The sequence below is a fragment of the Bacillus silvicola genome (assembly GCF_050524305.1).
Lineage (GTDB): Bacteria > Bacillota > Bacilli > Bacillales > Bacillaceae_G > Bacillus_A > Bacillus_A cereus_AT.
Map to the genome: position 1 here is coordinate 168,989 of NZ_JBNGVC010000012.1, position 57,671 is coordinate 226,659.

Sequence of the window (57,671 nt, forward strand, 5' to 3'; positions counted from 1 at the left end):
TAAACATACAAAAAAGTGTTAAGTACATAATCGTACTTAACACTCTAATAATAAAAGAATAATAGCTAATTGTTCGTAAAGAACCGATCAAAAATTTGATAAATAGCAGAAAGACCAAAGAGCCAATAAATAGTGTCCACAAGCGCCGGCATAGAACCAAACCATTTCTCAACTACATTGTAATCTAACGCCACAAACAACCAATTCAAACCGCCAAGAATCACCAATATTACTGTAAGGTAAGACAAAAATTTCATTATGATTGCCCCCTAGGTGATAAGATGGTGAAAGGCCTTTCACTAAAATATATGTAATAGATTCTAAAACTTACCTATTTTATAAAAATTATTTTCGATACCATCCATTAATAACTGCCTCTGCTTCTTTACTATGTATTTGATATGAATGATTACTATCATTTGAGCCAATAAACCATATTGAAAACCCTTTAAAATACGGCTTCGGTTCTAATACATCACGGTAAGCACGCCACCCGTTAAGTTGTACATCTTTTGAAAACACATTCGTAACATCTGGGTTCCACGGATTTTGCAGTCCAAGTTCACGTGCTGGAACGTTAAATCCACCAAAATACACTGGCTTTCCTGTTGTTTTATGTAATTTCTCAAGTTGCTGCACGACATTTTGGCCACGATTATATACTGTCGTCGCAAATAAACTTTGTTTTACTTCTTCGTACGATGGATTTCTTTTTCCTGAAACTTCAAACCAACTATCAATACTTACGATGTCCACCTTTTTTAAATACGGGCGATTTATTTTTTCCAGAAACTTCGCTTCATAAGATGGATCAAAGCTTGCAGTTAACCACCAGTTCATTTGATACAAAACATTTCCTTTATACTGTTTACGAACAAAATCAATTGTATCGCTCCAGTATCCTTCTGCATATTCCATATTCACGAAATTAGAAGCAATCTTGAGTCCATACACATTGTATTTACTAGTAATGGAATCAAAAATATCTTGTAAAACAACCGTTTTCCAATTCCAGAAGAAATCGTTAATATTACTCGGGTTCCATTCCGTCTCTCCAATATTTCCTTGCTGAATAAACGGGAACGGCTCCACTATAACTTGAATATTACGCTTTAATAATTCTTGAATTAAAATAATAGCTTGTTTCTTTTGCGCCTGATTAATTACCATATTAGCAGAATTCACATTCGGAATATCAACTTGGATCGGTACATTCACCGTATTTAAATTCAAACGCTCCACATCTGCTAACACTTTCGCTACATTGCCTACTTCCCATACCGTTACGTTTCCTGATTTTATTTTTCCAGATTGAACAGTATTTACATCCGCCTGTACCTTTCCTTGGAAACAAAAAGAAAACAACATGATACACACTCCTAAAATACTTACTAAACTCTTATTTTTCTTCATAACTTTCCTCCCTGTAATTTTTGGCATTATTAATTATTTTATACAACATTACACATATATTCCAGAAATATATGAAGTGGAATTTTTATTAAAAGAAATACTGTTCAACCTCATTCATTATTTATTCATATCAGCCTCCTAAAAATAGTAGGGAAAATTTCAAAAGAGACCCTTACATATAGTAAAAGTCTCTTCTAACATTATCGCGGCTTTAAAGTTAATACTTTTCCTTCAATTCCGTCTGTATTTAAAGTAGTCTTATGATAATCTCCATTGACCCAATCATCTATTTGATCATGATACCAATCGCTTCTAAAATGTCCCGACTGCCCCGGTCCTACTATATGATAACCGTTTGACATATCTTTCGTATCAATAACAAATCTCCAAGAAGCACCATGATTTACAATACCGTTATCTCCGTAACTCGCTGCTTGAACGGTAACTTGACTTCCGCCTATCGGAACTGCTTTCTCACGATTAAATGCAAGTAATGCTAACATACTAGATGATTTCGAAATTGGATGCGTAAAAGCAAGTTGATGGTAATCGCCCCACTTCCACTCTGCAACATCGGGTCCATATTCCTTCTGTAATTTCTTCATTACATTCTCGTACGATGTATGCACAACTTTCGTGAAACCTCCGTACTTCGTAAACCAAGCGCTATTTTCTCCTGCTACTTGTTTTCGAATCAATTCATCAACAACTTGTGACTTCCCTTCAAATAACTCCATCACATCTTTCGGTATTTCTTTTGAAAATAACGTATTCGAAATTTCTTTCATTAACAAATGGTATATTAACGGTGCCGCTTCATCTTTACTATCGTAATAATTCCACTTTGTTAATTGTTTTACGCCTTCTTTCTCTACTTCATTTAAAGATGCTTTATTTAACTCCTTTAAAAATATAGGAGCAAATTCTTTCCCGTATAAATTTTTTTGATCCATCTGTAAATCTTCTAAATCTTTCACCGTATATTTTTCCTTCTCTTGTAAAAACTCTTGAATACGCATTTGTCTATATGGTTGCGCCCACGTATTACTAATATGGTATGGATAATTATCATCAACAATCTTATTATTTGCAGTTGAAATAAACCCTTGTTTTGGATTTATTACTTTTGGAAGCTGATCAAACGGGATATAACCTTCCCATTCATATTCATCTGTCCATCCTGGCACTGGCAAACTACCATCACCTTTTTTACGCACTGGTATATTTCCATTCGCTTTATAAGCAATTGTGCCGTCGTTTGATGCAAATACAAAGTTTTGAGTTGGTGTATGAAAGTCTTGAAGTGCAGTTTCAAACTCATCCCAATTTTTCGCTTTATTCATATTTAGTACAGCCTTTAATTCAGCGGAAGGCTCCAAAGCAGTCCATTTCAAAGCGAATACTGTTTTCGTTTTCTCTTTCCCTTTATCCGCAAACTCTGAAATGACTGGACCATGCCTCGTAACAGTCACGTTATAAGGAATTGTTTTCCCGCCTTTTACTTTAATAGATTCATCAACAACTGTAGCTTTTTCCCACTTATCGTTATACAAAAATTCATTTTCATTATTAGGATTTTTCTTCTCAATATATAAATCTTGCACATCAGGACCTGTATTCGTAACGCCCCATGCTATTTTGTCATTATGACCTAATATAACACCTGGCACTCCCGCAAAAATAACGCCACTCACATGTAAATCTTTCATTTCAAGTTGTGATTGATACCAAATAGAAGGCGTCGCAAGAGATAAATGAGGATCATCCGCTAAAATCGGCTTACCAGACGCACTCTTCTCACCGCTTATAACCCAATTATTACTACCATTAAACTCAGGCGGAATTACCGTTTTTGCAAAACTTTGTGCTACATTCACATTTGTATTTTTCAGTTCAGCTAGCAATCTAGGCGCATCTTTCGGATATGTAGGAAATAGCTCATTTGCTTGCTCTTTCGGTAGGTTTTTCAGCGCCCAATATCGAAATGCCTGCCCGTGCCAATGTCCGCCCAAATCAAACGCCATATACTTTCCAATCGTTAAAGAATCCACAATTGACCATTCAGCAGGCTCATAGCCTAGTAAAGTAAACTCAACCGGCAATATTTTTTCCTGTTTCGCCTCGCGTATAAAAGCGTTCACTCCATCAGCAAATGACTGCAAAGCGTATTTCGCTTCCCCATCATATTGACTAACAGACGCTTCTGCCGCTCGCCGTAAACCGAGCGTTCGAAACAACTTATCCCTATCAACAGCTGCTTCCCCAACAACCTCACTTAACATTCCAGAAGCTTGCCTTCTACTTAAATCCATTTGGAACAAACGATCTTGCGCTTGTACATACCCTTGCGAGAAATATAAATCATGCGCATTTTCCGCTTTAATATGCGGTACACCTTTACCATCCCGCTTCACCGTAACAGCATGTTGTAAATCATCGAGACTTATCGTTCCATCTATCTTCGGCATAGATCTAAGCGTATACAAGTTCAAAAAAATCGCAGCACAAATAACTAACAAAAGAACGATACTACTAGACCAAATAAAAATTCTCTTACCCCTAATTCGTTTCTTCTTTATGACGACTTCCATATCCATATAACCCCTCCTTTCTCAAACTATTCGCTTCTATCGTGAAAGAACCTTTTAGAAAAGAAAAAATCCTTGCTCTCTCATACTATGGATCATACAAACTGAATACCGCTCTCGTACGCACTACGTCCTTTCCTTTACTGAATTTTACTCGTCCTTTCTTACACCAATTCCTCAAAATCGCCTTTACATAAGCGAACGTTCCCTTATTATTTTCAAACGCAATTTTAAGTGCCTCTAGTACTCTATCTCCTGAAATCCTTTGCATCCATTCCTTTAATTCCTTCACGATATATGGAGTTAGACTACTTATATTTTGTTCGTAAAATTTGTAGACTTCACTTTGCGGAGTGGCATCCTCTACTATTTCTATTTCTACCTCTTCTGCCTCTTCATTCTCTTGAATAATCCCTTGTTGTGAATTACTACTAACCTCTTCCTCTGGCATACCAAAATACTGAAGTAATAATGGAATCTTGCATTCTTCTTCAAGACACTTACGCAAAAACTTATGTAGGAACTCTTTACTTTTCACCATTTTCAGCTCACGTAATACACATTTCTCTATGTTCGCATTAAAAATAGGATTATAGTGTAGCCAATTCATAATGAATAACTCTTTCGTTTCCGCATCATATAAAATCTTCCCGTATTCCACAAACCGGTTCAATAACTTCTCAACAGTCTCCATACTGTAACCAGTCTCAAGCTCTGCCAAACGCTTCGGTAATATGTAAATACCACATTGCTTCGTCTTCGTACCAGTTAACAAATATATGTAAAAATAACGCTCTTCTGGCGTTAAATCTAAAATGAATTCATCTTGCCAAAAGTTCACCTGCACATTACGGTACACTGCCATCAGTTTCCCTCCCGCTCTTTACTAGTAAAAAGGAAAATTCCAATCCTTCAATATAAATATAGGAATGAGTAAACGGTTTTGGCATTCGATTTCCAATTTTTTTTACTACTACTACGCCGGTTTTATTTTTTCGCACTTGTTTTGTTCTTGTAGTTGTTCTTGTAGTTGTTTTTGTTTTTGTTTTTTCTTAATGATTTATTACTTGGTAGGTGCTTATGAGGGGCTTTGAAGGGGCTTATATAGTGTTTTCATTCCCCTCTTATCTGATATCTAATTACAAATGTCTCCAACAATCTTCATACATTGCAGACAACCATTATGATTCACCTGCTCATATTTACCCGAAAACAAAAAGCACTTGTTGCCTTCATAGACAATTCAGTGCTTAAGGTTGAAAGTTTATAAATAAGAGTGTCTATAATCGACATAGTTGATTGAAATATTTATTTTAGTAACGATAATATGATACATACCGTATTATCTACAACTGAACGTTCTGGGCGAGATTTCATTAACACTGTTAATCCAATTAATGAAGTGACTAGCGTTTGCGCCAATGCTTTAGCATTCACATCACTTTGCAGTTCTCCAGACTGAATACCTTTGGCGATTAATTCTTGAAATATAATTGCAAGGTACATTTGATGTTCTCTAGTCAACACTTCAAATTTTTCATTATGAGGAGAAAGCTCAACCATTGTGTTAATACAAAAACAGCCTTTATTTGATTCTCTTTTATATTCCTCTTCCACCATATTTTCAAAAAATGTACGAATGGCCTCTTTTACAGATCGTTCTTTTTGAAGTTTTGTTCGAATGCTGGTCGCATGTATATTTATGTATCTCCGTAATGCAGCTTCAAACAGCCCTTCTTTATCACCAAATGCCGCATATAAACTCGGTCTTTGTATTTCCATTTTAGCAGTTAGATCACTTAATGAAGTAGCAGCGTATCCTTTCTCCCAAAAAAGTTGCATAGCAGCATCCAAAGCTTTTTCTTTATCAAATTCGCGTAGTCGAGCCATTTAACCCCTCCTCTTTTTTCACCTGTTTTCTAAATTACAAATCACGTTTTTATGTACCAATCAGTATATTATATATCGTATTAAATTATAAATAATATGTCAAAAAAACTGAAATCACTTTACAATTCATTTGACATATTAACTTATCCCTGATTATATTTTATTTAAGAAATAACATACCGTTCGGTACATTATTTCAAAGACAAAAGGAGATGATATTATGGATGCTAAAGAAAAAATGACAACTGCTCTTACTCAGAATAATGATCAGTTTCAACTCCCTATCAATACAATCATGCCCCGCTATATAATTCTATTATTTTCAATAGCTTGTGGGATGGCTGTGGCGAATATATACTTCGCTCACCCTCTACTTGATTCTTTATCCAATGAGTTTAAGATCAACCATTCAACTATTGGTGTCGTTATTACTATTACTCAAGTTTGTTATGCACTCGGATTACTTTTATTAGTTCCACTTGGTGATTTATTAAACCAAAAAAGACTTATTATTGTTCAAATGCTTTTATCCGTTTTCGCTTTAATTGTGATCGGAGTCGCTCCTTCAAGTACCGTACTTTTTATAGGTATGGCCTTAGTCGGAATTCTTGCAACTGTTACGCAGACACTCGTTGCTTACGCATCCATTTTAGCTAATCCAAAAGACCGTGGGCGAATAGTAGGTTTCGTCACGAGTGGTGTCGTAATAGGAATTCTACTTGCACGTACATTTGCCGGAACATTAACAGATCTAGCTGGATGGCGTTCCGTTTATCTTACCTCTGCTGTACTTATGCTCTTCGTAATTGGTTTGTTATATCGTAATTTACCTAATCTTGAACATAAAAAAACAGCTATGACCTATCGTAAATTATTACATTCCGTTCTCTTATTATTTGTAGAAGAGCGCCTCTTACGCATTCGCGGAATATTAGCATTGCTCATTTTCACTTCATTCAGTATTTTATGGACTTCATTAGTTTTACCTTTAAGTGCTGCACCATATAATCTATCACATACAGCTATCGGAGCATTTGGTCTTGCTGGAGTTGCTGGTGCATTAGCTGCCACTAAGGCCGGACAACTTGCTGATCGCGGATTCAGAGAAAGAACTACTGGCATAGCCTTATCCTTATTATTACTTTCATGGCTCCTCATTAAATTAATGAACCATTCTCTATTCCTACTTGTTACCGGCGTTATCCTTTTAGATTTAGCTGTGCAAGCTGTACATGTCACGAACCAAAGTATACTTTTCACAGTGCGTCCTGAAGCAAGAAGTCGGCTCACTGCTAGTTATATGATTTTCTATTCTATCGGCAGTGCTACAGGTGCCATTCTTTCCACAAACATTTATGCAAGCTACGGATGGAACGGAGTTTGTATATTAGGTGCATCCGTTAGTGCTTGTGCTCTTTTATTCTGGGCAATGACCTTACGACGATCATCAAAACTAAAAGAAGAATAATTCATTTGTGTATTTTTTAATACGTGTTTTTCTACAAGGCTATAAAGTGAAACTTTGATCAGTGAGGGTTTTGCTCATCCCCCCGCTGATTATTAGCCTACACCAATCGGGCGTTTACGGGCCCCACAAATAGCCGGAAAAAATAGCATTTACTTTTTAACATAAATCAACGGCATTTTTATATTAAAAATGCCGTTGATTCCAAATTCTATGTATGCGATTCGCCATTTCATGATAATAGATCATATACTAGCGAAATACATCTATTACAAATTACCTTTAACTTTTCCAACAATCTCGTTTATCGTATTTCGATCTAGCTTGTCACTAATTTCGTATGGCTCACGATCTCCTACTAATTGTACGCCTACGATGTCGTTGCGGTCCTTACCGTATTGCACTTCAATAATAGATCCGCGCTCTATTTGTTTCCAAATGTAACCTGCTTCATCTTTATTGTCTAATGTAATACAGTCCTCAATGTTTTCATTAATTCCAATTAACATATTATCGTCAATATACCCAATTTCGTACTGTTGACGTTCTTTCGCTTTTCCGCTTACTAATATACCCGCGCTACCATATGAGTAATCCATATAGTCCTTTTGCTCCGTTTGTACCGCTTTCGGCTCTTGTACTTCAGTTTTTTCAGTAGTCCCACAACCGGTAAAAAGACCGATTGGCATAACTGCAGTTAATATTACTCTAGTAAATTTCTTTATCATTTATAACTAACCTCACATGATTAAGTTTTAGTTTCATTTATTGCTTTATTAAAAGATAACATGACAGCGCGAAGAAAAAGCCGAATAAAAAATATTTTTTACATTTCCCACTTATATAAAGGACTAGGCCATTTAAACCTAGTCCCTACATAACTTTAACTTTTCTTTACATGCTTAATGATGCTTCATTCTTATTTCTTTACTATACCCTGTACAACTTATATGTTAGAAACTTCTTCTTTCATTTTATCCCGCATTAACGCCCGATTGGTGCGGGATAATAATCAGTGGGGGATGCCCCCCGCTGATTAAAGTTTCACTTTATATACCCTATCTCTTTTCTCATCATTCTTGATAAAAGTAAGCTTCCCTTCCGTCACAAAACCTTCTAATAGTAAGCATACTTGTCCATATGCTTTTGGCTTATTCGTTGTGAATCTTTCATCTGATATTTTACCAGCTCGTATTAATTGTTCGCATAGCTCCAGTGCACTTATTTCTTCGGCATTCATTAATTCTAATATATCTTTTTGCAATGGTGATAAAGGTTCAGGTATCTCGGCTACCTCTACCTTTTCTTGTTTATTTTCTTTTTCGTCTTCAAATAAATCTTCAAATGAAATTTGATTCATTACATCTTTTCCTTTCTCATAACGAATTTGCTTAACATGAACTGAATCCTATATGTACTAGAACTTTTACATTTAGTTATTGTTATGTAGTCCTTACCTCTTTACATAAATTTTATAACACATGTGCATTATTTTACGTAGTATATTCCCATTATACCAAATATACGTTCTGTCATCTATTGCGGAATTCTTTATTGTTGAACTGAAAGCAATAGTAAACATCCAGTGCACAAATCATGCTAACAAAAAACACTGCTAATCGCATTGTTTGAGCTATCTCCACATGTCTATCAAGCTAAGAAAAACGAACATCCAAAATAAAAAAGCGAGGTTACTATTGTAGTACCTGAAAAGCAGACAGTCTTTAAGACCTAGTTAAGCAAGTATTCTATGTTGCGAATGAAAAAGGATCTGATATGAATATCAGATCCTTTTTCACTGCTTCTTTTATAAATTTAATTTCTTGATACATACATCGTTCCACACGATTACTGGTTCATACGTACTCAAATTATCATACACAGTTTTTACAATACTAGGCGGAAGGTTAACACATCCTCAGATCCACCTTTTCCTGTGGCAGTGCATAATGTTTAATAGAATTAAAGCATATTTTTACTTGCCAGACTTAATTTTTTCGCTATATTCTTCTAAAGTTAACCCTTTTTCTTTTAGATAAACAGCAACTTCTTTTCCTACATAACGATAGTGCCATGGCTCATACTTAATGCCAGTAATATTCTCTTTATCTTTCGGATAGCGGAGAATAAATCCATACTCTGCAGCATTCTTATCTAACCATTTGAATGCATCGGTAGTTTCAAATTTTGCATTTAAATCTTCTACAGTATTCTGCCATTCAACTGAAATAATGTCTAATGCTAATCCAGTATGATGTTCACTTGCGCCAGGATACTGAAGATATTCCAATGCCTTAGCACTAGCCTCTTTATCCGACAAACCTTGAGATTTATAGCTTTTAACTGAAGCATCATAATACGTTTGTTGTAATTTTATAGCTCGATAACCTGATCTTAAATAAAGATTGATTCCCTCTTTTTTTGCAGCTGCTACCATATCCTGATAGGAAGTTGCAATTCTACTATCTATTTTCATATTTGGCTTAGCATTTTGGGTGATACTTGTTAATTCAATTCCTAGTTCCTTTGATAACATATGGTCTCTATTTACAAGAATAATTCTCCAATCATTAGGATCAGAGATAGGTAAAACATCTTTTTTCTTCGCATTTATCTCATTTTTATTTTTATCGTTATTATTAGTAGTTTCCTGAGATGTTTGTTTTCCACTACAAGCAGCAAGGCTCCATCCCAATGCCAATACCAATGCTAAAATTATAAATTTTTTAATTGTATCTCATTCCCTTTTTGTTTATTAGTCTTTATACCAATTTCCCAACACATCTTTAGGAATATCCTTGAAATCCTTCAAAGAAACGGGGCCGACAAATTCTTTAATCCCATGATTTTTAGAATTTTCATCCGAATAATCTTTTAAAAATTGAATTTTAAAATGTTTCTTACCATCAGCATAGTCGGTTACTGTCGGTACAACTGCAGCTTGTCGTATACCAAAAGTTTCATCTTCATACTTGACAAATTGTATATACGATAGTCCTCCAATCAATGTTTCTAATTTTTCTTGAGCAGAAATAAGGTTTCCAAGAGAATAATAGATTAGCGTTTGATGTCCATCTTTATTTTGTTTCCACTCAACTGGTTGAATTACATGTGGATGATTTCCAATTACTACATCTACACCTAAATCTGTTAAATATTGAGCAACTTCTTTTTGTTGGTTTGAAGGTGTAGAGGTATATTCAACTCCCCAATGCACCATAACAATCACCATATCAGAACTACTCTTTGCCTTTTCCACATCATTTTGTATCGCTTTTTTATCAATTAAATTTAATGCCCAAGACTTATCAGCTGGAATTTTAATTCCATTCGTACCATATGTATAATTAAGTAACGCAAAACGAATCCCATTTTTTGTAATCGTTTTTATTTCATTGCGCTCGTTTTGACTCTCATTAATGCCTACCGGGATAACATCCGGATATTTCTTCCAGTATTCTCTTGTATTCGCAACACCTTTAATACCCATATCCATAGCGTGATTTGTCGCTTGAGTCACTATATTGAATCCAGTATCCACTAGAGATTGACCCACTTCTTCAGGTGTATTGAAAGTAGGATATCCCTGTACTTTTAAATTATTTCCTGCAATCGGGGTCTCCTGGTTCACTATAGCAAGATCACTTGATTTAACAGCTTTTTTGATATTTTCATAAATATAGTTATAATCATATGAACCGTCTTTTTGTTTGCCATCTTTAATTACTGCGTCATGGTATAAATTATCACCCGTTGCTAATAAATTCACAACCGATTTTACTTTTTTATCTTCCGTAAAATTAGGAGACTGTTGGATAGGACTTTTATCTACCCAATTCGGTGTTTTTAATGATTTATCTGTATTTGATTGTGCCGGTGGTAATGAAGCTTTAGATGTCTTAACATCTGTATTATCACAAGCGGTTAAAATCACTAAAAAAATAAGACATAATAAAAAAAACTTTTTACTTCTTTGTAAAGTATCTAACATGTGATCCTCTTTTCTGTTTTATTACTTATAACCAGTTCTAACAAATCATTCTTTAAAACAACGTATTTTGGTTTTACCCTTAATTATGGAAGGACACTTTGTTACATCAGCTTCGGAATATACGGATAATCATTTTCCATTCTCTAGCAATCTATCAATTCCATCAGAATTGATAGATTGCTAGAGAAACATGATCCATCAGGATGTCGACTAGATTCTAATCAATCCTCCAGATATTGAGTTTCATATACCTGTTCCAATTGCAGTAACTGATTTAATCTAAACAAGATAGGAGAATAGTTCATATAGCCTCTTCTCTTGCTTTACGTTCGTGAGTGGCTCCAAAAAGAGGGGATCGTTTGCTGTACCCCCTTTAAATATTATGAATCTTTGTAACTAATTTCTTTACGTTAAGCGACAAATATTATACCGATAAAAACAAGTAAGACCCAAGAACTTATTTTACCAATATACAAAAAAAGTAGCAATCTTTTCTACGCCCTATATAAAGAAGCCAATTAGGAGAAATGCAAAAGGAAATGGCATTTTATATGTATCGTACTCTGAATTGCACATAATTTTTAGCAAAAACAATAAATACATAATTCCCCGTTTGTTTTCTATGAATTTCCGCAAAAAAAAATAGAGGTAGTACCGAAATTGGTACCAACCCCTCATCCAATCATTTCAATATAATTTCACGCTTTCTTCAGCGAAAATAGAATATAGATTTTTTCAATTTCATGCGATTCTTCTAATACCCACGAAGTTTGATTTAAAATCTTCTGTAACCCTTCCAATCCAAGATACCTAATTTGCACACCAATAAACTCCGTAAATCCAAGGTATCCCGGATTTACATGCGCTCGGTCGAAAATTAATGAACCCGTGACACGGGCATCCGCTGGGGAATTTTCAAAGAAACGGTTTAAATTCTCAATGATATCTGAATCCGAACCATACTCGAAAAGCCCCCCTTCCGATGAACAGAGCTGAATCCAACCCGAATGTTCCAAGCTCATTGTTAATAATGAATCCGGTTGGCTCCAGTTATAATGAATTGTATTAAGAGTTATATCAAGACCATAGAATCGTTCCCCCTGCTGCTTCAAGACATCCATACACCTTTTTGCGAAATTAGGGCCGTAAGTATCAATATCTAAAATATTAATCTCAATCTTTCGTCCCTTAAGTAATTCCGGGTCTGATTCCTGTATTAAAATCAAAGTATTGGTACTGTCCGTAGCAGCACCACCAGCTATATAAAAAAAACAAAGCCCCCGTTCAGGGAATTGCTTAAGCTGAGACAACAAAATTTCCGATTGGTGTCTGCAAAGATCCCTCAGCCTAATCCGAAGTCCCATAAAAGAAGTTTGCTTCACCGCCCACTTGTCCCGAAAGCCTAATTTTATCCCCTTACTTAAACCAGGGCCTAGTTTGTACAGTAAAGTACGCATACCGCTAAGATAAGAATCATCAACATTCGACATTTTCACAAAGATATTTTGAATAAAGCTAGGCATCTTTTTTAACGATTCAATGCTCCGGGCTGATTTGAGACAATTCAAATGATACGCCTGTTCATCAATACTTTCATTAAAAAGGGGATGAGTGATATCCAGCACCGGCAATTGAATTTCATCCTCAAAAACCGCATAGAGGATTCGCTGATTTTGATTTACTTCCATATTTTGAACTCCACCTCGCTTAAGCGATCAATTTCGAACTAACTAAAATACAAATCTAGTATAATTCTGCTCTTCCAGAAAGATTTAAAGTTGCGGTTGTATTTACTTGCCATTCCGCACCGAACACAAAAAAATGATACGTATTTATAGTATGCTTTTTGATATTACAATTTTCTTCTAGACGACAAAATTGATGGAATACGGATTAACGAGCACTCGGCTAATTCACCTATTTTCCCTGCAAATTTTTAGTTTTAATTTATTATATTCGCTCTCCAATCCATGTCCGGCCAACTAGTTTCTTTTCGTTCTTCCTAGAAAATATCCATTCATTCTATTCAATTCCTCATCTTCCTATTCCTTCATTGGTCAATAAAAAAATAAGCCATCCAACTCACAAAGACTGAATTGGATGGCTCTATACGATAATGAGAATTTGTTATTTGTATTACTTCAATTTCCCCTCAAAAACAATTTTTCTACCACACGGTTCAACTTCTGTTTTCCCGTCTTTCTTTACTTCATGAAAGATTGGCTCTTCCATGCGACGAGATGGTGCGTATCCTTCTTGTTCCATGCGTGCTAAGCACTCTGTAATCGTTTCATTTTCTAGTACTTCAAATTTTTTCTTATTAGGTTGTTTTGTCATGCCCTAACCTACTTTCTATTTTTCTTGATGCGAATTGATTTTTCATGTAAATAATATAAAACATTGCGAGAATACCCATTATAATCATAACTGCAATAAAAAAGCTTGTATACTGTATTTTTTCTATAAATACGCCTCCTAATACAGGACCCATAATACTTCCTAAACTAAAGGCGATTCCAGATAATATATTTCCTGCTGGTAGTAAGTGTCTCGGTAATAAATCTGTCATAAATCCAAGACCTAATGAGAAGCATGATCCAATTACCATACCAGCTAGAAGCATACAGGTAAAGACGATCCAGTAATATTGATCAAATACTGCTGCAAGTAGGAAAATGCCAGTACTTACGCTGAACATCCACGTTAAAACACGATCTCTTCCGTATTTATCACTTAACATACCGAGCGGGATTTGTGTAATAATACCTCCAACTGCGAATGCTGGTAATAAGAAGGAAACTTCCGATACAGACCATCCTTTGCGAAGTGCGTATACTGGCAAATTACTATTTAACATCGCTTCAAGTACACCATATGCAAGTGGACCAATAAGTGCAATCCAAGCTAATCCAACGACTTGTTTATAACGAGAAAAGGATGATTCACTCTCAGTTTTCGCCTCATCTTGTGCTGGAAATGCATTTTTCGTTGGTAGTAGTAAAAGCCAGCCAATTAAACAAAGTATAGTAGATACGATAAATGGTGTTGCAAGACCGTACTGAACAGTACTTGCTAAATACGGACCAACGGCGAAACCAATTCCGAAGAATACACCGTATATCGATACTTGTCTACCTATTTTACTCGGGTCCGATGTTGTCGTAATCCATGTTTGCGTTCCAACATGAAGCATATGATCTCCGACTCCAACTAGAAATCTAAGAACGAACCATACCCAGAATGAAAAGGTTTGTGTAAAAAAGAATAATGAAATAATAACGAGAAACCCACCAATCACGATAATTGGCTTCATTCCAAACTTTTGCATCGGTTTTTCAAGAAACGGTGAAATAAATAATATCCCAATGTATAATGCCGTCGCATGAATACCATTAATACTTGAACTAACCCCTTCTTGTTCAAAAATCATTGCAATGGCAGGTAATAGCATGCCTTGTGATAAACCCGAGATTGCTACAATCCCAACCATAATCCAAAATGTAAAACGCATTGACATCCCTTATCTCTCCCTTTTGTAATTCACCACACTCATTATATATTGTTTACTATCGAATAAGAAAGAACTAGTGGCTGAAATAATTTTGGTTTTCCCACAAAAAAGAAGCTAGATACATTTCATCTAACTTCTTCCTCAACCTACTTACCTTCTAACCAATCCTCAACATGTTTTATAAATACATCTAAACAATCAATAAACGGTGAATGACCGCAATCTTCTAACAATTTTAATTCTGCATTCGGCAAATGTTTCGCTAACTCCTCACCCACTACTTGCGGTACGACATAATCTCTATCACCTTGTATGACGAGTGTCGGAGCTTTAATACGATGAATTTGCTTATTTCCCTCTACAACCCCATTATGTTCATCCGAAATATTAAATGTAATGAGCGCATAATTCACATCTACGAAATTACGTTGCGTTAACATATCATCTAAATACTTTTCATAACGATCCGGTTCAGGTTGATTATGTGTATATATTAATAGATTCCACACTGTACGGTAGTATACTTTATTCATATTTTTTATCGCATCTAGCACTGGTGCAATTTGTACGGGATCTTGCGCGATTTCTTCTTTCGTTTTTAATAGACTTGTTACGATCGGTTGCCCGTTAATATCTTTTTTAAAGATTGGATAGCCCTTCATTCCTACTGATTCTACTAAAATTAACTTTTCGACAAACGTTGGATGATTCGCTGTAAATTCCATCGCAACACCACCACCCATTGACCAGCCCATTAATGAAAATTTCTCTAGTTTTAATTGATTGATAAATAGTTTTACATCTCCTGCAAAGTCTTGTAGTGAATCTATCGACTTATTATAAGTTGATTGTCCAAATCCTCTTAAATCAATTGCGTAAATATGATATTGATCTTGCAGTTTCTCAATAACTAAATCAAAGTGTTGTGACGATGTCATATTCCCATGAATGAGTACGAGTATTTCTTCATTTTGCCTTCCAACTTCTTGATATGCAATCGTTTCTCCATTCGATAATGAAACAAACTCCATTGTTGCAGGCTTAATCATCACAAGTTCCCCCATTCTTTTTAATAGAAAGAAAATTCTTTACTTAATTAAAGAATACCATACAGAATATACGTTCTCAATATAAAATCTATACGAAAATTTAACATAAAACTACATGTCTATTACTAGACAATTATTATGAAAAAGGATATAGTTAGCTAGGTAACTAATTTGAAAGGATCAAAATACATGGACGAAAAACAACATTTTTTTCACATTGTAAGTCAAACTTCTCGTAAATTTACGAAGAAATTCAATGAACGCGTATCTCCAACTGGATTATTTAGTGCGCAATGGGCTGTTATATTCCGCATTAATCAAACTGGATCTTGCACCCAAACAGAGTTATGCCAATATTTAAATGTTGAATCACCAACGATGACTCGTACGTTAACACGCATGGAAACGATGGGCTGGATTATTCGTACTGAAGGAAAAGACCGCCGCGAGAAGCTCATTTCCTTATCGGAAACAGCAATAGAAATGATTCCAGTATGGCAAGAAGAAGTTGATGCCTTTGAAGAAAAGACGCTAGAAGGTATTAAAGCAGAAGACTTACATGAAGCTTTTCAATTGTTACAACAAATTATCAAAAATTTAGATCATTAATATGGAGGGATGACGATGCAAAGTGAAAAACTTTGGACGAAGGATTTCCTCGGAACTTGTTTTAGTAGTCTGTTTCTCTTTTTAACGTTTTACATGCTTATGACTACTCTGCCTGTCTATGTTATAGACGGCCTAAAAGGAAAACCTGAGGAAATTGGTTTAGTTGCAACTGTTTTTCTTATTTCATCTGTTTTATGTAGACCATTCACAGGAAAATGGCTCGATGATTTAGGAAGGAAGAAAATATTATTTATTTCACTTTCACTATTTTTAGCCGCTACTGTTATGTATTTCGGTACGCAAAGTTTATTTTTATTACTTGCCCTTCGCTTCTTACACGGTATTGGATTCGGAATGGCAACGACAGCAACTGGAACAATTGTAACTGATGTAGCACCAGCTCATAGACGCGGCGAAGCACTTGCTTATTACGGCGTATTTATGAGTCTACCGATGGTAATTGGTCCTTTTTTAGGTTTAACAATTATTTCTCATTTTTCATTTACTGTACTATTTATCGTTTGTTCAGTATTTTCATTACTCGCATTTTTATTAGGATTACTAGTCAATATTCCACATGAAAAACCAGTAAACAAACAAAAACGAGAAAAAATGAAATGGAAAGACTTAATTGAACCATCTTCTATTCCGATCGCTCTAACAGGATTTGTTTTAGCCTTTTCTTATAGTGGTATTTTATCCTTTATTCCTATTTATGCAAAAGAGCTCGGTTTAAGCGAAATTGCAAGTTACTTCTTTATTCTATACGCACTTGTTGTTGTAATTTCTCGTCCATTCACAGGAAAAATCTTTGATCGTTTCGGTGAAAATGTACTTATTTATCCAGCTATCATTATTTTCACAATTGGGATGTTCATTTTAAGCCAAGCGCAAACTTCATTTTGGTTCCTTGGCGCAGGTATGCTAATCGGTTTAGGTTACGGAACATTAATTCCAAGTTTCCAAACGATTGCGATTTCTGCAGCTCCAAACCATCGACGTGGTTCTGCGACAGCTACTTACTTCTCGTTCTTCGATAGTGGTATTGGCTTCGGTTCTTTCATTTTAGGAATAGTCGCTGCCAAATCAAGTTATCATAATATGTATTTCATCGCAGCTATTATCGTTGCGTTCACTTTACTTCTATATTATGGATTACACGGACGAAAACAAAAATTCAAAAAGCAACGTACAGACGGACAAATATCCGCGTAACGTTAATAAGGAAAGTAAACTCCTCTGTTTACTTTCCTTATTTTGTGTTTCTTTCAAGACGAGCGTATACTTATGATAGAAACTAAAGGAGGTACATACATGAATGTAAAGAAATCTCCCCTGCTATTATTGCTATTAATATTACTATTCGTAGTTACAGGGCTTGGATTTACTTTTTTTAAAAATAATAAAGCAACTCCAACTAAAGATAATGTCACTAAGGAAAATTGGTTAAGTGATCCATACTTACGTTGGTCGTATACACATATGAAAGAATTTACTTTAATTAATGAAGTAAAAAACAATCCTGACCAAATTGCTCACTTCCCTACCGCGTTACAAAACTTAGACGATTTTGCAATTGAACGTGGATTTGGAAATACGACTCCTTTAAAGAAACTTTTAGATAAAAACAAAACAGATGCTTTTGTCCTTGTACATAATGGACAACTTGTTTATGAACGATATTTCAATGAATATAACGAAAGCGAGCCTCACGGAATGGCATCGTTAGCAAAAGTGTTTACTGGTGCAATCATACAATCTCTCGCTGATGAAAATCGTATTGATGTAAAGAAAACAGCTGATACTTACATAAAAGAATTAAAAAATACACCGTTCGGCAAAGCAACACTTCAGCAATTAATGGACATGCAAGTTTCTGCAGAGTACCCTACTCACGGATATATGCAGCCAGGACTAGAAAATCAAGATGCTCAATTATATTTAGCTAGTAATATTTTACCCCGAGGTAAAAATTACGAGGGGCCAATGAAAATTTATGATATGTTACTAGAAGCAGAAGAAACCGCACCGCCTGGTTCAGCTTTTTCTTACAATAACGGATCAACTGAAACACTCGCTTGGGTTATTCGAACAATCACTGGTAAATCGTTAGCTGAAAATGTAAGCGAACGAATTTGGTCTCAAATTGGTATGGAAGAAAATGCTTATTACGTAACAGATGAAACAGAAGTAGAACAAGCAAGTGCTGGTTTAAATGCAACTGCTAGAGATATGGCGAGATTCGGTCAACTATTATTAAATAACGGGCAATATAATGGAAAGCAAATCATCCCTTCTTCTATAACAGAAAGTGTGAAAAATGTACAAGAAGGTGAACTTGCAATCGGCGATGGCGCTTCTATTTCTTATCATAATCAATGGTGGATTCCGCACAATGAACAAGATGCTTTCGAAGTGTTAGGCAGTTACGGACAAACGCTTTACATCGATCCGAAAGCAAATATGGTAATTGTCCACTTCTCTTCTAACGCTGCGCCTAGTAATGAAATCCATTCGGTTTATTCCAATATGTATATTGATATTGCACATCATTTGGAAAAGCTTCCACAGTAGTGGAAGCTTTTTTATTTACACAAATCCTATTCCAGTTATCACTTGGTTATTAGAAGTTACCAAAAGAATTACTATGTGAGCCACGCCTAAACCCTATTTATCGTGATAATATTTTATAAATTTGAAAACACTAGTGCTTAGGAAAGGAGGGATTGCGAATGTCTGTAAAAAAGCTATTAACTGGATTAATCATTTCACTTGCGATGATTGTAGTTATAGCTACTTTAGGTTCGCTCCGTGTATTTGCCGAATCCGACGCTGTGAGACAGCCTGTTGAGGTTGAATTGAATGATGATTACTTTAATCCGAGTACCATCACTGTTCCGGTTGGGAAAACGACAACGTTGCTATTAAAAAACAAAGGCAATAGAGAACATACCTTTACGGTGAAAAAGCTCGGAATTGACGTAGAAGTCCCGTCAGGAAAAGAAATTACAATTACCGTAAAACCTGAAACTCCCGGTACATATGAACTAATATTTCGGTTCCACTACTTGAAAGGAATGGATGGAAAAGTAATAGCCAAATAACAAGCAGTACCGACCGATCCTTACTTTTTTATAAAGTGAAACTTAAATTCGCGGGGGTGCCCATCCCCCCGCAGATTATTAGCTCTCACTAATCCGTTTTTTACGTGCAGCATAAAATCTTTACGCTGTTGTAGCGTACGAAATTTGTGTTTTGTTGGCGGTACCCCATCGCTATCAAGCTAAGGATTGGGAATCACCTCAAAACGAAAATTTTACCCTTTACAGTTAGTTATAGAATCCGGCTTATTTTTTTCGTTTCGGGGAACTACCAATTTCTTAAGTTGATGGATGTGGGACGCTACTCCAGATAGGCATCATTTTAAAAAAATTAACTGCTCTTATATACTATAAAGAGCAGTTCTTTGTATGTAGTAACACAACTAAATGAGAATTTACGCCTTGAAATATTAGGAAATATATTCTTGGAAATGTTCGATAATAAATTCTTTAAATGTTCTTGCAGCAGGAGATAAATAGTGATTACGTGCTGTAGCTAACGCGATGGTTCGTTCACATGGATAATCAGTAATTTCTAGAAAATGTAGATGGGATTGATCGAATTCATTTACTTTAGGTAATATAGCTATGCCTAATCCAGTGGCTACAAAGCCTAAAATTGTTGCGATTTCTTCTCCCATAAACGTAATTTTTGGATAAACTTGAAGCGTTTCGCACATTTGATCGAATATATAGCGAAGGCCGTATCCTTCCTTAAAACAAATAAATTCTTCATTCTCTAATTCTTTAAATGATATATGTTTTTTCTGAGCGAATGGATGATTTTTTGAAACAGTGAGATACAGCGGTTCTACGTTTAACCTTGTCCATTCAATTTGCTCGTGTAAGATCGGCGGAGAAGTTAAGCATATGTCTGCTAATCCTTCTTTTACTTTTTCTAAAAGGTGAATGTTTGCCCCTTGATACATTTGAAATGTAACGTTTGGATAGAGCTTCTTATAATCCGCGATAATTTCAGGGATTGGACGAGTACCTAATGTATGTAAAAAAGCAATTGAGATTTCTCCGCTTTCAGGAGAAATCGTCTCTTGGATTTCTGCTATTCCAGTATGTAATGCGTTTTGTGCTTGTTTCGCTCGTTTTAGAAACATCTCCCCGTATCTTGTTAAGCGGACGTTTTTCCCTTCTCTAATGAATAAAGGAACACGTAGTTCTTCTTCCAATTTTAAAATTGAACGGCTAAGGGCCGGTTGAGAAATTAGTCGTTCTTTTGCAGCTTTTGTGAAATGTTTGTGCTGTGCTACAGCAACGAAATTTTCAATTTGATGCCATTCCATATATTCATCTCCCTATTATGCATTTTGGTTATCAATATGATGTGAATTATAAATTAGACACATAGATAAAGGAAGCGTAACATAAAGAGTACAGTTTTGATAGAAAAAGGGGAGATTACAATGACTTATATCCAAAAAGGAACAAAGACATATACAAATGCTAGCATAGCATTGTTTCTTGGCGGGTTTGTTACGTTTGCTTCATTATATGCAACGCAACCACTACTACCTATATTAGCAAAAGATTTTGGGATTTCCGCACCAGCAGCGAGCATAACATTATCTATTACAACAGGGATAATGGCTATAATGATGCTCATTGTAGCAACAATTTCAGATGTAATTGGTCGGAAACGGATTATGGTAGTATCGATGTTTTTAACATCTATTATCGGAGTATTGACAGCATTTAGCCCGAGTTTTACTATGCTCGTTTTGTTAAGAGGAGCACTTGGATTATGTATAGCAGGTCTACCGTCTATTGCAATGACTTATATTGGGGAAGAATTTGAGCCAAGCGGACTAGGAAAGGTTATGGGGCTGTACATTTGTGGAAATGCGATAGGAGGCATGACAGGTCGTATTTTTATTGGAATTGTAACAGATATATCATCATGGAGAATTGCATTAGGATTGCTTGGTATTATTACAGTCATTTGTAGTATCCTATTTTGTCGTACATTACCAAATCCTCTGAATTCTAAGAAACAAACGGTTAACTTTCAATCTATGTGGAATGCTTATGCAGTACATTTCAAAAACAAACAATTGGTAGCGACTATTTCTCTAGGATTTACATTAATGGGGAGTTTTGTAACATTGTACAATTATATTGGTTTTTTATTAGAAGAGCCTCCCTATTCGTTAAGTCAAACGTTCATTGGATTTTTATTTATTGTATATCTGATGGGAACATTTAGTTCTGTATTTATGGGCAAGCAAGCAGATCTGCATGGGAGAAGCTTTACACTTATGGTTTCTATTACGATTATGATGATAGGAGCGATAGTAACACTTGTACCTAATCTTATTATAAAAATAATTGGGTTATCTATTTTTACATTTGGTTTTTTTGGAAGTCACTCTATTGCTAGTGCTTCGATTGAAAAATATGCAGAAGTGAATAAAGCGCAGGCGGCAGCATTGTATTTATTATTTTATTATCTAGGTTCAAGTTTTATTGGAGCATTTAGCGGTTATTTTTGGGAGCATTTCCATTGGATTGGAATCATTTCATTGATTGTGATGTTGTTAATTGGAGGACTTTCGCTCGTTTTATTAGCTCAAAAAGAGTATCATATTCAGCATAAATCTTGACGATGTAAATGAAAGTACCTTTTGTTAACATAAAGCCAATGTATTGTGAAAACTATAAAAGCCCCTTTAGAAGATATGAAGAAACTTTCTGATCACTCTAATAATACTAAGTTAAGCTATAATTGTGTTTGAAGGGTTCACCATACATACCCATCAAATTAAGAGTTTTATAACGCCCCAAAACAAAAAAATGTACATTTTCTCCTGGAGGTGTCAATTTTTTCGTTTTGGGGTATTTGCTTTTCTTAGGTTGATAGCAATGTGGCAGTACCCCATGCCCATCAACTTAAGGTTTTGAAATACCTCCAAAGCAAAAATTTTATCCTTCCACAGCTGTCTATAAGAGTTCAGCTCATTTTTTCGTTTTGCGGAACAACAGATTTTTTAACTTGTTAGCAATGGGGTGGTACCCCTAATACCCCAGAAGGAAAAGAAGAGTATAATTCCTTTAACGTACAAGGAGTTCCATATATCATTGTAAAAAATCATGAAAATAACACCCAAAAAATCAATTCTTGGATTCAGCACTTAATCATTAGAAGAGGCTATTTTATAATAATCATCCCCAAAAAAAGAAACGAACAAAAATGTTCGTTTCTTTTTCATAGTGTTTAATGCTCAAGAAAATTTATAACCGCATAAATATATAGAACGACTAGAGCAAAGGCACATATTCCCATAATTATAATCGCTAGTGCGCTTTTCTCTTGTCTAAACCCTATAATTCCAAGAATAAATGCACTCAACATTGTTACCATAAGCATTTTAGAAATGTTGGGAATTGAATATTCACTCAACCAGGTAGAGATACTTACAATTGCGAAAAAAGAGAACACAGTTAGAATAATAGATAATATATTAATATGCTTCCCATACTTCAAGTGCATTTCGCTCCCCCTTTTTCTTTTCATTAGTGAATAATAGGTAGATGATTATTTTTATTTTATTCTAAATTTTCTTGAAAGTATACACCCAAAAGAAGAGGTTGTCCCAAAATTCGCTGAATAGTTATTTTCGGGCAACCTCTTTTCTTTATTTTTTACTTTCCTCTAGTTTAGAGATACTTGCTTCTTTTTCAGGTAACGTATCAACAAAATCCTTTTGAGATTTTAATAGGTCAGATTGTTGTATCCAAGCCTTAAGATCATCTAAAGATTTACGGGCTTCTTTTACATCGCCAGTAATATCATTCATGTTCAACTTATTAAATTTTGCCTCCCCTTCTATATGCATATACTTATATTATTACAATTTCTGTGAAAACTGAAAGAGATACATATGTTATCAATTTGATAAATATTCTGTTGGAGGCATTATGTATCATTTATTATCTTTTTCGGTAGACTGAATATATTCAAAGAAATCCGGTGGTTCTTCCATTGCTTCTTTTTTAAATTTTTCAAGTTCTTCACATTCACGCGGAGACAATTTTTCTAGTAGGAGTACTACCCCATTATGCAAAAGATAAAAATTGGAAGCCAATAGATGAAAAATAATAATTCCTTATTCAACTAACGCATGCATTAGTTGAATAACCTAAGGCTGTTTCGGTAGCCATTTTTTCGTACCAACTGGCATTTTAGTTTTCAATATGTGAAAAGGGATTTCTAAGTGATTAATTGAATATATATTTATTGTTTACTAATTTTCAGGAGGCCCTTTATGGGAGATAAGCTTTACTGTATTGCTGCATATCAAGTTCTTAATGAAGAAAGACTAGGAGCTTCGCACGGTTCTATAATAACTTATAGTGATGCTGTGACAGGATCTCCTGTTAGTGAGTTAGGGTGTTTTTTAATTTATGTATTATAGTAACGTATCCGAAGAGATTGATATAGTGACATATCAACCAACTGAGGTGGTACCACGAAATTGCAACTCTCGTCCGCAAGAATTATTTCTTTTGGGTGAAAGTTTTTTTACTATATAAGTTTCATTCTGTCATAATTTAAAGTTTTCGAGAGGAGAAATGATATGAATCCTATTTTATTAGATGTTCCGTTACAAATAGAAACAGACAGACTCATTCTTCGAGCACCACTTCCAGCTGGTGAAGGGAATGTAGTACATGAAGCTATTAAAGATTCAATTCATGAATTAAAGCAATGGTTGTCTTTATTCCAGTCAATTCCTACTGTTGAAGAAACGGAAATTCTCCTGAGAAATGCGCATATAGATTTTTTGAAAAGAGAAAGCTTTCGCTATCTTATCTATAATAAGGAGACGAATGATTTCGTTGGAACGGCTAGCCTTCACCGAATTAATTGGAAGGTTTCTAAATGTGAAATTGGATACTGGATTAACACACAATTTAGTGGCAGTGGATATATGACAGAAACAGTAAGTGCTTTAACAAACCTTGGATTTCAGTTATTCAAATTTAGAAGGATTGAAATACGATGTGAATCTAATAACACGAAAAGTCGTGCGATCCCTGAAAAACTAGGCTTTGAACTTGAAGGGATATTACGTAATGAAGATTTTGCAGCTGACGGCAAACAACTAACTGATACCTGCATCTATGCAAAGGTAAATTAGATTGAAATTTTAATACTCAATTGAGTCTGTTTACATAGTTTATTCCCCTTCTAATCCATTATTGTGATTTGTTCAAAACCATAGTACACCTATATGTTTAAAATGCAATGTACTGAAATGATATATTCTATTAAAACAATAAATTTTACTTCTCATAGTAATAATATCAGGATTATAGATGTTACAATCATTTTATAAATAACTTCATGAAGTTATAAAATTAGGACCGTACATATTAGACATATCTAAAATGTACGGTCCTTTTACAATTTGAATTTCTTTTTAAGCTTCTTATATTTTCTATATGAACGTCTAACAATGTTTAACATGAAATACGGTATTTTAACAGGGAAAGGTAATTTATAAATGAAAGGCAAATAAAATGTAAAATATGCCTTTTCTAGGTCTCTCCACTTACTATCTTCTTTTGTTTTTAAGAAATCAGATACATCGACTACATATCCCCTTCCGTTTTCCATCATCACATTTTTCCCGTGAACATCACAAGGAGTTAATCCTTGCTCCCTTGCATACTCTATAGCTTCATTGATATCAAGGATTACCTGCTTAGGAATTTTAATCCCCTTATGAATAGCATCGTATAAGGTAATTTCTTTTAAACGTTTCAATACTATGAAATTTTCTCCTTTATATATAAGCTTCGAATAAGAAGGATGATTTCCGATTCTTCGGTATACTTCTGACTCTTTTTCAATTCCTTCTCCTTCTCGCGCGTAAACTTTCACTACCCAATCTTTGTATTCTTTGTGCATAAATACTGCGGCATAATTACCTGTCCCTAAACACTTCCAAAGTCTAGGAATATCTTTAACTACTACAGGCTCGAATTCCTCCTCACTTCTTATGCTTACCTCTTTTAATAATTCGTCCTTTATCAATCCCACAAAACTATTTATACTCATCATTCCCACTCCGGTTTTGCTAAAAGGTGTACTACCCCATACCCATCAAGTTAAAAAGTACATTCTTCCCTAATACGAAAAAAATGAGCAGACTTCACTAAGTAACTAACTTTAGAGAAATAAAATTTTCATTTAGGGGGGTACTTCAAAACCTTAAAATGGATATTCTACGCAAATATATACTATTAATAAGTTATGTTAACTTCACATGATTATATTATAAAAAAATTCTGTAAATACCGTTACAAAAAGTGTACAAGCTACATTTATTAATAATATACAACTTACACAAGTTGTTCAATGAAGAATATTTCGCAGATAAAATTGACTGTTTTAAACTAGAAACTCCAAACCATTTACTCCCATATACTCAAGGAGTTAACGAATGGATTGGTTTATTTTTTGTCGGAGGAAATAGATTAGCAGATGGAGAAAGCACATCACCTCGTTGTCCAAATGATCCTAAAGGTCATAGTAACGAAGAAAATGATCTAATGCTTCCTATAGTACCAGCAATTCTTAATCCTATTCTCACACAAAAAGAGGTAGAAAAAGCTCTGCACAGTCCTAAAGCTTTTTATTTTCAAGATTAATATAAAAAAAGAGGACAAGAACATTCTTACATCAAAATTCCCTCCCATTTCTCTACTTATCAAGTAACATTAATAAATGAGGTACCGTCACATTCTCATAAAGCTAAGGCTTCACACCATTCATTAAGCAAAAAAAAGACCGTATTATTACGGTCTTTTTTTATCCCCCTTACACAGAAACTATGACTGTGTAACTTTATTAGAAACAAGTAGTTTTTCAATACATATAGGTAACATATCTAATAACGTTTCAAATGCGTAATTTACGTCCAGACGCTCCGTCCATTGATGTGCATCTTTTCCTACCGGTCCCATATTTAATACTGGAACGTCAAATTCTTCTAATTCCTGCAGTGGAATTGAATATCCTTTATCCCATAATGGCATATTGTCTACAAGAGAACTCATTGAATCCAATGGGTTCTGTAAGCCCACATAGCTCAAATCTGAAATTCCCCCGAAATAATTTTGATTTTCAAATGAAATGCTATGATTATAGTGGGCATACTTTTCCATTTCTACAACTGCCTCTTTAATTAAAGGATTGTTGCGTGAACTCACAGCTGGATAGTATGGCGGAGCAAAGAAAAGTACAATCATTGGAGCCTTTTCTTTACATAAGATAGCTAATTTGTCTACTAAATCAATAGTTACCGCACGATCATCTTTATCTTCTCTATTTTTTATAATATCGGATTGAATTTCATCTATTTTTTCTTGTCCATATTGTTCAATTGCATACGCGATAAGCTCTTCATACGTTAATACATTTACTTTGAGATTCGGCGGTATGAACGGATTATACTTAGAAAAATGATACGCGCGCTCCTCATACGATTCTTCGATTTTCTCTGCTACTTTCGTTACTTTTTGACGTAACAATGAAACTACATCTGTCATCGTTTTTTCTAGTAAAAACAAATTAAATAATGTGACAGCACGATGAGGAATTTGTACAGAATAATCCTCCTTTAAGTCTCTTTGAAGCAAGTTAGTTGGTGGAGGGCTCGCTTCCCCTTCTACAATATCACAAAGGTCCGTATTCAACTCTAATTCTGCTGTTAATAATGCAGCCATATAACTCCCATTTAACCCTGCAAAAGGTTCGCCTACATGTGTCTCTTTTCCATAGCAAAGGAAACCAGGTAACACTTTGCCAATAGAACCAGTATAAATATACTTATTTTGGTCACCAGGATGTCTTGAAAACATAGGCTCTGAATTTAAGACCGTTTTATAATCTAAGTCGTGTTCTTTTGCTAAATCTAATAACCTCGGAACAGCAGCCCTCATCCCTACAGAGTTCACTTCTTCATCTGGAACAGCCAATAAAAGAACATTCCCATCAAATCTTCCTTCACAAGCTTGTTCAACCATCGCCATTTGTAAAGCTAGACCACATTTCATATCCATTGTTCCTCTACCAAAGAGCCAATCTCCTTGTTCAATATCTTCACGTACATGATCTGGTAGCTCATCTTTATGAGAATAAAACATAGATGTTAACTTTTTAGGGTTAAATGCATCTTCTTTCCACACTCCGTAATCTTGTACATCTACAACATCAAAGTGACTAACAAGAATTACAGTATTTTTCGTACTATCACTTTTCTTTACTAGGGCTGTAACAAAATATCGTCCATCCCCCGTCGGATTTTTTTGCAAATGATGCGGATTTTGTTTGAAATACTGTAAGTCAGATAATTGTTCTACAACAAAGTCTGGCAATATAACTTCAGCTTCTGAACCTGTAATACTAGGAATTTCAACAAGATTGCTTAATAATTGCACCAATTGTTCTTTAGATTGCCACTTTGACATATAAATCCCCCTATTTTTCCGCATTATGAAAATCAATTCCAATATATGAATAAAAAATGACGACAGTTATCAAAATTATACTTCTGATGTTCTGCCGATTTTTATTGATATTTCATGAGCCGCTTGTTTTACCTTACTAATAAGAAAAGATAGTCGATCATCATTAATGCGATGACTAATCAATCCGATACTTAATGCTCCTACTACTTTATGATTAAACCCTATAATAGGTGCAGCTACTGAAGCTGTCCCTTCTGTTTTTTCACCATAACTCACAGCATACCCTTCGTTTCTTATCTGCTTTATTTGATCGGAAAGGATTTGCTTTTGTTCTGGTAAAGAAGAAAGTAATTGTTCTACAATGTGTTCCATTTCATTCGTGTTCATATTAGCAAGCATCGTTTTATTTGCTGCACCAATCGAAAGTGGAATCTGTTCCCCTAAGTTATCGATAACTCGAATTTTTAAAGGGCTATCAATTCTTTCAATGATAATAGAATGTGTTCCATTTGGAATGTTCAAATAAACACTTTCTTCAACTTCAGAGGCCAAACGCTTCATCACTTCTCTTGCAACAGATCTATAGTCTACCTTCTCCAATTGACGTAATCCTATTTCCATCCACATTGGTCCAATCTTGTACTGTTTTGTTTCTGAAATTTGCGTAACTAATCCATGCTCCATTAGAGAGTTCAGTAACCTATGTACTGTACTAACCGGGAGATGTGTTCTATCAGCTATATCAGAAATAGCCCAATACTCTTTTTCATTTGTAGAATTTAACAACTTAATAATACCTATCGCTCGATCAATGGACTGTACCATAACTCGCCTCAACTTTACTTGTAGTATGTTTAGCCTAATTAACTATCAATTTAACAAAAATTCAAACTGAAATCAATTAATTTATTTAATTTTCAAAATAAACAAAAGATACGCTATCAACATTTTGAAAACGCAAACAAAAAAATATTGACTTTTTCTCTTAATTATCTGAAAATTATAACAGGATTTCACATCACGGAATGCATTCCATAATACGGAAAAACATCAATTTTCATACTACCAATTTTGAAAGTGAGGAAAACAATGACGCAAGTAAACAATTCAAACAATGAATTAAAGCGCACGATGAAAAGTAGACATTTATTCATGATTGCACTCGGTGGTGTGATTGGAACGGGGTTATTTAACGGATCTGGTTTTATTATAAGTCAAGCTGGACCTGGTGGATCCGTACTTGCCTTTATGGCCGGTGGATTATTAATGTATCTTGTTATGTTATGTCTTGGTGAGCTTGCTGTAGCAATGCCTGTTTCAGGATCTTTCCAGGAATATGCTACCAAATTCATTAACCCTGCCACTGGGTTTACAATCGGCTGGTTGTATTGGTTAAGCTGGGCGAATACGACCGGTCTTGAATTTACAACTGCTGGTATTACAATGCAGCGCTGGTTTCCTGATATTCCTGTCTGGGTTTGGTGTTTAATATTTGGTGTTACAATATTCACTATTAACGCATTATCTGCTCGTAGTTATGCAGAAACAGAATTTTGGTTTTCAAGTATAAAAGTATCTGCCATTATTGCTTTCATTATTCTTGGCGGCGCCGCTATGTTCGGCTTTATTGATTTAAAAGGAAACGAACCCGCTCCACTTCTTTCAAATTTTGTAAATCATGGTGGTTTATTCCCAAATGGACTTACCGCTATTCTTTTAACAATGGTTACAGTCAACTATTCCTTCCAAGGTACAGAACTTGTTGGAATCGCAGCAGGTGAAAGTGAAGATCCAGCAAAGACTTTACCTCGTTCTATTAGAAATATAATATGGCGCACAATGTTTTTCTTCGTCTTAGCAATCTTTGTTCTTGTAGCTTTAATTCCTTGGGAAGAGGCAGGATTAACTAAGAGTCCGTTTGTTGCTGTTTTTGATAATATAGGTATTCCTTATGCAGCTGATATTATGAACTTTGTTATTCTTACTGCTGTTCTTTCTGTCGCAAACTCAGGGCTGTACGCTGCAACACGAATGCTTTGGTCATTATCAAAAAATGATATGGCTCCAGCCTTTTTAAAGAAATTATCATCACGAGGGATACCTCTAAACGCTTTAATCTTAACGATAGCTATTTCTGCTTTTTCTCTTTTGACAAGCGTTGTAGCTGCTGAAACAGTTTACTTATGGCTGATTTCAATTTCTGGAGTCATTACAATTATTGTTTGGATGTCAATTTGTGTTTCTCAATTCTTTTTCCGTAAACATTATTTAGCCGAAGGTGGAAAATTAGAAGACTTAAAATTTAAAACTCCACTTTATCCTCTTGTACCAATTCTTGGTTTTGGATTGTATGGCATTATATTAATAAGTCTTATCTTTATCCCGAATCAAAGACTAGGAATCTATTGCACTGTACCATTTATCATCTTTTGCTACACCTACTATCACTTAAAGGTAAAGAAAAGAATTGCTACTAACACTCATACAGATACTAAAATTAGCGAAACTTCTTAATACTGTAATTTAAAAGACCGCACATTGCTTTTATTTTGTGATAAGAGCCATAATTTTGCCGTTTGGCAAGCTTATGGTTCTTTTTATTTGCGGCAAACATATGCTTCCAGGATTTGAAGAATATTTTTAATATCGCTTTTAAATAAAGTCACGCTGTTTATAAAAAAGACGCGATGTTTTGTCTCTTTGGATCTGTTTATCTAAAGAGATGTTTTTATAGTGAAAAGAAGATCTGAACTGAAAGACGAATTAAGGAACTGCTAAGTAGCAATAAAGTTACTCCACTAAAGGGCCAGATTGTTGAGGAACCTTTTCAGGCAATTGGATTATTCAAGTTTGAATAGATCATTGAGATTGCGAAGGTTTTCACTTAAACTGACGGGGCAGTAATACTCAATTGAAAATAATGGTAAAGTTAGTGAAAAGAAGAAGGATTGAAAATCGTATAGATTCATTCATTGTAATACATTTTAAGTTTTTGTGTGGCGAGGTATTTGAGAAGTAAGAATGATTTCATCAAAAAAACCATTGGAGCTCCAACCCGTTTTTATATGACTATTTTTTCAGACCCAATTTAACATCATAACAAATTATAAATAAACAGTCTATACTTTTGGTTAGATTTTTTATATAGTTTGATTGACAGCAAAACCTAAAAAAGGGGTGTTATTCATTGAGAATCACTTGTCACCTTGATCAATCTGATTTACAGGAGTATATGCAAAAAGTCTTTGGTACCAGTTATTTGGTTTCTAGTGTAACGAAAATGCATGGCGGTGCACAAAAGGTAGTCTATAAGATTGACTGCAGCAATGGATTTTCCTGCGTTCTGTATGTTTGGGATCTTACCATGAATTATTTTCAAGAAGAAATAGCAAACGGAGATATACATGAGCACTCCTATAGTAGTGATTTATTTGAATTAAATAACAAGTATTTAATCCAACAAGGAATTCAAACTCCCCTTCTATATGATCTGAATAAGGAAAGAAACCGTTATCCTTATGATTATGCTCTCGTTGAATATGTAAATGGACAAAAGGCAGAAGTTTATTTTCAACATTCCGATTCATATGTTAAAGATAAAGTGTTTCAGCGGATAGGAGATATGCTGGCAGACATGCATGCTAACGAGAGACTTACTCATGGGAAAGCGAATCAAAGTAGGATCAACACGGAAAAATGTCATCACTTGCAAATGAAGAATGCAAAAAGAGATTTAGATTACGCATGCCAACATATTGACAGCATCAGGGCTAGTCATAGCATTCTACTCGATACATTGTACGAGCTTGAATCAAAAATTGAACCAAGAAGTCTTTATGGATTTATACATGGGTAACTCGGCCCTGATCATGTATTAATTAATGACAAACTAGAACCTTATTTGATTGATATCGAAGGAGCCGAGTTCTTTGATATTGAGCATGAGCACAGTTTTTTGCAGTTTCGATTTGGGGATTATTATCGATATTTAAAGAATGGTACTCTCGATCCCAACAGGATGTTATTCTATCGATTCCATCATCATATATCCTTAACTTCAGGCGGGTTGAGATTGCTTCACAGAGGATTTCCAAATCAACAATTTGCAAAAGATCTAATCGATCACCATTCCCGTTGTGCACTGCATTTTATTGAAGGTTGAACTTATGTCATTAAAAACTAAAAGACAGACAGGAGTTAAATACAATGATAAAAGGTTTCGGAGGAATATTTTGGAGAACTAACAATCTTGATGTTATAAAAAAATGGTACAGTGAAGTGTTGAAGATTGAAATAGAAAATTGGAATGGGACTGTGATTAAACCTGAATTAGGAACTGAGACTATCTTTTCTTTCTTTACCGAGAATGACAGTTATTTTCCAACAGAACAACAAGTGATGTTAAATTTCCAAGTACATAATCTAAACGAGACTATTCAGCATCTTGAACATATTGGTGTACCTCTTGAAAAGAAAGAAGAGATTAGTGAATTTGGAAAGTTTATTTGGATTAAAGATCCTGAAGGTCGATTGATCGAACTTTGGGAGAAATAGTGGATTTTAATCCTTTACTATTAAGCTAACAGATGCTTTAGTTCAATAAGGTAAATAAAAAAAGTGCATCTCCGTTTATTAGACACATTCTAACAATCGGAGGTGCACTTTTTTATGTATTAACACTTCTTAGTGTTGTAAATCCGTATTTTCCTGATTCTCCCCCTTGTAGAGATTGATTACCAAAATGATTATATTCATTGAATCGTGCTTATTTACTCTAAAAGCTAGAATTAGAACCGATAATGACAGTAGCATCCAGTTCCTTGTTTCTAGCGACTTTTGTGCTAAGCCCAGCAGCAGCAAAGATTTCAAAGGCCTGAGGTGCCTGAACTTCGCTCGTCTCTATTAAAAGATGTCCATCCAAAGCTAACCAGAGTAAAGCTTCTTCTGCGACTCTTCGTAGAATGTTAAGGCCATCGTCCCCTCCGTCAAGCGTTACATTTGGTTCATATAGGCGTGCCTCCCGGGGGAGAAACTTTATTATTTCGGTAGGAACGTAAGGTACGTTCGCAACTAGGATATTTACATGGCCCTTAAGTGAGTCTGGTAGAGCTTTATACAAGTCACCTTCAAAAGCATGACCGCCAAAATTCGTTACATTACGGCTAGCGCATTGTACTGCGATAGGATCAATGTCAACAGAATACAATTCAACTCGTCCCAAAGCTGATGCCAGTGCGGCACCCACAGCACCTGATCCACAACATAGATCAACAATGATATCGCTAGAACGCAACAGGACCTCTGTTTGATGAACAAGGAACTCGGTACGTTTACGTGGTACAAAAACACCTCGATCCACTTCTATTCGTAGACCACAAAACTCCGTGTATCCAACAACGTATTCCAGAGGTAGACCGTTGACTCGCATTTCTACCATTTTCATAAGGTCCTCTGGAGTTAGTGCCTCTGACATAAGTAACCGGGTCTCATCTTCTGCGAAAACACAACCAGCGCTCCGAAGCTTGCTAATTATACATTTTTCCATTTTCATATCCAAAAAGAAATTTGTTTTATTCTCTATATTATTTCACCACTTTTGATAAAGTTTGTTTGTAATTCAAAATTCGTTAATAATAGCTAATATCCTTCTTCAATAATCTGGATCTTACATACAGTGAAACTTTAATCAGTGGGGGTTTTGTTCATCCCCCACTGATTATTAGCCCGCACCAATCGGGCGTTTACGGGCAGTTATCTCCCACCTAACTTCCTAGCATTCGCCGAATTTCGAGGTGGGAGTTTTACTGCCCGCAAATAGCGGGGTCACCTGTAATTTGATGGTCATATTCGTCTATGACCACCTCTTCCCTTGTATATAGAGCATTCTTTTCAATTTCAGTTCAAAATGAAATAACATTTCAATATAAAATATCAATCTACCTAGACATTATGACAACTATCTTTAATAACTGAATTTTCTATACATTAAAGGATGTTACTCAAACAACCTCGAATATTGTAATACAGTGAAACTTTAATCAGTGGGGGGTTTGTTCATCCCCCACTGATTATTAGCCCGTAAATAGCGGGATAAACATACATAAGGAGGTTGATCTATTTTGTTTCGTTCGTTTACAAATGGATGTGTTGCCCTTGTGCAACGTTTCTTGCCAGAACCGTTTATTTTATCATGTTTATTAACTGTTTTCGTTATCTTCTTCGGCATGTTTGCCACGCACCAAACACCGGTAGAAATGATCACGCACTGGGGCAATGGCATTTGGGGACTTCTCGCCTTTTCTATGCAAATGGCTCTTGTACTCGTGACAGGATCTGCTTTAGCAAATGCCCCACTTATTAAAAAAGGGTTAACGAAAGCAGCGAAACTACCGAAAACGAACGGCCAAGGTATTATCGCAATTTCAATTGTAAGTTTACTAGGAGCATACATAAACTGGGGATTTGGTATTGTTGTCTCTGTTTTATATGCAAAAGAAGTGGCAAGACAGTTAGACGGATTAGATTATAGGTTAGCAATCGCTTCTTCTTACTCCGGATTTCTCATTTGGCATGCAGGCCTTTCTGCTTCTATCCCTCTTACGTTAGCAACAGGCGGCGAAACTTTAATCAAAACGACGGCTGGAAGTATTAAAGAAGCGATTCCAATAACAGAAACGTTATTCTCACCATACGCTCTCGTTCCAGTCATTATCTTTTTAATTACGATGCCTCTCATTAATAAAGCAATGCATCCAGATGAAAAACATACGATTACAGTGGATCCAAGTGTATTCCGTGAAGAAGCTGCAGCTCAAGAAGTAGAGCAAAAAACATTCGCTGAAAAAATGGAAAATAGTATGATTATTACACTTTGCATCGGGCTATTAGGTCTTATTTATATTTTTAACTATTTTAGTACGAAAGGCTTTAACCTTACACTTGATATCGTTATTTTTATGTTATTGATTGCGGGTCTTATTTTCCACCGTACTCCGATTCAATATATTCGCGCTTTCTCTGACTCAACAAAGAGCGCTTCTGGTATTTTACTTCAGTTTCCGTTCTATGCTGGAATTATGGGCATGATGATTGGAGTAAATAGTGAAGGGCTTTCGCTTGGAGGAGCTATTTCTACTTTCTTTATTAGCATTTCAAATGAAACTACTTTCCCGCTCTTTACATTTTTAAGTGCTGGAATTGTTAATATTTTCGTTCCTTCTGGAGGCGGTCAATGGGCAGTGCAAGCACCAATTATGATTCCAGCTGGCGCTGAACTTGGTGTACCTGCTGCGAAAACAGCGATGGCCATTGCATGGGGCGATGCTTGGACAAATTTAATTCAACCTTTCTGGGCATTACCGGCATTAGCAATAGCTGGTTTAGGCGCTCGTGATATTATGGGATTTTGTGTTGTTAATTTACTTTATGCAGGATTTATCATTAGTCTGTGTTTCTTATTTATTTAAACAAAAAGCTAGTTTTATACTAGCTTTTTTACATAATAATTCATTTATTTCCCATGCAATTTATAATCATCTTCCACTCTATCTCCGTAAGATTTAATGCCTCAAATGCAAAAAAATCTTCACATATTTTTTCAATCAAATGTGGATTTTCCCTCAAGAAATTCCACTGTAATACTTTAGGAAGAAAATGTATTTCATATTCTTTACTTCCTCGTACTACCTCATCCACTTCTCTTTCACAAATCCCTCTTATTAAATAATCATTTCTTAATTGTATTTGAACTTGTTGAAACGCTTCGCTACACTTCTTCAATTGAAGTAAACACGTAATATACGTCCGAAAAAGTTCGTCATCACAATTGCAACACTTTATAATACGATCAAGTTCAGTCATAATGTATGAGCCTTTTCTTCTATTTGTAATAACCACTTTTCTCGCTTCATCATAATCCAATCCGCTGATCGATATAATAGTGCCACGTACCATAACGGTGAGTCTAACGTATTAATAACCCATGCTTTCTTTCCTTTCAATAAACCTTTCGGCAGGGCTCCTTCATATTTATAAGCAAATCCAGCTACAAAAATACGATCGATAAATCCTTTTAAAATAGCAGGCATGCCCCACCACCATATCGGATATATGAAAAGAAGAGTATCCGCTGCTTTCACTAATTCTCTATATCGCTTCGTCTCTTCTTCATATAGTAAATCCCGTCTTTTTTTCTCTTCATTAAATACAAGTACTGGATCAAATTGTTCCTTATATAAATCAAGTACCGTAACAGAATGATTTGTCTTCTGTAGTCCTTTTTGCACACGCTCTAAAATTGCCCCGTTAAAGCTTGAAGGATTAGATGAGCGTATATAATTAGTACGTTCACTACAAAACAACTCCCTCTATAGTTAACGTTTCCCCTTCTTTAACATCTTCTCTACGATTTGTACATTTTTCGAACTTTGTAACAAACGATTTAATACTGTTAGTAACTCTTCTTTTTCTAGACCGTTCAGTTTCTCTTTAACCGTACTCTCACCAGCACCTTGAATATCATAAACAACTGCCGCCATATGCTTACAAAAATTCTCATATGGACACTCACAGCTACTTTCTGTAAAATCTTCTAGATCAATAATCACTTCATAATTCCCTGCATTCCCAGTAACAAAAGCAAATACTTTCTTATCGTGTATGTCAACATCTTCTACATGTCCCTCTTCATAATATTCATAACCTTTATCTATAATGTACTTGGGAATCCATTTCGTTATATCTTTTAATAAGTAAGCGTACATAACAACACTCCTTCCTTTAATTCCCTTTTGACTTCAAAAACCCCGCATGTTATTCTAATTACTGTCAAGTAGCGAGTCTACGTGACAAAACGACTGACACCTATTCGGCGAAGGTGTCTCTTTTATTTGCAGCCGATAATGAAGTGCCTCTTTCAGGCACATTCAATCTTTGACACTACACACTCAACACCATTCCCTTGTATCAGGCTGCTTTAGCAGTCTTTTACACTACATACTTCAAAAAAAAGAGAGCCTAGCTCCCTTTTCCCGCTTTATAAAATACCCCTTTTTCAGCATAGCGATATTCATCATCAGCTAAAGTAATTTTCCCATCCAGTTTGAGTTCATCTAATAGTCTTGATAAATAAAATTGATGTAACATTTTTTTCGTGAATTTTCCTTCATGATGCGAAACGATATGTTCTTGAATATCTAACAATGATATTGGCTTATCTTGCTCTATCATATATTCATAAACTGTACTACGCAGTTTTACGTATTTTTCGAGTGTCACAGTACTTCGCAACCCCTTTCTTCTTATTATATGTTTTCGTAATCGGTTTTTTTGCAACAAAAAAACCTCTCCGATAAGAAGAAGTTACGTATATCTTCGTCTTATCTCCCAGAACAAAAATGTTCTGCTGGAATTAGCACCTGCATCGCGGTTGCTGGGTTTCATCGGGCCAGTCCCTCCACCTCTCTGGATAAGAAAATATTCACTTTATAATAAACTATACGTAATTTCATTTTAATTGTCAAATAAATATAACAAATTATATTTTTCTCCTCAGTGTTCATACTACATGTATATGAGTAAAAAAGGAGGACTATGAAATGTATCAAAACGCCCGCGGATATGTACAAGATTCTTTTCAATCATTAAAAGAAGCAAAACATTGTTTAGAAGAAGCACTACAAACAGTTGAAAAAGATTTTAATCGCGCACGTATTGAACAATCCCTTTACGCCGTAGAGCAAGCATTGCAAAGATGTGATTATACCGTTCACATTTTAGAAAAAGATTGAAAACTTCCCATCAATAGATGGGAAGTTTTTTCAAATGGCATACTTCATTATTATTGCCGTTATGATTAAAAAATATACAGAATTAACAATTTCTAAAACCCCTACTTTTAATGTAGAAATTTTTTTGCCATACAATATAATTGCTCAAATGACACTTGGTACGAATATAAGAGAACACCATGGATGGATAGCAAATACAATTACCGTCAATACAATATGATACCCCCAAGATATGAGACGATACTTCGGATTATTTTTCTCACGAATCATTGTTTTCACATAAAACGTACTTCCTAAAAAATACAAAAATGAAATAAGCGCAATGAATACTGCGGTTTTATCGATTTGCTTCATTGAAAAATAATAACTTATTAAACCACCTATACAAAACACTATAATCGCACAAATATCATTGAGTAATGCTCGTTCATTTTTTTGACGAGTGTAATACATATTTACAATAAACAATGGAATCATTAATACTGCGAATAAAAGAATCCGCCATTCATATAATAAAGAAATCATCCCAAATACGAGTGCAATAATAGAATACACCATTGCATTGTGTAGCAATTCTTTTTTTCGTCTTTGCCTTATGTACATGAGAAATGGATACGTAGCTAAATAGATAAAGAACCACGCTAAAAACAGTGGGATATGATAGAAAGTAGGGTTCCCAAGTATGACACTTAATAGAAATGGTATAACAAGCATGGCCCATGCACCGTGCTGCTTCGGAATAACTAACTTCATTAACTATACACCTCCTCTTTGAAAATAATTCTCACCTAATATTATACAAATATTTTTATATAATAGCTGACTTATATTGGATCTATTTTTTGACAATAAAAAAATGCTCCTTACAATATGTAAGAAGCATGAAAGAGGCAAACGAATATGTAAGTCGCGACCCTACCTTATATGAGTATGCTTTTCTATGTCACCTTATGCTCATCTAATATACCATATTTCTTTTTAAATCTTGTGAGGATCGTAATCCATGAAGTGCTAAATAACAGAAGGAAAATAACATTCGATATCGCATGGCTAAGATCGAAAGAAAAACTTGCGACATAGTAAGCAATAACTGTTTCCCACGTTGCTTCCTGTATAAAACCGAGAAGACCCCAGAAATTCATAATCCAACCAAATAAAAATCCAACGACGAATCCGTACAACAGTCTTCCCCACAGTTTTTTCATCAAAAATGTATTTCGGAGTAATCCCGCTATAAAACCAATCATACCCCAAGAGAACATTTGCCACGGCGTCCACGGACCTTGACCTAAAAAGATGTTAGACACGATAGCTGCCGTTGCCCCAATCATAAAGCCAGTTTCGCTCCCAAATACAATTGCAGAAACGATAATAACAAACGAAGTCGGTTGTACACTCGGTAATATCGAAAATGGTACCCGGCTAACTGCTGCGATCGCCGCTAACACAGCAACGATAACAATTTCACGTGAAACAAACGCCTTCCTTTCAAAACGGATATAGAAAGGTAACATAATGATAGCTAATAAAAACAAACTACTTAACATGTAATAACCGTCCATGATAAGTGTAGTAAAGAGTAATGTGCCTATTATTACTATAAAAATACAAATTATGAATGCAACATATCGTTTGGACACGCTTCGTACACATCCTCCCACGTTAATGCAAACGGTAACTCTTTACGGATGAATCGATTAATAGATGTTGTATAAAAGAAGTTACCACTAAAGAACTCTTTCGGTGCATCATTCATAATAACTTTCCCATCAAATAACATCATGCATTGATCTACATATTTTGCTGCAAATTCAATATCATGCGTTGCCATTACAATTGTTGTACCTTCTTTTTGCAACTGTTTAAACAGCTCTCCTACTCTTTCCTTTTTCCATGGATCTAGTCCCTTTGTCGGCTCATCGAGTAATAATAAAGTTGGCTTTGATAATAACGTTGTACATAATGCTAGTAATTGCTGCTCTCCGCCGCTACAATCATGTGGATGGCGCTCTTTAAGTGAATCTAACCAGAACTTTTTCAACATTTCTTCTGCTATTACTTTTCCCTCTTCACCATATAATTCATTAGCACGCTCATAAACCTCTTCCCATACTGTATCAAATGTAAAATGATAATACGGATGTTGCGATACATACCCTATACTTTTAAATCGTTCTTTCGAATCAATTTTATGTATCACTTTTCCATTCCACTTTACCTTACCTCTTCTAGCTTTTTGCAATCCTGCTAAAATCGTTAACAGTGTAGACTTCCCAGTTCCGTTTTTCCCAACTAGAGCTGTCCATTTTCCTTTTTCGATGTTTACTGTTAAATCTCGCAAAATAAGTGGACTATTTTTCTCATATTGAAAAGATATATGTTCTGCACTTAAAATCACTTCTTGCTTTTCACATTGTTCTACTTGCCCATTCCTATATGATATCGCTGAAAAATCATTCATTTTCATTTGCGCTTCTCGTACTGTAAACGGAATATCTTCTACATTCCATTCTAAAAACAATCTTGGAATTTGTGGAATGAATGGATGGAACTTTTCTACTTCCCACATGTTCGCTATCACACTTTTAGAAGTACCATCATAAATGATTCTGCCATTATCCATACAAACAACACGTGTTGCGAGCGGTATAACTTCATCTAAACGATGTTCACTTAAAACTATCGTAATTCCAAGTTCTTCATTAATACGTTTTAACAATCCTAAAAACTCTTTTGCAGCAATCGGATCTAGCTGCGCTGTCGGTTCATCCAGTAATAGTAGCTTCGGCTGCATGACTAATACTGCCGCTAAATTTACTAGTTGTTTTTGACCACCAGATAACGTATGAACAGATTGGTGCAATAAATCTTGAAATCCTAAAAAGCTAATGAGTTCCGCTATTCTTTTTTGAATAATATGTGATGGTAACCCGATATTTTCTAAAGAGAATGCTAATTCTTGAATAACTGTATCCATTACGAGCTGATTTTCTGGATTTTGAAATACCATACCAATTTCTTGTGCAGATAATAAATCTGGTACATCTTCTAATAAAACACCCTCATAATATGTATGCCCAGAACGTGTACCAATTGGAAGTAACTCCTTTTTAAAATGTTTCAATAAAGTTGTCTTCCCAGATCCTGAACCACCAGCAAGTACTATAAATTCTCCTTTTTGAACAGAAAGAGAAATATGCTGTAACGCGTATTCATTTTCATCAGCATATATAAATGATAAATTCTTTATTTCTGCATGCGCCACCATATCCATTCCCTTCCTTCCATCATAATTGGTAAACTAACAAACATCATAAATAATAAAAACATCATTCCATCGTATTGCTGGAATAGTATTGATTCCACTTTCGGATAGATGATCAATTTCCCTCCTCCATAATAACTAAATATGAATGAGGCTATAAATAGAATACTTAAATAACTTAGCGTGTACCAATCGCGTCTTTCCATTCTATACCGAATATAAGTCGTACGTTTTGTTACACCAAATCCACGAGCTTGCATAGAATCTGCTGTTTGTAGTGCATCTTCTAACGAACAAACTAATAACACTTGCAGTAATTTCATCCCATTTTTTATACGCTCAATGAGTGAACCTGAATCTAATTGCACACCTTTCGTTTTTTGGACGAGTGTAATTTTCTTTAACCGCCTAATAAACAAAGGAACAAACCTCACTGTAATCATCGTTAACAATGCTACTTTCGGTGAAATTCTGGAAAATAAATATAAAAATTTATGACTCGAAATAATATCATTATACGAAGCAAACGTAAACATAATTGCAACTAATAATAATCCCATAACAAGTCCATACATACAGGCCTCAAGCTTAATCCGGCTATCTCCTAACCAAAATAACGTAGTCGCTCCTCTATGTGTTAATAAAGAGTTAAATAAAATAACCATCAAAAAGAACACGATAGTACTAGGTAGCATCTTTCTTATTTTATCGCCATTCCCTTGTACTATATTTAAAATTACTATTAGTATAATCGCTCCAATTAAAAAAAGAGGATGAAGACACATCATACATAGTATCATCACCCCAATATAATAGAAAAAATTCACAAAAGGATGTAAAGAAGAAAAGCTTATTTTCATAGTCCTTTACCGAAGATCCTTTCCTATTTTAATACAAACACCCACTCGATTGTATCTCCTGGTTTTACTTTCACTACACCAGCACTATAGTTTGGAAAAGCACCGTTCACACGATATTTCCATCCACTAGTTTCAGTAATATCTTTTTCATATAAATCATTAATACCTTTTACATAAATATCACCTTTAGATCCCATTACATCAAGCTCTAGCCCTGTGCTCTTTAGCACACTATAAACAGTGTCACCTTCTTGTACATCAACCTTCTTCGCACCTAATATATATCCTTCATGTCCTTTTACGGAGATAGTAACTTGTTTAGGTTTTGGTATTATTGGATCTGGCACTGGCGGTACTGGATCTGGTACCGGTGTTGGGGGAGCTGGTACAGTTACTTTTTGACCTTTATTTGGATCTTCTTTTTGCTCCTGCTTTGGTGTTTCTTTTGGCTGATTAACAACCTTTGCTTCTTCTTTTTCTTCTGGCGCTTTCTGCGGCTGAGGTTTCTCTTCTTGTACTTTTTGTTGTTCCGGTTGTTTATTTGCAGCAGGCTGTTCCTTTGGTTGCTCTTCTTTCTTTACTTCCGGTTGTGCCTGCGCTTTTTCTTCTTTTTGTTTCTCTTCTACTTTCTGTTCTTGTTTATCTTTCTGCTCTTCTTGTTGTTTCTCTTCCGGTTTCGGTACATCTTTTTGTTCTTCCTGTTTCGCTACTTCTTTTTGCTCTTCTTGCTTCGGTTCTGCCTTCTTCTCAGGCTTTACAGCCGTTTCTTCACATCCGGCTAATAATCCCAATGAAAGAACTAAAGAAATGAACCATTTCATCTTACTCATGCTGTCCCTCACCTTTCATAATAAAATTAGGAGCAAATGATTGCTCCTAATTTTTGTTAAGCTGCTTTACGTCTCCATAATACATATGCAGAAGCAATACATAATACACCCATACCTACTTCTGTTGCTGCACTATGAGAAGATGCTCCTGTTTGTGGTAATTGATTCTTATTCTTGCTTGTTTCTTTATTAACTCGTTCGTTATCTACAACAACTTTCAGATTTTCATCTTTTGGTTGTTTTTGTAACTGTTCTTGTTGTTTCGGCTGTTCTACAACTTCTTTTTCTTCTACAGTTGTCTCTGGCTCTACAATTGGTTTCGTATCGATTTCATTCTCTACTACATTTGACCAATCATAAATCGATTTTCCAAGATCTTTAAACTGAAGTAAAGCTAAAAATGCTTGCTCTGTAGCCATTCCGCTACCTTTTTGATCACTCGGTAACCATTTGAACTCACCATTTGGAAGCTGGTATGACATTAAATTTTGTACTGCTTTATTAAGACGATCGTGATCTACATCTTTAACTAGCGATAGTCCCATAATTGCTTGTGCAGTACTATTAGAATTCTCTCGTCCATCAGCGGCAAAACCACCATTACCTAGCTGCTGCTTGTATAAATAATCAACAGCTTTTTGGATAGCTGGCTTTACATCTGTTTGATCTTGATAAGGAGCTAATGCAGCTAATACCATACTTGTTACATCAACGCTACTAGCACTTTCTTTACTACTTGAACTATCATACGTCCAGCCACCGTCTGTATGCTGTGACTGTAAAAGTGCTTGTACTAAAGTAGTTCGATTCCATTTCGCTTCAACTGGAACCTCATATTTCTTTGTATCTAATGCAAGTAATGTAAATGCGTATCCTGTAACAGAATTCACTTTATCTGATTCAAATAAATTTTGTACTAAATTTTGTCCCTCTACCTTTGTAGGATCTACATTCATTGCATTCATCATAATAATCGTTCTAGCTAAATCTGTTGCTGAAAAACGATTTAAACGCTTCTTAACCTTTTCAGCTACTGGCTGAACATAGCTTATTTTCGTTTCAAGTGGAATATTTACACCTGAACGAGCGAGTCCAATCGCAACCCAATCACTACCAATTCCATCTTGTAACATCTTTTCTGACGTTTTAGAAATTGCTTCATTTAATTGTGCTACTGGAATTTCAACTTTCTCTTGCTTTGGTTGTTCTGTTGTTTTATCTTCTGATTTTGGTTCTTCTGTTTTACCGTCTGGTTTTTCTGTTTTCGGTTCTTCTGGTTTTGGTTCCTCTGTTTTACCATCTGGTTTTTCTGTTTTCGGTTCCTCTGGTTTCGGTTCCTCTGTCTTTGGCTCTTCTACAGTTTTGCAAGTTCCAAATTTATCCAGCGTTTGTTGCAATGTTTCTTGACTCATATTGCTCCAGTCTGCAACGTAACGAAATGCAACAACATCCCCAGACTCTAATTTATAACTATCCGCACCAACTTCTGCAGATTTGTCATTTACATCATATAACCAACCGCTCGTTGCTCCGGCCATTAATCCATCGATACCCTTTATATACGTTCCAAATGACATATTTTCAGATGTTACCTTGTCACCCATGACTTTTTGTAGCAAACTAAAAGCTGTTTCTCCATCTTCAATGGAAACTTCTTTTGGACATAACATAATTCCTTTTTGTGATTCACCAATAATTGCAAGTTTCGCTGTCTTTCCTTCAGCAAACGTAATATGTACTGTATTCGTAAAAGAAACAAATACAAGTGCCACTGCCATTAATGATGTAAGCAGCCATTTCTTTAACATTGCCATCCCAAAATTTCCTCCCTTTACTAACATTTACACAAAAAAAGACCCTTTAAGGGCGTGTGATTGACACTCTCTTTTTGTAAGTGTCGAACAAAATACACAACACCTCCTACCCGCATTATTCGCGTCTATATTTGTATAGGAAAAATAATTTCGTTTATGAACGCACCATTGTGATAACATTCACTTTTCTAGGCAAAATTTAATCCCTTTTCAAGTTATCGTAAACACGATAAACCTATACATTCTGCAAATTTTGATTTTCTGTATTATTTTACTATTGACAAAGATTTTTGTCCATGATTTATCAGATTTATTTTCTAAGAATAATAGATTAATAAGCTTCCATTAATAGAATTCATCCCTCACTATGAAAGCTTTTATCACTAACAATAATCCCATCTTCATCTACATAAACATATTCATTCGGCTTCCATTCAACTTCACCAAATTGCACCGGAATATTTCTTTCTCCTTTTCCTTCTTTTACACTTCTATTTGGCATCGTCCCTAATGCTAAAATACCAATATTAATATTTTTTAGATCCATAGAATCACGAACATACCCATTTACAATAATTCCTGCTAAGTTTCTTTCTTCCGCAATAGCTGCTAAATTATCACCAAGTAACGCACAATTTTTAGAAGCTCCGCCATCAACCACTAATACTGTTCCTTCCGGCAGTGTTTGTAACCCCTCTTTTACTAGTACATTATCATCCTTCACTTTTACTGTTGCGATTTTCCCATAGAATTGTTCTTTCTTTCCATAAGATTGAAAAGACTGGCGACATATTTGTAATTCCTGTTCAAATTCATCACATAGATCCGTAGTTTTCCACATCTCTTTCCCTCTTTTCTTTTCCTTTTATATTACATATTCTTGGATTTTTTTCGTTTCCCTGTCTAATGTTGCAATAATTTGTATGTGCAGAAAAAGGATAGAAAAACTATTGCCTTAAGAAGCTACCTTTATTATAATCTATTTCACAGATAAATTTCAGAATATTAAAAATTAACAAAGTGAAAGGGAGGGGTTCTATGCAATTACAGACCGAGGCAAAAAAACAGCCTAGTAAACGAAAGTTTAAAATGCCTGACGCGTACGTACTACTATTTTTTATTGCCTTACTTTGTGCCATTGCTACATATTTCGTTCCTGCTGGAGAGTTTAAAAGAGTTACAAACGGTACTGTTACAACGACAATACCAGGAAGTTATCATTCTGTTCCACAATCGCCGGTAGGATTTCTTTCTTTTTTTACTGCTATTGAAAAAGGAATGACACTTGCTGCTCCTATCATCTTTTTAATTTTATTTACGGGTGGAGCTATTGCGATTCTTGAAAAAACAGGTGCTCTTGACGGTTTAATCTATCATGTGATTAACAAATTTCGTAATCAGCAATTACTTTTCATTTGTATTGTCGCCGCACTCTTTTCTATTCTCGGGACGACTGGCATTATCGTTAACTCAGTTATCGGCTTTATCCCCATCGGCATCATCGTTGCACGCACATTAAAATGGGACGCTATCGTCGGCGTAGCAATTATTTATTTAGGCACTTATGCTGGTTTTAATGCTACTATATTATCTCCCTCACCTTTAGGCATTTCACAAAAAATCGCAGAACTTCCGATGTTTTCAGGGATTGGTTTACGCACAGCAATCTATGTTTCTTTTTTAATTGCCACCATTTTGTATATTAATTGGTATGTAAAACGCTTAAAAAAATCGAATAAAGGAAGCATACTCGGAGATAACTGGTTTCCAAGTAACGCTCTTTCAAGTGAGAAAGAAACAGAGAAAACAGAAGTTCCTTGGACAATGCGCCATAAATTAATTTTACTCGTTTCAGCTTTATCATTACTTGTATTTTTAATAGGAGCTTTTCGGCTACATTGGACGGATGCAGAAATGACCGCTACTTTTATTTTCATAGCAATTACAGCTGGAATAATAGGTGGCATGAAAGCGAACGATATCGCTTCTACTTTTCTAGCAGGCTGTCAAAATCTCATCTACGGTGCTTTGATCGTCGGAATGGCTCGTTGTATTTCAGTCATTTTAGAACAAGGCAAATTACTTGATACAATCGTTAACCAACTCGCACAGTCTCTCGAAGGACATAGCCCTGTATTTGGGGTTATCGGTATGTATGTAAGTAGTGCCGCATTACATTTCCTCATTTCATCCGGGACAGGAGAATCTGTTATTTTCATTCCGATATTAGCTCCATTAGCTGATTTCATGCATATTACACGCCAAGTTACAGTACAGGCTGTTATGCTTGGCGAAGGTGTTGTGAACTGCCTCAACCCAACTTCCGGTGTTTTAATGGGCGTTCTCGCAGCGAGTGGCATTTCTTATGGAAAATGGATTCGATTTATGGCTCCACTTGCATTCATTTGGTTTATCATCGGACTTATTTTTCTTATTGTTGGCGTGAATATTGAGTGGGGACCGTACTAAAAGACTCATATTATACTTAACTTGATAAAATATCTATTCTATTCTCCAATCCTATAAAAATCACTTATTCTAGTATAGATATAAACAGGGATTGACCATAGTGATCAATCCCTTCTCTCGAAGTAAAATACCTTTAAGTATTTTACTTCCAAATTTTATTTACCCATTCAGGATGATCAATAAAAGGATTGCGATTATGTTGATATTTTGTAAAAATCACTTCATTACGCTTTCGCTCTAAATCATCGACAGGGTCTTGTTCATTCCATTTTAGTAAAACAGATAGTTTCCCCATGTATGGATCTTTATTGTTATTGACCTTTTCATTTAGTTCTAAGTCTATTTCGCCGTTATCTCCTTCGTAACGAACAGCCATGTAAAACAGCATTCTAGCGATATCTCCTTTTACACTATCACGAGGTTCCCAAGAATCACTATCATATTTACATTCTGTCGCTTCCGAATGATTCATACCACCATTATCAAAATCCAGATTTCCACGTGAACTATTTACAGATACATCCGTCGCTCTTAAATGATGCAAATCTGTTCCAGGTCCTGCAGCCGTTCCAAAATCACCGTGAGATTTTGCCCAAACATGCTCTCGGTTCCAGTTATTAACTCCTGAACCATTCGTAAATTTCCCTTGCGAACGCCCAGTATATAAGAGCAACACATTATTTTTATTATTTGGATCTTCATCAGTATCTCTTAGCGCTTCCCAAACCGCACTGTATGATATCTTTGTATGATTATCAATAACATTATGAAGTTCCTTCTTTAATTCTAAACCCGTTTTTCCTATAGCGTTATTATAATATGTATCGTCATAGTTTTTTACAGTAACCTCTTGTGCTGAAAACGTACCTACTTGTGGAGATGCTGAAACTACTTCACCATGTATGATATCTGTGAATGATAGAGATGCTGAACCTAAAATAAAAAATGAAGATAGTGTAACCATAGCAAGTTTTGTGTTTCGGAACTTCATATACCCATTTCCCCTTTAAAATATAATTTGAAGTCATTCACTAAAAATGTTCTCCCTAAAACTACGAAAACGTTTAAAACTCCATTCCCCTTCTCTTTTTATTTAATACAAAACCCTATTCAGTCTGTATCATTTCCACACTTTTGGTTTATCTACTTTTCAAAAAAATTCACTTTTCACAAGGAACATCCTTCTCTAGTAAAGATTATTAAACTATTCTTTACAATTAAAAAGTAGTTTAATGTTAACTTATAATTTTCAATTTTTTTATGCAATTATGCATATTTAATAAATTGTTCAAAAAACATTTTGAATAAAAATCATTCAAAGAAAACCGTGCAACAAAACAGATAGAGTCTAGGACAGAAATAGTACAAATCAAGATAATAGCTCGACTTTTCCTTTTTCCATAACTGTCTTTATTTTTTGTATAAAACTCTTCCTCCTCTGAAGAATAAGTACAAAAATAGATTGGATACCATGTAGGCACCAATCCATTTTAATTAAAGAAACTGTGTTAATTCTGCATTCACAACCCGTTGTGCAGTAATGATAACACTTTCAGCTGTTATTCCATAAACACTATATAGCCCACCCGGTTGATTAGGAACAATTTGAACTTCATATTCAAATGCTTGTCCAAAAGCAGGATGAACTAAACTTAGAGTTTCAATAGTAGAAGCATTAGAATTCACATTGAAATTCACCTGTTCAATTAATACTATTGAACCGTCAAGTCTAAAAACTCTAGCTACTCCAGTAAGTGGGCCAGCAGTACGGTTAAGGATTTTCACCCTAACTCTATTTGCATTAGCAGGTTGATTTCCCAAGTTTTCAATAGGACCTGTAGTAAAAGCCATATTACATTCACCTCCATTACATTATTACAATATTCAACGTTATACATTAACGCTATAAACTAATTACTCAATTCTTTCTAAATAAAAAAGCTCATTTCTTATATTTTTTAATAAGAAACAAGCTTTTCTTTTTCAACTATCATTCCTAAGATAAATCTATCTGTCCCGGAAACTTTTGGAGCTAATTGACGTTTATGTTGAGCATAAAACTACTTCTATTTATTTGGCATCGAATCTATATACTTTTTAACTACTTCATATACATATTCTTGATTTGCCGCTGCTGTATTTGGGTTGTATTTTCCGCCGTTTGTTTTATTGTTAGATAATACTCTAATTCCTAAAAATGGTACGTCATAAGCTTTTGCGATTTGCGCTGCGGCAGCGCCTTCCATTTCTTCTACAGATGTACCGTATTTTGTATGGAACCACTTAATTCTATCAACTTCATTATTCCAAACGTCTGCTGAACCTATCGTACCTTCAACCACTTTACCTTTTGTATATTTATCCTTTACTGCATTAGCTGCTGCAAGTAAATCCTTATCTCCCTCGTAGTATCGGATTTTCTCAGCATTTGGATCTTCTCCTGCACTTCCTTCAGAAGCCATTAAGTCCATAGATATCCATTTTGCCGGCTCAATTCCTTGATTCTCATCCATATTTGTTGTTTTTAATGAACCTATATTCGCGACTTTTTTTCCTAAAACAATATCAAATACATTTAAATTAGGATCATGTCCACCTGATGTTCCTTGGTTAATAATCGCTATAGGCTTATATTTTTCAATAGCCACTGCTGTAGCGGCTGCTGTATTTTCCATTCCTTTACCTGTTTTCGCAACGATTACAGGATAATTGTCTACAGTTCCTTTATAAAATACAAAACTCCCAGATTTTTCTTCTTTCACATTTTTTAACCTTTTTGCAAATTTTTCAGCTTCTATCGGCATTGGACCTTGAATTAAGATAGGGTTTTGATTGCTTTTTGCCTCTGCTACTTGTTTTGGACTAGCACTACATCCTGCAAGTATTGAGAATGATAATGCGATAGTAGTTGCTAGGGCACCATATTTTTTCAACAGATTGTTCTTCATAAATAATCTCTCCTCTTTCTCTTGTTGTTTTCTATACTCAAGGTTTTGGTCCAAAGAAAAAAGTTCTAGAAACTGTAGAAGACTCTCTACTTTCTAGAACTACGATAGTCAAAGTTAATTAAGCAAAAGATAAAACAAATGCAAAATTATAAATCGGTAGCACTCATTACATAGAACGACCGAATACTTTAACCCGTAGTCCAGTTCTTTCATTGGGAACTAGGTAGAAACGCTCGGACCATATTACCGAGTATATACGAGTGATGATATTTAAAATTATTATATGGATAATATAACAAACTATTAATCCACACGCAATAAAAACATGAACATTTTTTGTTAACACTTAAAAAACGTTCGTTTTTTAAGTGTTAATTCAATAGAAAACCCTATTTTCATAATACATTATACCGAAAAAAATATAACCTAAACTAGATTAACCCCCAACAACCACCCCAAAATAAAAAGAAGCTCCATAAAACTAGAACCTCTTTCTCTATGTATATTTACTTTGTTACCTCACCAAACTGCGCTCTCGTCACTTTCGCCAAGTCATCAACTTTCAGCTCAATTTGTATACCGATTTTCCCGCCGCTTACTATCATCGTTTCAAGTATTTGTGCGCTCTCATCAATGCATGTAGAAAATAATTTCTTCATTCCGACCGGTGAACAACCGCCGCGAATATACCCTGAAACTTTCGTAATATCTTTAACAGGAATCATTTCAATCTTCTTTTCACTTACTGCTTTTGCGGCTGCTTTTAAATTTAGTTCCTCATCTACTGGAATGATAAAAACATGATAATTTTTACTATTCCCTTGAGCGATTAACGTTTTATATACTTCTCTCACTTCTCGTCCAATTTTCTCGGCAACTGATACGCCATCAATTTTCCCATCGTCCGGATCATATGACATCATCGAATATTCAATTTTTTCTTTATCTAATATTCGCATCGCATTTGTTTTATCTTTTTTCATGAGCTTCTCCTTTTAATACATAGAAATTTATTTCACATCATTAATTTTCCTTTTATTATACACCTTTTTCAAATTCTCCTACAAAACTTCACATATTGTTCAATTTAAAGTAAAACTTTAATTATTAGGTTTTGACTCTAAACATCCTCAACTTAAAGGTACTAAGAGAGCAAAAAGAAAACCGACTCTTACCTTCAAATAAAAGGCTTGATGTCGGTTTTACATTTAACGTCCAAACTCCTTATTAAATATTTTATCCCTCCCCTCAATAACCTCCGGACCTACTGCATTGATAGCAGTTACTAAAATATGCTCTCCTCCAATAGGTCCACCGACCCTCGTTTCAAATCCATATGTCCCACCAGCATGCCCCCAATATGATTGTCCGTCCGGTGTTTTTTCTTCATAAATTCCTAGTCCAACCTTACCTATAGGTGAATCTACTGTTTTGAACATCTGATCCATTAGCTCTTGATTTAGAAGCTTTCCACCCAACAGTGCACTGAAGAAGGTAGTCAAATCTTTCACTGTTGAAACCATATCTCCAGCTGCATTCGCCCATGACTGATTTATTTCTGTCAAATCATATAAACGACCCGATCTATCCATATTATATCCTGTAGCATGTTCACCTGGTATGTGCGGACTTGCTTCCATTACGAATGTCTCTTTTAACCCCAGTGGCTCAATGAATCTTTTTCTAATTTGCTCCGCATACGTATCTCCTGTTATCTTTTGAATAATCTTCCCAGCTATAACAGTATTTGTGTTCGAATAGTCCCAGCCCTCCCCTGGTGCAAATACAGGCGGCTTTGCAAGTGCTAAACTGATAAGTTCATCGGTACTATAGTAACGAAATGGGTTTTGGGGCAGTGTAAAATCTCGCATATCCTTATCTATATTGGTTGCAATTCCACTTGTATGATTCAACAACTGACGAATTGTAATTTTATTTCCATCATATCCGTTACCCTGTACGACTCCTGGCAACCATTTTTCGACTGAATCATCAAGGTTTAATTGCTTCTCTTCAGCCAATTGCAGTACAACAGAAGCTGTGAATGTCTTAGTGATACTTCCGATACGGAATGAAAAATTCGGTTCCACTGGGCGTGGCATTTCATAACTTGCCGTCCCTGTAGCATAAGACCACCGCTTTCCATCCTTTAATCCACCAGCTATAACACTTGGGATTTTTTTATTCGTTACTACTCGATCCATTACGTATTTAACTTCTTCTCTATGATTACTTTTCTTTTCCTTATCCGTAGGTTCCTTTTTTGATTTTTCCCCAAATTCTTTAGCTAATATATTGTTAATCTGTTTTTCGGCTCCTAATACATTAATGTTTATCGAGATAACATGTTGACCATCTTCCGTTCCACCAGCAAAGTTAGTAAAACCAGGAATACCACCACCATGTCCCCATACTTCAGTACCGTCTGGCAATTTTGTTGCGTGAATGCCAAGCCCATACTTTCCTAATGGGGTATCAACTGTGTTAGTCACCATTTCCTTCTGTATCTCCGGTGTCAGTAGTTTACCACTTAATAAGGCACGGAAGAACGTTGTCATATTTTCTCCTGTCGAAATCATTTCACCACTAGCATTAGCAACTGATGGATTAAACAAAGTAATATCTACTAATTTATCTCCCGTATTCAAGTAGCCACGGGCATTTTTTTTCGGAATATCCATCGAACTTCCAGGAAGGACTGTTTCTTTTAAACTAAGAGGTTCAATAATTCGTTTTTTTATCTGCTCGGTATATGATTCCCCTGTTATCTTCTGAATAATCAATCCTAAAATAACCATATTCGTATTCGAGTATGACCAGCCTTTTACCGGTTCTAATTCTAAGGCACGGGAAATTAATTGTTCCGGTCTATAACTCTCACTTGGATTCTCTATTAATTTCGCTTTAAGATCTGGAGTCAAGTAATCTGCAATTCCGCTTGTATGATTTAATAATTGACGAATCGTAATTTTGTTACCATCATAGCCTTTCCCTTTTATAAGTCCCGGCAACCATTTCTCTACCGTATCATCTAGACTTAGTTTCTTCTCTCCAGCAAGCTGCAATGCAACTGTAGCTACAAACGTATTCGTTGTGCCCCCGATCCTGAAAGCAGAGTCAGCATCTACCTTATGATTCCTCTCAATATTTGCTTCACCAGAAGCATATGACCAACTAGCTTCTCCATTTTTCACAGTAACAATGACTCCTGGAATATTTTTTGTATCGGCAGCTTTATCGACAACTTGCTCAGTTGATATCTTTTTGTTTACCGCATGTATGTTTCCATGAGAAGGTATCGCTAACGCTCCAACCAATATAGTCCCTGTTAAAGTAAGGGCCGTTCCTTTTTTTAAGAAAAATGACTTCATTATACATCGCTCCTATTATTTTGAATTTTTCTGTTGCCTCACTCCCTCACCTTAACTTCAATATTGTTAAATAACATAGTGACAAAATGCTTTAATTTACTCGTGACACTATGTGCACCTCTGTCACATAAAACATGTGATAAACTGTCAACTGCTTCATATGACATGCTTTGTTGCCTGTCTTTCTATTGACGATTTAAAAGATATGTTACATGATGAATCTGAATCATTAGATAATTAATCTTAAAATATAAGTAGGTGCATAATTTATGTTCTCATTCACAAAAAAATGGTTTTGGTATGATTGGATATTTATATTAGTACGAACGTTTTGGCTATTCATTATCATCGGTACTAATTTTATGTTTCCATCATTCATTCATACGTCAAGTATAATCGTACTTGCTCTCGCTTTTGTCGTTTACCTTGTACCATTAATTATTCGATATAAGAAAACAGAATGGTACCCTGCATTCGATATTATCACCGCAGGTTGTTTTTATCTTTATTTAGCATCCGTAGCCCCAAATTTACTTTGGCCTTTCATTTTACTCGTAATCACTATTGGCCTATGTAGTAATCAAAATAATTATATATGGAGCGGTATTTTTTGTGGATTTGTATTCCCATTATTGAACGCCTTGATTGCCGGGCGGTCGCCATACGAAATGATTGTTAGTTGTAGTATCGGTTTTGCCATTGGCGTTTCTTTTAATATATTAATTCAGTATCATAAACAATCTCGAATTATTGAAGAGCAAAAACTACTATTAGAACAACATATTAAAAGGATTGAAGAGCTTACTCTCATAGAAGAGCGTAATCGATTGTCACATGAGCTACATGACACAATTGGTCATACACTTACTTCTCTCATCGCTGGCGTCACATCACTAAAATCATCAGTACCGAATTCACAGTTTGAAAGAATTGATTCACTTATCAGCATTGCTCAGCATAGTCTAGATGACATTCGAAAGCATCTACACGAGCTATCTCATAATCCACTTAGTAATTCATTAAGTGAATCACTGCAACAATTAACAGAAGAATTTATAAAATCTACAGGTACAACCGTTACATTTCGTACGATTGGCAATGAAACTCTTGTGATGCAAAAAGTGAATTTTTGCCTATATCGTTGTCTTCAGGAGTCGTTAACAAACGCTGTTCGGCACGGTAAAGCGAGCACCATATCCGTTCAACTGCATTTCGACGGACAACAACTTCGATTGCAAATTGAAGATAACGGTATTGGAATGGAAGAAATTCAATTTGGCTTTGGCCTCAGTGGAATGAAAGAACGACTTGAACAATTTCATGGTACATTATCTGTTCATTCTAGTACTGAGCAAGGAACATTCATCGTTTGTAATATTCCATTACAAACAGAGTTTGTACATAACATAATTCGCTTATTAGTCGTTGATGATCAGGAACTTATTACAAATAGTTTAGAGCAAATTTTAGAGCATCACACTGATTTTACTGTTGTTGGTAAAGCACACGATGGAGCTGAAGCTTTAAAATTATGTGAACAATTACAGCCTGGCATTGTACTAATGGACATTCAAATGCCAGAAATGAATGGTATTGAAGCTTTACTAGAAATGAAGCGACGTTGGCCTAATATGAAAATTGTTCTTATGACAACATTTGAAGATTCCTTACAAGCAACAACTGCACTAGAGCATGGAGCTGAAGGTTACATGTTGAAGTCTATTCATCCACAAGAAATGAAGGAAGCCTTGAAGCTTATTTATAATGGTGGGACTTGGATCGATCAATCGGTTGCTACACGAGTTTTCGAGGAAATGAAACTTCAACGTGAGCAATTAGAAAAAATCGGATCGACTAAACAAACTTACCCGTACGGACTTACAAAACGCGAAATGGAAATTTTAGAGCATCTATCAAAAGGATTACGCTATAAATCTATTGCTGCTAAGCTATTTTTATCTGAAGGAACGATCCGTAATTACTGTTCAAATCTCTATTCAAAGCTAGGTGTCAGCAATCGTGAAGAGGCGGTAAAAATGGCACGAACAGAAGATATCTTGTAGCTACTGTGGAATTAATAGGCTTCCCTTTGAAACTGAAAATATTGATATTTCAAAAATCATCTGTTATACTTTGAAAAAAACTTATTAAGGAGAGATTTCATATGTGTACTTTCAATACTTCTTTCCAACTTCATCATCATACATAACGCCGTGTATCCGAAGAAAAATTTTTCTTCGTGGGTACAGGGCTTTTCCTGTTGACCCACGAAGCGTTCATAAAGCTATGTGGGTATTTTTATACCTGCATAGCTTTTTTTAATTAAAAAAAGGAGTGATTACAATGGAAATGAAAAATGTAAAAGGAACGAAAGACTATTTACCAGAGGAGCAAGTATTGCGAAACAAAATTAAAAGAGCATGTGAAGATACATTTGAACGATATGGATGTAAACCTTTAGAAACACCAACGTTAAATATGTATGAACTTATGTCATACAAATACGGCGGTGGTGATGAAATTTTAAAAGAAATATATACACTTCAAGATCAAGGAAAACGTGAGCTTGCCTTACGTTACGATTTAACAATCCCATTCGCTAAAGTCGTTGCGATGAACCCAAATATCCGCCTTCCTTTTAAACGTTATGAAATTGGGAAAGTATTTCGAGATGGTCCGATTAAACAAGGGAGATTCCGCGAATTCATTCAATGTGATGTTGATATAGTTGGTGTAGAGTCTGTCATGGCAGAAGCTGAACTCATGAGCATGGCGTTTGAACTATTCCGAACGTTAAACTTAGAAGTAACAATTCAATATAATAATCGAAAATTATTAAACGGTATTCTCCAGTCTATTAACATTCCTACTGAATTAACGAATGACGTAATTTTATCATTGGATAAAATCGAAAAGATTGGGATTGATGGTGTAAAGAAAGATTTATTAGGGCGCGAAATCGCTGTACAAACAGTAGAGTCAGTATGTAGTACCGTTTTATCTTGTATGGAGTTTAAGCTTACTGAATTTGAAGAAGTATTTAATAATACACTCGTTACCGAGGGAGTAAACGAATTACAACAATTGCAGCAATACTTACTCGCTCTCGGAATAAATGAAAATACGATATTCAATCCATTTTTAGCAAGAGGACTCACAATGTATACAGGCACTGTGTATGAAATCTTTCTAAAAGATGGCATGATTACATCTAGCATCGGTAGCGGTGGTCGTTACGATAATATTATTGGAGCCTTCCGTGGTGATAATATGAGCTATCCAACAGTCGGTATTTCATTCGGTTTAGACGTCATTTATACAGCTCTATCACAAAAAGAAACAATATCGTCTACAGCGGATTTATTTATCATCCCACTTGGGACAGAATTACAATGCTTACAAATCGCCCAGCAATTGCGCTCTACTACTTCCTTAAAAGTCGAACTTGAACTAGCCGGACGTAAATTGAAACGTGCCCTAAACTATGCAAATAAAGAAAATATCCCGTATGTGCTTATAATTGGCGAAGAAGAACTATCTACAGAAACAGTTGTATTGCGTAATATGAAGGAAGGTACTGAAGTGAAGATTCCCCTCTTCTCTTTGGAAAATGGCACATTAAATAACTATATGTAATACGAACCACCCTCATTTGGGTGGTTTTTCTATTGAACAGATAAAACCCATTAAGTTTACATAATATAATTATTATAATCCATAAGTGTAAATCACAAAAACATATCCACTCACCACTATATTTGGTAATACATTCATATTAACTTATTTAGGAGGCATTTACTTTGAAGGCAGTCGTAAAAGCATTAAAGTGGACTACAGGTATTTCCCATCTATTATTAATTCCTTGTTATTTATTTCAGGGGCTAGTTGACTTATCCGGGATACCATTTCTTATAGTAATTGCTTTACATATTATTACTATTGTATTAGCTAAAAAGGCAGGTATGAAAGGCTATGCTAATTATATAGGAATCTTGGCTATTCTAGTTGCTTTCTTTCCATATATACAAATCGCTATACATATTATAGCGTCTATTTTCCTTCTATTAGATGCGGCTTCCACGAACATAAAAGAAGTGTATGATTCATAGTGAATTGAAAAATAGAAGTTAGAGACAGTTTTTTTAACCCTATACAAAAAAGAGGGCAGATATGCATCTCCCTCTTGCGTCAAACTACTCTTGTTCTTGCTCGTCCAAAA

52 protein-coding genes, 3 pseudogenes and 2 riboswitches (1 of these 57 cut by a window edge) are annotated in these 57,671 nt (G+C 35.2%); of the genes and pseudogenes, 18 read left to right on the top strand and 37 right to left on the bottom strand.

The genetic code is table 11. The features are described from left to right. Positions 1 to 65: 65 nt before the first annotated feature. From ACP6L7_RS12715 to ACP6L7_RS12735, 5 genes are all read right to left on the bottom strand, one after another. The gene (locus ACP6L7_RS12715) at positions 66 to 257 is read right to left on the bottom strand and encodes a DUF378 domain-containing protein (RefSeq protein ID WP_000670802.1); all 192 of its coding nucleotides are present in this window, start codon (positions 255 to 257) and stop codon (positions 66 to 68) included. Positions 258 to 345: 88 nt separating this feature from the next. After that, positions 346 to 1,413 (bottom strand): glycoside hydrolase family 113, encoded by a 1,068-nt coding sequence (locus ACP6L7_RS12720; RefSeq protein WP_097830325.1) that lies wholly within the window; start codon positions 1,411 to 1,413, stop codon positions 346 to 348. A gap of 200 nt (positions 1,414 to 1,613) precedes the next feature. After that, a complete protein-coding gene (locus tag ACP6L7_RS12725; RefSeq protein ID WP_097830349.1) occupies positions 1,614 to 4,004 on the bottom strand; it encodes a penicillin acylase family protein in 2,391 nt (796 codons plus the stop codon). An 85-nt stretch (positions 4,005 to 4,089) separates the two neighbouring features. Further along, the gene (locus ACP6L7_RS12730; protein ID WP_098361770.1) at positions 4,090 to 4,866 is read right to left on the bottom strand and encodes a DnaD domain-containing protein; all 777 of its coding nucleotides are present in this window, start codon (positions 4,864 to 4,866) and stop codon (positions 4,090 to 4,092) included. 443 nt (positions 4,867 to 5,309) lie between these two features. Beyond that, positions 5,310 to 5,891 (bottom strand): TetR/AcrR family transcriptional regulator, encoded by a 582-nt coding sequence (locus tag ACP6L7_RS12735; RefSeq protein WP_097830327.1) that lies wholly within the window; start codon positions 5,889 to 5,891, stop codon positions 5,310 to 5,312. Between the two features lie 220 nt (positions 5,892 to 6,111). Between ACP6L7_RS12735 and ACP6L7_RS12740 the strand changes: the two genes are divergently transcribed. Next, complete coding sequence (locus ACP6L7_RS12740) at positions 6,112 to 7,359, top strand: MFS transporter (RefSeq protein WP_097830328.1); 1,248 nt, start codon at positions 6,112 to 6,114, stop codon at positions 7,357 to 7,359. 266 nt (positions 7,360 to 7,625) lie between these two features. Here the strand turns inward: ACP6L7_RS12740 and ACP6L7_RS12745 are convergent, their stop codons facing one another. The 8 genes from ACP6L7_RS12745 to phaZ all read right to left on the bottom strand — a co-directional run bounded on the left by ACP6L7_RS12745 (position 7,626) and on the right by phaZ (position 15,922). Next, complete coding sequence (locus ACP6L7_RS12745) at positions 7,626 to 8,084, bottom strand: hypothetical protein (protein WP_097830329.1); 459 nt, start codon at positions 8,082 to 8,084, stop codon at positions 7,626 to 7,628. A 308-nt stretch (positions 8,085 to 8,392) separates the two neighbouring features. Then, positions 8,393 to 8,716, bottom strand: coding sequence for a DUF3895 domain-containing protein (locus tag ACP6L7_RS12750; RefSeq protein WP_097830330.1), 324 nt, complete (start codon positions 8,714 to 8,716; stop codon positions 8,393 to 8,395). A gap of 615 nt (positions 8,717 to 9,331) precedes the next feature. Further along, on the bottom strand, positions 9,332 to 10,063 hold the full coding sequence (locus ACP6L7_RS12755) for a M15 family metallopeptidase (protein ID WP_097830331.1): 732 nt from the start codon (positions 10,061 to 10,063) through the stop codon (positions 9,332 to 9,334). Between the two features lie 48 nt (positions 10,064 to 10,111). Beyond that, complete coding sequence (locus ACP6L7_RS12760; RefSeq protein ID WP_097830332.1) at positions 10,112 to 11,347, bottom strand: CapA family protein; 1,236 nt, start codon at positions 11,345 to 11,347, stop codon at positions 10,112 to 10,114. A 698-nt stretch (positions 11,348 to 12,045) separates the two neighbouring features. Continuing rightward, positions 12,046 to 13,035, bottom strand: a complete 990-nt coding sequence (locus ACP6L7_RS12765) for a hypothetical protein (protein WP_097830333.1) — start codon at positions 13,033 to 13,035, stop codon at positions 12,046 to 12,048. Positions 13,036 to 13,483: 448 nt separating this feature from the next. Further along, entirely contained in the window at positions 13,484 to 13,684 is a 201-nt protein-coding gene (locus ACP6L7_RS12770; RefSeq protein ID WP_097830334.1) for an NETI motif-containing protein, read from the bottom strand. Further along, the gene (locus ACP6L7_RS12775; RefSeq protein ID WP_097830335.1) at positions 13,668 to 14,864 is read right to left on the bottom strand and encodes an MFS transporter; all 1,197 of its coding nucleotides are present in this window, start codon (positions 14,862 to 14,864) and stop codon (positions 13,668 to 13,670) included. The genes ACP6L7_RS12770 and ACP6L7_RS12775 overlap by 17 nt, the downstream gene beginning before the upstream one ends. A gap of 140 nt (positions 14,865 to 15,004) precedes the next feature. Then, a complete protein-coding gene (phaZ, locus tag ACP6L7_RS12780; RefSeq protein WP_141533426.1) occupies positions 15,005 to 15,922 on the bottom strand; it encodes an intracellular short-chain-length polyhydroxyalkanoate depolymerase in 918 nt (305 codons plus the stop codon). A 174-nt stretch (positions 15,923 to 16,096) separates the two neighbouring features. On the opposite strand from phaZ, the gene ACP6L7_RS12785 reads away from it, so the two are divergent. The 4 genes from ACP6L7_RS12785 (at position 16,097) to ACP6L7_RS12800 (ending at position 19,620) form a co-directional block, all read left to right on the top strand. Then, a complete protein-coding gene (locus ACP6L7_RS12785; protein WP_141533425.1) occupies positions 16,097 to 16,516 on the top strand; it encodes a MarR family winged helix-turn-helix transcriptional regulator in 420 nt (139 codons plus the stop codon). A 15-nt stretch (positions 16,517 to 16,531) separates the two neighbouring features. Beyond that, positions 16,532 to 17,731 carry an MFS transporter gene (locus tag ACP6L7_RS12790; protein ID WP_097830338.1) on the top strand — a complete coding sequence of 400 codons (1,200 nt, stop codon included), beginning with the start codon at positions 16,532 to 16,534 and terminating at the stop codon, positions 17,729 to 17,731. A gap of 99 nt (positions 17,732 to 17,830) precedes the next feature. Further along, positions 17,831 to 19,090: a serine hydrolase domain-containing protein gene (locus ACP6L7_RS12795; protein ID WP_097830339.1), complete on the top strand. Its 1,260-nt coding sequence runs from the start codon at positions 17,831 to 17,833 to the stop codon at positions 19,088 to 19,090. A gap of 158 nt (positions 19,091 to 19,248) precedes the next feature. Next, positions 19,249 to 19,620, top strand: coding sequence for a cupredoxin domain-containing protein (locus tag ACP6L7_RS12800; protein WP_430529279.1), 372 nt, complete (start codon positions 19,249 to 19,251; stop codon positions 19,618 to 19,620). A gap of 407 nt (positions 19,621 to 20,027) precedes the next feature. Here ACP6L7_RS12800 and ACP6L7_RS12805 read toward each other — a convergent pair whose 3' ends face one another. Beyond that, positions 20,028 to 20,915, bottom strand: coding sequence for a LysR family transcriptional regulator (locus tag ACP6L7_RS12805; RefSeq protein WP_097830341.1), 888 nt, complete (start codon positions 20,913 to 20,915; stop codon positions 20,028 to 20,030). Positions 20,916 to 21,035: 120 nt separating this feature from the next. On the opposite strand from ACP6L7_RS12805, the gene ACP6L7_RS12810 reads away from it, so the two are divergent. Continuing rightward, positions 21,036 to 22,232: an MFS transporter gene (locus tag ACP6L7_RS12810; protein WP_097830342.1), complete on the top strand. Its 1,197-nt coding sequence runs from the start codon at positions 21,036 to 21,038 to the stop codon at positions 22,230 to 22,232. A gap of 611 nt (positions 22,233 to 22,843) precedes the next feature. On the opposite strand, the gene ACP6L7_RS12815 is transcribed toward ACP6L7_RS12810, so the two are convergent. Next, a complete protein-coding gene (locus tag ACP6L7_RS12815; protein WP_097833156.1) occupies positions 22,844 to 23,119 on the bottom strand; it encodes a hypothetical protein in 276 nt (91 codons plus the stop codon). A 145-nt stretch (positions 23,120 to 23,264) separates the two neighbouring features. Next, a complete protein-coding gene (locus ACP6L7_RS12820) occupies positions 23,265 to 23,465 on the bottom strand; it encodes a hypothetical protein (protein WP_306475231.1) in 201 nt (66 codons plus the stop codon). A gap of 429 nt (positions 23,466 to 23,894) precedes the next feature. On the opposite strand from ACP6L7_RS12820, the gene ACP6L7_RS12825 reads away from it, so the two are divergent. Continuing rightward, positions 23,895 to 24,044 (top strand): hypothetical protein, encoded by a 150-nt coding sequence (locus ACP6L7_RS12825; protein ID WP_170961028.1) that lies wholly within the window; start codon positions 23,895 to 23,897, stop codon positions 24,042 to 24,044. Positions 24,045 to 24,206: 162 nt separating this feature from the next. Then, positions 24,207 to 24,770, top strand: a complete 564-nt coding sequence (locus ACP6L7_RS12830) for a GNAT family N-acetyltransferase (protein ID WP_097833157.1) — start codon at positions 24,207 to 24,209, stop codon at positions 24,768 to 24,770. Between the two features lie 263 nt (positions 24,771 to 25,033). On the opposite strand, the gene ACP6L7_RS12835 is transcribed toward ACP6L7_RS12830, so the two are convergent. Then, entirely contained in the window at positions 25,034 to 25,693 is a 660-nt protein-coding gene (locus ACP6L7_RS12835) for a protein kinase family protein (RefSeq protein WP_097833158.1), read from the bottom strand. A 293-nt stretch (positions 25,694 to 25,986) separates the two neighbouring features. Here ACP6L7_RS12835 and ACP6L7_RS12840 point away from each other — a divergent pair, with 293 nt between their 5' ends. Further along, positions 25,987 to 26,286 (top strand): hypothetical protein, encoded by a 300-nt coding sequence (locus ACP6L7_RS12840; RefSeq protein WP_240523206.1) that lies wholly within the window; start codon positions 25,987 to 25,989, stop codon positions 26,284 to 26,286. Positions 26,287 to 26,466: 180 nt separating this feature from the next. Here ACP6L7_RS12840 and ACP6L7_RS12845 read toward each other — a convergent pair whose 3' ends face one another. Continuing rightward, entirely contained in the window at positions 26,467 to 28,107 is a 1,641-nt protein-coding gene (locus tag ACP6L7_RS12845; protein ID WP_097833159.1) for a M20/M25/M40 family metallo-hydrolase, read from the bottom strand. Positions 28,108 to 28,182: 75 nt separating this feature from the next. Next, complete coding sequence (locus ACP6L7_RS12850; RefSeq protein WP_097833160.1) at positions 28,183 to 28,932, bottom strand: IclR family transcriptional regulator; 750 nt, start codon at positions 28,930 to 28,932, stop codon at positions 28,183 to 28,185. A gap of 264 nt (positions 28,933 to 29,196) precedes the next feature. Here ACP6L7_RS12850 and ACP6L7_RS12855 point away from each other — a divergent pair, with 264 nt between their 5' ends. The 3 genes and pseudogenes from ACP6L7_RS12855 (at position 29,197) to ACP6L7_RS12865 (ending at position 32,661) form a co-directional block, all read left to right on the top strand. Continuing rightward, positions 29,197 to 30,621, top strand: a complete 1,425-nt coding sequence (locus ACP6L7_RS12855) for an amino acid permease (protein WP_097833161.1) — start codon at positions 29,197 to 29,199, stop codon at positions 30,619 to 30,621. Between the two features lie 718 nt (positions 30,622 to 31,339). Then, positions 31,340 to 32,269, top strand: a pseudogene (locus tag ACP6L7_RS12860) (phosphotransferase). Positions 32,270 to 32,313: 44 nt separating this feature from the next. Then, on the top strand, positions 32,314 to 32,661 hold the full coding sequence (locus tag ACP6L7_RS12865; RefSeq protein WP_097833162.1) for a VOC family protein: 348 nt from the start codon (positions 32,314 to 32,316) through the stop codon (positions 32,659 to 32,661). A 220-nt stretch (positions 32,662 to 32,881) separates the two neighbouring features. Here ACP6L7_RS12865 and ACP6L7_RS12870 read toward each other — a convergent pair whose 3' ends face one another. Next, the gene (locus ACP6L7_RS12870; protein ID WP_097833240.1) at positions 32,882 to 33,652 is read right to left on the bottom strand and encodes a putative protein N(5)-glutamine methyltransferase; all 771 of its coding nucleotides are present in this window, start codon (positions 33,650 to 33,652) and stop codon (positions 32,882 to 32,884) included. A gap of 574 nt (positions 33,653 to 34,226) precedes the next feature. Here ACP6L7_RS12870 and ACP6L7_RS12875 point away from each other — a divergent pair. Next, complete coding sequence (locus ACP6L7_RS12875) at positions 34,227 to 35,573, top strand: short-chain fatty acid transporter (protein WP_097833163.1); 1,347 nt, start codon at positions 34,227 to 34,229, stop codon at positions 35,571 to 35,573. A gap of 40 nt (positions 35,574 to 35,613) precedes the next feature. On the opposite strand, the gene ACP6L7_RS12880 is transcribed toward ACP6L7_RS12875, so the two are convergent. The 4 genes and pseudogenes from ACP6L7_RS12880 to ACP6L7_RS12895 all read right to left on the bottom strand — a co-directional run bounded on the left by ACP6L7_RS12880 (position 35,614) and on the right by ACP6L7_RS12895 (position 37,443). Continuing rightward, complete coding sequence (locus ACP6L7_RS12880) at positions 35,614 to 35,967, bottom strand: group-specific protein (RefSeq protein WP_141533424.1); 354 nt, start codon at positions 35,965 to 35,967, stop codon at positions 35,614 to 35,616. Further along, positions 35,964 to 36,457, bottom strand: a pseudogene (locus ACP6L7_RS12885) (NAD(P)H-dependent oxidoreductase). Before ACP6L7_RS12885 ends, ACP6L7_RS12880 begins: the two are co-directional and overlap by 4 nt. 22 nt (positions 36,458 to 36,479) lie before the next feature. Beyond that, positions 36,480 to 36,869 carry an SWIM zinc finger family protein gene (locus ACP6L7_RS12890; protein WP_097833165.1) on the bottom strand — a complete coding sequence of 130 codons (390 nt, stop codon included), beginning with the start codon at positions 36,867 to 36,869 and terminating at the stop codon, positions 36,480 to 36,482. A gap of 253 nt (positions 36,870 to 37,122) precedes the next feature. Next, positions 37,123 to 37,443, bottom strand: coding sequence for a hypothetical protein (locus ACP6L7_RS12895; protein WP_002110869.1), 321 nt, complete (start codon positions 37,441 to 37,443; stop codon positions 37,123 to 37,125). Positions 37,444 to 37,481: 38 nt separating this feature from the next. Then, positions 37,482 to 37,580: riboswitch (SAM riboswitch) on the bottom strand. 123 nt (positions 37,581 to 37,703) lie between these two features. Here ACP6L7_RS12895 and ACP6L7_RS12900 point away from each other — a divergent pair. Further along, a complete protein-coding gene (locus ACP6L7_RS12900; protein ID WP_071744158.1) occupies positions 37,704 to 37,895 on the top strand; it encodes a hypothetical protein in 192 nt (63 codons plus the stop codon). 30 nt (positions 37,896 to 37,925) lie between these two features. Here ACP6L7_RS12900 and ACP6L7_RS12905 read toward each other — a convergent pair. The 7 genes and pseudogenes from ACP6L7_RS12905 to rraA form a co-directional block, all read right to left on the bottom strand. After that, a pseudogene (locus ACP6L7_RS12905) lies at positions 37,926 to 38,648 on the bottom strand (YwiC-like family protein). A gap of 185 nt (positions 38,649 to 38,833) precedes the next feature. Further along, entirely contained in the window at positions 38,834 to 39,535 is a 702-nt protein-coding gene (locus ACP6L7_RS12910; protein ID WP_097833166.1) for an ECF transporter S component, read from the bottom strand. Further along, positions 39,508 to 41,169, bottom strand: a complete 1,662-nt coding sequence (locus ACP6L7_RS12915; RefSeq protein ID WP_141533423.1) for an ABC transporter ATP-binding protein — start codon at positions 41,167 to 41,169, stop codon at positions 39,508 to 39,510. Before ACP6L7_RS12915 ends, ACP6L7_RS12910 begins: the two co-directional genes overlap by 28 nt. After that, positions 41,142 to 42,020, bottom strand: a complete 879-nt coding sequence (locus tag ACP6L7_RS12920) for an energy-coupling factor transporter transmembrane component T (RefSeq protein ID WP_097833168.1) — start codon at positions 42,018 to 42,020, stop codon at positions 41,142 to 41,144. Before ACP6L7_RS12920 ends, ACP6L7_RS12915 begins: the two co-directional genes overlap by 28 nt. Positions 42,021 to 42,043: 23 nt before the next feature. Next, the gene (locus ACP6L7_RS12925; protein WP_097833169.1) at positions 42,044 to 42,850 is read right to left on the bottom strand and encodes a DUF4430 domain-containing protein; all 807 of its coding nucleotides are present in this window, start codon (positions 42,848 to 42,850) and stop codon (positions 42,044 to 42,046) included. Positions 42,851 to 42,906: 56 nt separating this feature from the next. After that, positions 42,907 to 44,664 carry a DUF4430 domain-containing protein gene (locus tag ACP6L7_RS12930; protein ID WP_097833170.1) on the bottom strand — a complete coding sequence of 586 codons (1,758 nt, stop codon included), beginning with the start codon at positions 44,662 to 44,664 and terminating at the stop codon, positions 42,907 to 42,909. Positions 44,665 to 45,019: 355 nt separating this feature from the next. Beyond that, positions 45,020 to 45,505, bottom strand: a complete 486-nt coding sequence (rraA, locus tag ACP6L7_RS12935; RefSeq protein ID WP_097833171.1) for a ribonuclease E activity regulator RraA — start codon at positions 45,503 to 45,505, stop codon at positions 45,020 to 45,022. 197 nt (positions 45,506 to 45,702) lie between these two features. Here rraA and ACP6L7_RS12940 point away from each other — a divergent pair, with 197 nt between their 5' ends. Further along, on the top strand, positions 45,703 to 47,133 hold the full coding sequence (locus tag ACP6L7_RS12940) for a YfcC family protein (RefSeq protein ID WP_097833172.1): 1,431 nt from the start codon (positions 45,703 to 45,705) through the stop codon (positions 47,131 to 47,133). Positions 47,134 to 47,275: 142 nt separating this feature from the next. On the opposite strand, the gene ACP6L7_RS12945 is transcribed toward ACP6L7_RS12940, so the two are convergent. The 5 genes from ACP6L7_RS12945 to ACP6L7_RS12965 all read right to left on the bottom strand — a co-directional run bounded on the left by ACP6L7_RS12945 (position 47,276) and on the right by ACP6L7_RS12965 (position 53,452). Next, on the bottom strand, positions 47,276 to 48,124 hold the full coding sequence (locus ACP6L7_RS12945; protein ID WP_097833173.1) for an endonuclease I family protein: 849 nt from the start codon (positions 48,122 to 48,124) through the stop codon (positions 47,276 to 47,278). Between the two features lie 503 nt (positions 48,125 to 48,627). Further along, a complete protein-coding gene (locus ACP6L7_RS12950; RefSeq protein WP_002146626.1) occupies positions 48,628 to 48,984 on the bottom strand; it encodes a hypothetical protein in 357 nt (118 codons plus the stop codon). A gap of 215 nt (positions 48,985 to 49,199) precedes the next feature. Then, positions 49,200 to 50,081 (bottom strand): 5'-methylthioadenosine/S-adenosylhomocysteine nucleosidase, encoded by an 882-nt coding sequence (locus ACP6L7_RS12955; protein WP_097833174.1) that lies wholly within the window; start codon positions 50,079 to 50,081, stop codon positions 49,200 to 49,202. A 176-nt stretch (positions 50,082 to 50,257) separates the two neighbouring features. Next, positions 50,258 to 50,361, bottom strand: a riboswitch (purine riboswitch). A gap of 226 nt (positions 50,362 to 50,587) precedes the next feature. Further along, complete coding sequence (gene ybaK, locus ACP6L7_RS12960) at positions 50,588 to 51,064, bottom strand: Cys-tRNA(Pro) deacylase (RefSeq protein ID WP_097833175.1); 477 nt, start codon at positions 51,062 to 51,064, stop codon at positions 50,588 to 50,590. A 225-nt stretch (positions 51,065 to 51,289) separates the two neighbouring features. Further along, the gene (locus ACP6L7_RS12965; RefSeq protein ID WP_097833176.1) at positions 51,290 to 53,452 is read right to left on the bottom strand and encodes a serine hydrolase domain-containing protein; all 2,163 of its coding nucleotides are present in this window, start codon (positions 53,450 to 53,452) and stop codon (positions 51,290 to 51,292) included. A 269-nt stretch (positions 53,453 to 53,721) separates the two neighbouring features. Here ACP6L7_RS12965 and ACP6L7_RS12970 point away from each other — a divergent pair, with 269 nt between their 5' ends. The 3 genes from ACP6L7_RS12970 to ACP6L7_RS12980 all read left to right on the top strand — a co-directional run bounded on the left by ACP6L7_RS12970 (position 53,722) and on the right by ACP6L7_RS12980 (position 57,561). Next, entirely contained in the window at positions 53,722 to 55,515 is a 1,794-nt protein-coding gene (locus ACP6L7_RS12970) for a helix-turn-helix transcriptional regulator (protein WP_097833177.1), read from the top strand. Positions 55,516 to 55,795: 280 nt separating this feature from the next. Continuing rightward, positions 55,796 to 57,088, top strand: a complete 1,293-nt coding sequence (locus ACP6L7_RS12975) for a histidine--tRNA ligase (RefSeq protein ID WP_097833178.1) — start codon at positions 55,796 to 55,798, stop codon at positions 57,086 to 57,088. A gap of 164 nt (positions 57,089 to 57,252) precedes the next feature. Beyond that, a complete protein-coding gene (locus ACP6L7_RS12980) occupies positions 57,253 to 57,561 on the top strand; it encodes a hypothetical protein (protein WP_097833179.1) in 309 nt (102 codons plus the stop codon). Between the two features lie 84 nt (positions 57,562 to 57,645). Here ACP6L7_RS12980 and ACP6L7_RS12985 read toward each other — a convergent pair whose 3' ends face one another. Then, on the bottom strand, positions 57,646 to 57,671 hold the 3' end of the coding sequence (locus ACP6L7_RS12985) for a DUF1292 domain-containing protein (RefSeq protein ID WP_097833180.1). Its footprint extends 250 nt past the window's final position; 26 of the gene's 276 nt are visible here — the last part of the coding sequence; its start codon lies off the right edge, out of view; it ends in the stop codon at positions 57,646 to 57,648.

What these genes read in the sequence shown, in the direction of transcription:
- ACP6L7_RS12865 (WP_097833162.1), top strand. Translation starts at nt 32,314, where the DNA reads ATGATAAAAGGTTTCGGAGGAATATTTTGGAGAACTAACAATCTTGAT.
- ACP6L7_RS12900 (WP_071744158.1), top strand. Translation starts at nt 37,704, where the DNA reads ATGTATCAAAACGCCCGCGGATATGTACAAGATTCTTTTCAATCATTA.
- ACP6L7_RS12770 (WP_097830334.1), bottom strand. Translation starts at nt 13,684, where the DNA reads ATGACAAAACAACCTAATAAGAAAAAATTTGAAGTACTAGAAAATGAA.
- ACP6L7_RS12735 (WP_097830327.1), bottom strand. Translation starts at nt 5,891, where the DNA reads ATGGCTCGACTACGCGAATTTGATAAAGAAAAAGCTTTGGATGCTGCT.
- rraA (WP_097833171.1), bottom strand. Translation starts at nt 45,505, where the DNA reads ATGTGGAAAACTACGGATCTATGTGATGAATTTGAACAGGAATTACAA.
- ACP6L7_RS12845 (WP_097833159.1), bottom strand. Translation starts at nt 28,107, where the DNA reads ATGTCAAAGTGGCAATCTAAAGAACAATTGGTGCAATTATTAAGCAAT.
- ACP6L7_RS12820 (WP_306475231.1), bottom strand. Translation starts at nt 23,465, where the DNA reads ATGCATATAGAAGGGGAGGCAAAATTTAATAAGTTGAACATGAATGAT.
- ACP6L7_RS12745 (WP_097830329.1), bottom strand. Translation starts at nt 8,084, where the DNA reads ATGATAAAGAAATTTACTAGAGTAATATTAACTGCAGTTATGCCAATC.
- ACP6L7_RS12925 (WP_097833169.1), bottom strand. Translation starts at nt 42,850, where the DNA reads ATGAGTAAGATGAAATGGTTCATTTCTTTAGTTCTTTCATTGGGATTA.
- ACP6L7_RS12800 (WP_430529279.1), top strand. Translation starts at nt 19,249, where the DNA reads ATGTCTGTAAAAAAGCTATTAACTGGATTAATCATTTCACTTGCGATG.
- ACP6L7_RS12855 (WP_097833161.1), top strand. Translation starts at nt 29,197, where the DNA reads ATGACGCAAGTAAACAATTCAAACAATGAATTAAAGCGCACGATGAAA.
- ACP6L7_RS12805 (WP_097830341.1), bottom strand. Translation starts at nt 20,915, where the DNA reads ATGGAATGGCATCAAATTGAAAATTTCGTTGCTGTAGCACAGCACAAA.
- ACP6L7_RS12760 (WP_097830332.1), bottom strand. Translation starts at nt 11,347, where the DNA reads ATGTTAGATACTTTACAAAGAAGTAAAAAGTTTTTTTTATTATGTCTT.
- ACP6L7_RS12945 (WP_097833173.1), bottom strand. Translation starts at nt 48,124, where the DNA reads ATGAAGTTCCGAAACACAAAACTTGCTATGGTTACACTATCTTCATTT.
- ACP6L7_RS12850 (WP_097833160.1), bottom strand. Translation starts at nt 28,932, where the DNA reads ATGGTACAGTCCATTGATCGAGCGATAGGTATTATTAAGTTGTTAAAT.
- ACP6L7_RS12715 (WP_000670802.1), bottom strand. Translation starts at nt 257, where the DNA reads ATGAAATTTTTGTCTTACCTTACAGTAATATTGGTGATTCTTGGCGGT.
- phaZ (WP_141533426.1), bottom strand. Translation starts at nt 15,922, where the DNA reads ATGGGGGAACTTGTGATGATTAAGCCTGCAACAATGGAGTTTGTTTCA.
- ACP6L7_RS12725 (WP_097830349.1), bottom strand. Translation starts at nt 4,004, where the DNA reads ATGGAAGTCGTCATAAAGAAGAAACGAATTAGGGGTAAGAGAATTTTT.
- ACP6L7_RS12765 (WP_097830333.1), bottom strand. Translation starts at nt 13,035, where the DNA reads ATGGAAGTAAATCAAAATCAGCGAATCCTCTATGCGGTTTTTGAGGAT.
- ACP6L7_RS12790 (WP_097830338.1), top strand. Translation starts at nt 16,532, where the DNA reads ATGCAAAGTGAAAAACTTTGGACGAAGGATTTCCTCGGAACTTGTTTT.
- ACP6L7_RS12880 (WP_141533424.1), bottom strand. Translation starts at nt 35,967, where the DNA reads ATGACTGAACTTGATCGTATTATAAAGTGTTGCAATTGTGATGACGAA.
- ACP6L7_RS12750 (WP_097830330.1), bottom strand. Translation starts at nt 8,716, where the DNA reads ATGAATCAAATTTCATTTGAAGATTTATTTGAAGACGAAAAAGAAAAT.
- ACP6L7_RS12720 (WP_097830325.1), bottom strand. Translation starts at nt 1,413, where the DNA reads ATGAAGAAAAATAAGAGTTTAGTAAGTATTTTAGGAGTGTGTATCATG.
- ACP6L7_RS12955 (WP_097833174.1), bottom strand. Translation starts at nt 50,081, where the DNA reads ATGAAGAACAATCTGTTGAAAAAATATGGTGCCCTAGCAACTACTATC.
- ACP6L7_RS12930 (WP_097833170.1), bottom strand. Translation starts at nt 44,664, where the DNA reads ATGGCAATGTTAAAGAAATGGCTGCTTACATCATTAATGGCAGTGGCA.
- ACP6L7_RS12870 (WP_097833240.1), bottom strand. Translation starts at nt 33,652, where the DNA reads ATGGAAAAATGTATAATTAGCAAGCTTCGGAGCGCTGGTTGTGTTTTC.
- ACP6L7_RS12815 (WP_097833156.1), bottom strand. Translation starts at nt 23,119, where the DNA reads ATGCACTTGAAGTATGGGAAGCATATTAATATATTATCTATTATTCTA.
- ACP6L7_RS12970 (WP_097833177.1), top strand. Translation starts at nt 53,722, where the DNA reads ATGTTCTCATTCACAAAAAAATGGTTTTGGTATGATTGGATATTTATA.
- ACP6L7_RS12825 (WP_170961028.1), top strand. Translation starts at nt 23,895, where the DNA reads ATGGGAGATAAGCTTTACTGTATTGCTGCATATCAAGTTCTTAATGAA.
- ACP6L7_RS12740 (WP_097830328.1), top strand. Translation starts at nt 6,112, where the DNA reads ATGGATGCTAAAGAAAAAATGACAACTGCTCTTACTCAGAATAATGAT.
- ACP6L7_RS12915 (WP_141533423.1), bottom strand. Translation starts at nt 41,169, where the DNA reads ATGGATATGGTGGCGCATGCAGAAATAAAGAATTTATCATTTATATAT.
- ACP6L7_RS12830 (WP_097833157.1), top strand. Translation starts at nt 24,207, where the DNA reads ATGAATCCTATTTTATTAGATGTTCCGTTACAAATAGAAACAGACAGA.
- ACP6L7_RS12795 (WP_097830339.1), top strand. Translation starts at nt 17,831, where the DNA reads ATGAATGTAAAGAAATCTCCCCTGCTATTATTGCTATTAATATTACTA.
- ACP6L7_RS12920 (WP_097833168.1), bottom strand. Translation starts at nt 42,020, where the DNA reads ATGAAAATAAGCTTTTCTTCTTTACATCCTTTTGTGAATTTTTTCTAT.
- ACP6L7_RS12785 (WP_141533425.1), top strand. Translation starts at nt 16,097, where the DNA reads ATGGACGAAAAACAACATTTTTTTCACATTGTAAGTCAAACTTCTCGT.
- ACP6L7_RS12730 (WP_098361770.1), bottom strand. Translation starts at nt 4,866, where the DNA reads ATGGCAGTGTACCGTAATGTGCAGGTGAACTTTTGGCAAGATGAATTC.
- ACP6L7_RS12810 (WP_097830342.1), top strand. Translation starts at nt 21,036, where the DNA reads ATGACTTATATCCAAAAAGGAACAAAGACATATACAAATGCTAGCATA.
- ybaK (WP_097833175.1), bottom strand. Translation starts at nt 51,064, where the DNA reads ATGAAAAAAGATAAAACAAATGCGATGCGAATATTAGATAAAGAAAAA.
- ACP6L7_RS12835 (WP_097833158.1), bottom strand. Translation starts at nt 25,693, where the DNA reads ATGAGTATAAATAGTTTTGTGGGATTGATAAAGGACGAATTATTAAAA.
- ACP6L7_RS12890 (WP_097833165.1), bottom strand. Translation starts at nt 36,869, where the DNA reads ATGTACGCTTACTTATTAAAAGATATAACGAAATGGATTCCCAAGTAC.
- ACP6L7_RS12965 (WP_097833176.1), bottom strand. Translation starts at nt 53,452, where the DNA reads ATGAAGTCATTTTTCTTAAAAAAAGGAACGGCCCTTACTTTAACAGGG.
- ACP6L7_RS12950 (WP_002146626.1), bottom strand. Translation starts at nt 48,984, where the DNA reads ATGGCTTTTACTACAGGTCCTATTGAAAACTTGGGAAATCAACCTGCT.
- ACP6L7_RS12775 (WP_097830335.1), bottom strand. Translation starts at nt 14,864, where the DNA reads ATGTCAATGCGTTTTACATTTTGGATTATGGTTGGGATTGTAGCAATC.
- ACP6L7_RS12975 (WP_097833178.1), top strand. Translation starts at nt 55,796, where the DNA reads ATGGAAATGAAAAATGTAAAAGGAACGAAAGACTATTTACCAGAGGAG.
- ACP6L7_RS12940 (WP_097833172.1), top strand. Translation starts at nt 45,703, where the DNA reads ATGCAATTACAGACCGAGGCAAAAAAACAGCCTAGTAAACGAAAGTTT.